The organism is Lewinellaceae bacterium (assembly GCA_020636105.1).
In the GTDB taxonomy this organism is placed as follows: domain Bacteria; phylum Bacteroidota; class Bacteroidia; order Chitinophagales; family Saprospiraceae; genus BCD1.
The window spans coordinates 1906716-1964386 of sequence record JACJYL010000002.1; the positions used below are offsets into that span (position 1 = coordinate 1906716).

At 45.1% G+C, this 57671-nt stretch carries 35 protein-coding genes (1 of these 35 only partly in view); 12 read left to right on the forward strand and 23 right to left on the reverse strand.

What is annotated here, in order from left to right; all coding sequences use genetic code 11:
- Nucleotides 1–564: the 5' portion of a tRNA epoxyqueuosine(34) reductase QueG gene (gene queG / locus H6571_24650; GenBank protein ID MCB9326942.1), read on the reverse strand. Its footprint begins 381 nt before the window's first position; only the first 564 of its 945 coding nucleotides appear in the window; it begins with the start codon at nt 562–564; the stop codon falls past the left edge of the window.
- A gap of 134 nt (nt 565–698) precedes the next feature.
- On the opposite strand from queG, the gene H6571_24655 reads away from it, so the two are divergent.
- On the forward strand, nt 699–932 hold the full coding sequence (locus H6571_24655; GenBank protein ID MCB9326943.1) for a RecX family transcriptional regulator: 234 nt from the start codon (nt 699–701) through the stop codon (nt 930–932).
- A gap of 15 nt (nt 933–947) precedes the next feature.
- Here the strand turns inward: H6571_24655 and H6571_24660 are convergent, their stop codons facing one another.
- The gene (locus tag H6571_24660; protein MCB9326944.1) at nt 948–1886 is read right to left on the reverse strand and encodes a GNAT family N-acetyltransferase; all 939 of its coding nucleotides are present in this window, start codon (nt 1884–1886) and stop codon (nt 948–950) included.
- A gap of 96 nt (nt 1887–1982) precedes the next feature.
- Nucleotides 1983–2741 carry a nuclear transport factor 2 family protein gene (locus H6571_24665; GenBank protein ID MCB9326945.1) on the reverse strand — a complete coding sequence of 253 codons (759 nt, stop codon included), beginning with the start codon at nt 2739–2741 and terminating at the stop codon, nt 1983–1985.
- A 255-nt stretch (nt 2742–2996) separates the two neighbouring features.
- On the opposite strand from H6571_24665, the gene H6571_24670 reads away from it, so the two are divergent.
- Nucleotides 2997–4163, forward strand: a complete 1167-nt coding sequence (locus H6571_24670; protein MCB9326946.1) for a HAMP domain-containing histidine kinase — start codon at nt 2997–2999, stop codon at nt 4161–4163.
- Between the two features lie 209 nt (nt 4164–4372).
- Nucleotides 4373–4807: a hypothetical protein gene (locus H6571_24675; GenBank protein MCB9326947.1), complete on the forward strand. Its 435-nt coding sequence runs from the start codon at nt 4373–4375 to the stop codon at nt 4805–4807.
- A gap of 420 nt (nt 4808–5227) precedes the next feature.
- Here H6571_24675 and H6571_24680 read toward each other — a convergent pair whose 3' ends face one another.
- The 12 genes from H6571_24680 to H6571_24735 all read right to left on the reverse strand — a co-directional run bounded on the left by H6571_24680 (nt 5228) and on the right by H6571_24735 (nt 34338).
- Nucleotides 5228–7438 carry an amino acid permease gene (locus H6571_24680; GenBank protein ID MCB9326948.1) on the reverse strand — a complete coding sequence of 737 codons (2211 nt, stop codon included), beginning with the start codon at nt 7436–7438 and terminating at the stop codon, nt 5228–5230.
- A 151-nt stretch (nt 7439–7589) separates the two neighbouring features.
- The gene (locus H6571_24685) at nt 7590–8000 is read right to left on the reverse strand and encodes a hypothetical protein (protein MCB9326949.1); all 411 of its coding nucleotides are present in this window, start codon (nt 7998–8000) and stop codon (nt 7590–7592) included.
- 317 nt (nt 8001–8317) lie between these two features.
- Nucleotides 8318–12913, reverse strand: coding sequence for a S8 family serine peptidase (locus H6571_24690; protein ID MCB9326950.1), 4596 nt, complete (start codon nt 12911–12913; stop codon nt 8318–8320).
- Between the two features lie 654 nt (nt 12914–13567).
- Nucleotides 13568–15946: a M1 family metallopeptidase gene (locus H6571_24695; protein ID MCB9326951.1), complete on the reverse strand. Its 2379-nt coding sequence runs from the start codon at nt 15944–15946 to the stop codon at nt 13568–13570.
- Between the two features lie 292 nt (nt 15947–16238).
- Entirely contained in the window at nt 16239–17756 is a 1518-nt protein-coding gene (locus tag H6571_24700; GenBank protein ID MCB9326952.1) for a Do family serine endopeptidase, read from the reverse strand.
- A gap of 348 nt (nt 17757–18104) precedes the next feature.
- On the reverse strand, nt 18105–19559 hold the full coding sequence (treF, locus tag H6571_24705; GenBank protein ID MCB9326953.1) for an alpha,alpha-trehalase TreF: 1455 nt from the start codon (nt 19557–19559) through the stop codon (nt 18105–18107).
- Nucleotides 19560–19580: 21 nt separating this feature from the next.
- On the reverse strand, nt 19581–20822 hold the full coding sequence (locus H6571_24710; protein ID MCB9326954.1) for an MFS transporter: 1242 nt from the start codon (nt 20820–20822) through the stop codon (nt 19581–19583).
- A 42-nt stretch (nt 20823–20864) separates the two neighbouring features.
- Nucleotides 20865–22898 (reverse strand): glycoside hydrolase family 65 protein, encoded by a 2034-nt coding sequence (locus H6571_24715; protein MCB9326955.1) that lies wholly within the window; start codon nt 22896–22898, stop codon nt 20865–20867.
- A 48-nt stretch (nt 22899–22946) separates the two neighbouring features.
- Nucleotides 22947–26240, reverse strand: coding sequence for a VCBS repeat-containing protein (locus H6571_24720; GenBank protein MCB9326956.1), 3294 nt, complete (start codon nt 26238–26240; stop codon nt 22947–22949).
- Between the two features lie 131 nt (nt 26241–26371).
- A complete protein-coding gene (locus H6571_24725; protein MCB9326957.1) occupies nt 26372–29680 on the reverse strand; it encodes a VCBS repeat-containing protein in 3309 nt (1102 codons plus the stop codon).
- 120 nt (nt 29681–29800) lie between these two features.
- A complete protein-coding gene (locus H6571_24730) occupies nt 29801–31333 on the reverse strand; it encodes a RagB/SusD family nutrient uptake outer membrane protein (protein ID MCB9326958.1) in 1533 nt (510 codons plus the stop codon).
- A gap of 26 nt (nt 31334–31359) precedes the next feature.
- Nucleotides 31360–34338, reverse strand: a complete 2979-nt coding sequence (locus H6571_24735; GenBank protein ID MCB9326959.1) for a SusC/RagA family TonB-linked outer membrane protein — start codon at nt 34336–34338, stop codon at nt 31360–31362.
- A gap of 433 nt (nt 34339–34771) precedes the next feature.
- Here H6571_24735 and H6571_24740 point away from each other — a divergent pair, with 433 nt between their 5' ends.
- The 3 genes from H6571_24740 (at nt 34772) to H6571_24750 (ending at nt 39413) form a co-directional block, all read left to right on the forward strand.
- The gene (locus H6571_24740) at nt 34772–35773 is read left to right on the forward strand and encodes a LacI family DNA-binding transcriptional regulator (GenBank protein MCB9326960.1); all 1002 of its coding nucleotides are present in this window, start codon (nt 34772–34774) and stop codon (nt 35771–35773) included.
- 303 nt (nt 35774–36076) lie between these two features.
- The gene (locus H6571_24745) at nt 36077–37732 is read left to right on the forward strand and encodes an alpha-glucosidase (protein MCB9326961.1); all 1656 of its coding nucleotides are present in this window, start codon (nt 36077–36079) and stop codon (nt 37730–37732) included.
- 100 nt (nt 37733–37832) lie between these two features.
- Entirely contained in the window at nt 37833–39413 is a 1581-nt protein-coding gene (locus H6571_24750) for a sodium/solute symporter (GenBank protein ID MCB9326962.1), read from the forward strand.
- 80 nt (nt 39414–39493) lie between these two features.
- Here the strand turns inward: H6571_24750 and H6571_24755 are convergent, their stop codons facing one another.
- The 3 genes from H6571_24755 to H6571_24765 all read right to left on the reverse strand — a co-directional run bounded on the left by H6571_24755 (nt 39494) and on the right by H6571_24765 (nt 42125).
- Nucleotides 39494–40822 (reverse strand): vanadium-dependent haloperoxidase, encoded by a 1329-nt coding sequence (locus H6571_24755; protein MCB9326963.1) that lies wholly within the window; start codon nt 40820–40822, stop codon nt 39494–39496.
- 261 nt (nt 40823–41083) lie between these two features.
- Nucleotides 41084–41812: a hypothetical protein gene (locus H6571_24760; protein ID MCB9326964.1), complete on the reverse strand. Its 729-nt coding sequence runs from the start codon at nt 41810–41812 to the stop codon at nt 41084–41086.
- A 166-nt stretch (nt 41813–41978) separates the two neighbouring features.
- Nucleotides 41979–42125 carry a hypothetical protein gene (locus H6571_24765; GenBank protein MCB9326965.1) on the reverse strand — a complete coding sequence of 49 codons (147 nt, stop codon included), beginning with the start codon at nt 42123–42125 and terminating at the stop codon, nt 41979–41981.
- A gap of 169 nt (nt 42126–42294) precedes the next feature.
- Between H6571_24765 and H6571_24770 the strand changes: the two genes are divergently transcribed.
- Both H6571_24770 and H6571_24775 read left to right on the forward strand, forming a co-directional pair.
- Complete coding sequence (locus H6571_24770; protein ID MCB9326966.1) at nt 42295–42792, forward strand: T9SS type A sorting domain-containing protein; 498 nt, start codon at nt 42295–42297, stop codon at nt 42790–42792.
- A 74-nt stretch (nt 42793–42866) separates the two neighbouring features.
- Entirely contained in the window at nt 42867–45254 is a 2388-nt protein-coding gene (locus H6571_24775) for a tail fiber domain-containing protein (protein ID MCB9326967.1), read from the forward strand.
- A gap of 105 nt (nt 45255–45359) precedes the next feature.
- Here the strand turns inward: H6571_24775 and H6571_24780 are convergent, their stop codons facing one another.
- From H6571_24780 to H6571_24790, 3 genes are all read right to left on the reverse strand, one after another.
- Complete coding sequence (locus H6571_24780; protein MCB9326968.1) at nt 45360–46349, reverse strand: IS110 family transposase; 990 nt, start codon at nt 46347–46349, stop codon at nt 45360–45362.
- A 250-nt stretch (nt 46350–46599) separates the two neighbouring features.
- Entirely contained in the window at nt 46600–47115 is a 516-nt protein-coding gene (locus H6571_24785) for a hypothetical protein (protein ID MCB9326969.1), read from the reverse strand.
- 108 nt (nt 47116–47223) lie between these two features.
- The gene (locus H6571_24790; GenBank protein ID MCB9326970.1) at nt 47224–48189 is read right to left on the reverse strand and encodes an SIMPL domain-containing protein; all 966 of its coding nucleotides are present in this window, start codon (nt 48187–48189) and stop codon (nt 47224–47226) included.
- 279 nt (nt 48190–48468) lie between these two features.
- Between H6571_24790 and H6571_24795 the strand changes: the two genes are divergently transcribed.
- Both H6571_24795 and H6571_24800 read left to right on the forward strand, forming a co-directional pair.
- On the forward strand, nt 48469–50415 hold the full coding sequence (locus H6571_24795; protein MCB9326971.1) for a histidine kinase: 1947 nt from the start codon (nt 48469–48471) through the stop codon (nt 50413–50415).
- A gap of 150 nt (nt 50416–50565) precedes the next feature.
- Entirely contained in the window at nt 50566–51738 is a 1173-nt protein-coding gene (locus tag H6571_24800; GenBank protein ID MCB9326972.1) for a VWA domain-containing protein, read from the forward strand.
- 65 nt (nt 51739–51803) lie between these two features.
- Here the strand turns inward: H6571_24800 and H6571_24805 are convergent, their stop codons facing one another.
- On the reverse strand, nt 51804–52214 hold the full coding sequence (locus H6571_24805; GenBank protein MCB9326973.1) for a putative toxin-antitoxin system toxin component, PIN family: 411 nt from the start codon (nt 52212–52214) through the stop codon (nt 51804–51806).
- 6 nt (nt 52215–52220) lie between these two features.
- On the reverse strand, nt 52221–52442 hold the full coding sequence (locus tag H6571_24810) for a hypothetical protein (protein ID MCB9326974.1): 222 nt from the start codon (nt 52440–52442) through the stop codon (nt 52221–52223).
- A gap of 232 nt (nt 52443–52674) precedes the next feature.
- Between H6571_24810 and H6571_24815 the strand changes: the two genes are divergently transcribed.
- Both H6571_24815 and H6571_24820 read left to right on the forward strand, forming a co-directional pair.
- Nucleotides 52675–54618 (forward strand): hypothetical protein, encoded by a 1944-nt coding sequence (locus tag H6571_24815; GenBank protein MCB9326975.1) that lies wholly within the window; start codon nt 52675–52677, stop codon nt 54616–54618.
- Nucleotides 54619–54671: 53 nt separating this feature from the next.
- A complete protein-coding gene (locus H6571_24820; protein ID MCB9326976.1) occupies nt 54672–57422 on the forward strand; it encodes a VCBS repeat-containing protein in 2751 nt (916 codons plus the stop codon).
- Nucleotides 57423–57671 lie beyond the last annotated feature (249 nt).

Below are 57671 nucleotides of genomic sequence, written 5' to 3' on the forward strand. Positions count from 1 at the left end.
GGTACCACAATGATCTTTCACCGGGCTATCGCTTTCCACCTCCAGGTCGATGATCAGTTCTGCTAAAAAATAATACGAGCCGGCTCCCGGACGAATCAGCATGGTATTTTTCCCCATCCACCCCAGTCCGCTGCGTCGTGCCCAATCCCTTTCCAAAACCGGAGCCGAATCCACAAAAGCACGTCCACTCACTTCCCCTATTTCCAGGTGGATAAAATCAAGCAGTTCCCTGAGTTTCTCCTTCACTACAAAATGATAATCCTTTCCAAAAGCATACCGGGAAATTTTCGGAGCTGTCTCGTCCCGTTGCTGCTTTTCGGTATGATAATTATACATAAGGCTCACCACGGTTTTAGCTCCCTCCACCAGTTTTCGCGGGTCGGTGCGCTTTTCAAAATGGTTGGCCATGTAACTCATTTTTCCATGTTTTCCCATATTGAGCCATTCTTCCAGCCGATGAGCCTCCTCATCCATCTGTTCCGCTTTCGCAAATCCGACAAACCCAAAGCCAAGCCGCCGGGCTTCCGCAATGATTCGTTGTTTGTATTGATGTTTCGGTACGATGATGGTCTTGATTATTTAGGTAAAGATATGGCTGTGTGCTGAACTTTCTGAGTTTTTATATCATTTTGGAAAAAAAGGAAGAAAAGCTTAAATTTGAAGCATCAATTATTCCATTACAAAAAATTTCGAGACCTATGGGCATTAATGAAATCATTGAACAAGAATTAAAAAGGCAGGCATGGGAGGAAGGCCTGGAAGAAGGCCTGGAGAAAGGCATCGAGAAAGGCCTGGAAAAAGGTTCTTTTGAAACCCTTAAAAAAGTGTCCAGATCTTTGATTTCAAAAGGGTTCTCCACGGATGAAATTGCCGAAATACTGGAATTGGATGTTAAGCTGGTTAGGGAACTTACTGAGGGAAATCCCGAATAACCTGAATAACGTCAATCACCCTCTTTTTAACCTTTCCACAAAACTAAACAACCGGGAATTATTCCCCCTAATATTGAAATATGGAACTTGATACGCTCCCGTCCGGTGCCAGATAAATTCAACATTTTTGATCATGCTGCCTTCAAAATCAAACGTATCTACTCCCCACTCCTCCTTTGCATAACGCATCACATGCCATACCATAAAAATGCCGGCCCCGCTTTTTCGCAACTTCGGATCCGAACCTGATATATGGTAATAAGCCAGATCATCATCCCGCAGCAGGCAACAAACAGCATGAATCCGGTTTTCCTGATCCCTTGCAAAAAACAGAGCCGATTTTTTTTGGGCTTCGAGTGTTTTGAGATGTTCCACAAGCATTTCCCGGGAAGCATGCATTTGCTCGCCCTGGCGATCAAAGGTCATTTTGAGAACCTCATAAAACTCCTCCGGGCTGCCTTCCTGGTCGATCTTTACGAGCTTTTCCCCTTTTTTTATATTCTTGCGAATATCCTGGACAAAATTTCCCCGAACCTTATCCAGGTCGCTGATATCCAGACGATAAGTGTACCGGGTGTTTTGACTGTACCCTTTCCAGAAAAAAGGCAGCCAGTTGGTCACAGCCGGATAAAAACTCTGGTTGAAACTGTCCACAGCAGGCAACTGTGATTCGAGGCTTTCAAAAATGCGGTGCTGGTCCTTTAAATTTTCAAATTCGGGCAATAAAAACGGCCCCATATATTTCACAAAAGGCGGCATGGTGATGTAAGTGAATCCGTATTTCTTTTTGATAAAATAAGGCAGAGCCGCAATCACCTCTCCGTCTTCCTCCTCAAAAACAACATCCCATCTTCCCCCCTCACAGGCCGAGTCCAAATACCAGTCCCTGGCAAAAACCGGTACGCCGGCCTTTTCGCAAAAATCGTTGTAAAGGGCTCTCTTTGATTTATCCATTAGCTATTTGAATCTGTCGCCTGAAGCAATCGCGAATCCACCGGGTTTGATTCAGGCTAATAACGCGGAAAGCGGTGCATTGTTTTACGTATTCATTTACTTTCCCTCCACCAGTTTTAAAAAATCCTGAAGCTTATCATTATCTATCGTTACGCTAAGGTGATAATGTTTGATCTTCCAGCCCTCACCTGTTTTGGCCAATACGCCGGAACCCATACACACTCCCATCCAGGTGTCCAGTTTCTCTTCCCACCAGGCCAATTCACCATCCTCTGATACATAAATATTCCGGTCAAAAGGTTTGAAATCCCAGGCAGATTCACGTTGAAAATATTCAGCCGCCCACTCCTTCATCTCATCCCGCAACCAACGCTCCGTTTTATCCGTACCGATATAAATGGCGTCTTGGGCCATACTCCCAAAAAAAACAACAGCATCCGAGACAGCGGCAGCTTGGTGCCAGTTGTCGAGCAAGTTGGTGATGAGGGTTTGATCGTCTTCCGCTTCTGTGCGGCAATTTAACCGGCTCCGGGTATCAATGATCTTGGTGATCTTCCAGCCGGAGGGTTCTTTGAACAACTGGAAGGCATTGGCCCCACAGTGCGATACCGCGTCATTGACAAAAAAAGTGTATTCGGTCCAGACAGTGGCCAGGTGGCCATCCACGTGAATGTTCCAGTTCCACAAACGTTCTTCAATTTTCAGCCCCGGAGGTATTTTACTCAACCCACTGATGAATTGCTCCAATCCATCGGTTTCTATCTCTGCCCCCGTTGGTTTATCTTCAGCAATGGTTTGCAACAGCACTTCCTGTGCAAAAACAGACCGCACCAGAGCCGTGTCGAGGGTATGCATTCCGGTGAATAATGTTTCTATGGTCTGCCTGACGGATGATTTTTCCTGCGCATTTAATACAAACGGAAAAACCAAAAGACCTAAAATGAACGTTCTAATCATAATTGGGTAATTTGTGCAAAGTTAAGCTACAAAATTAATCATTCGAACCATATTCACACAAGGTCCTCTCAATTCGTATTTCGAAATTCGAAATTCGTAAATGAATTTCATTAACTTTGGGATCGAAATAAACGCGACACGTCAAACGCTCGTATGGATATCTACAAAAAGAAGTCTACCTGGAAAATTTATCTGGCCATATTAGGCGTACTGATTGTTTTGGTATCGCTCGTTTACACGAATTACCTGGCAGGCAAACTGGCGGAAGAGGAGAAAAAGAAAGTAGAGCTTTGGCTTATGGCCATTGAAGAGATCAATGATTTTGACAATGAAGACATTGACTATTGCGGGCTGGAAATTCCTTCCTTCATCATCCGTTCCAATACGACGATTCCCGTCATCATTGTCAATGAAAGGGGCGGCATCGATGCTGTGGCCAATTTCGACCGTGACCTCGAAGGCAATGAACCTTATTTTAAAAAAGAAGTCGCCAAATTACAGGCCACCGATTACGAACCCATCCAGGGTTTTGCTGTGTCTATTTATTACAAAGAATCCAACATATTACGGCAATTGCGGTTTTTTCCCTTCATTCAGTTATTGCTCATAGGCTCTTTTGTGCTCTTCGGATACCTGGCCCTCAACGCCGCACGGAGAGCAGAACAAAACAGGATATGGGCCGGCATGGCCAAGGAAACCGCCCACCAGCTAGGGACGCCCATCTCTGCCATCATGGCCTGGGTGGAACACCTTAGGTTGATCCGCGACAAAGACCCGGAAGTCCTCGAAATTGCCGAAGAACTCAGCAAAGATGTGGGCCGCCTCGACCTGGTGGCAGACCGATTCTCCAAGATCGGTTCAGCCCCAAAACTGGAAAGTGTCAACATTTACCAAGAACTCGACGAGTGCCGTCACTATATGCAGAAAAGAGCACCACGCAAGGTCTCCTTTGATTTTCCGGCTCCCGACACCGGCGATTACCGGGTAAACATCAACAAGCACCTTTTTGACTGGGTAGTGGAAAACCTTCTTCGCAATGCCCTCGATGCCATGGACGGCAAAGGACACATCTCCGCCAAAATATACCCTGATGAAAAGTACATCAACATTGATCTGACGGACACCGGTAAGGGCATCCCCACCAATAAATTCAAAACCATCTTCAAACCCGGCTTCACCACCAAAAGCCGTGGCTGGGGCCTCGGACTTTCCCTCGCCAAACGCATTGTCGAAGAATACCACTCCGGTAAAATCTTCGTAAAGAACTCCGAGGAAAATAAAGGAACCACGTTTACAATTAGGTTGCCGAAGGCAAATTAGGAGAAGAGTTTACCCGCAAGGGGCGCAAAGCAAAAGAATAATCCTTTAATAAACGCTCCCGATGGCACTGAGATGGAACGAATTTGACGAATTAAACGGGTTTTGTATTTTATTATGAGTTCATACCCTGTATTTTCAGTCCCATCTTTCTGAGCCAAAACCTTATTTCTCTCATCATAAAAAGGTATATTTGTTTCAAACGAACCACAATGAACTCAAAACAATTCATAGTCGCCATTCGTCAAAAAATAGCCGGTGACGAAATCCAAGATGCCATAACAGCCTTACAGGTTTTATTGGCCAACAGCCCGAAACTCAATGAAATTCTCATCCAATCTGCCCGCCATACCGATATCATGAAACACATACGCCTGGGTACCGTCGATTTCGAGCAGGCCAATGTCACCAAAAATCAAATCCGGCTGGCATTATTGGATTTGCTGAGTGAGGTGGAAAAACAGGAGGCTACGCCTGCCATTCAACAGGAGATGGAACAGGCCATTTCCATCGTCAACAGTAAAAATGTGGTGAGCGGCTCGACGATTACCGCAGGTGGCAACGTGCATATCGGGGATAAAAACATCACCCAAAATGCCGACAAGATCATCAACATCGACAAAATTGATAACGCCAACTTTTATTGAAGCCTATGTTTACAGACCTCGCCATTAACCTCGCTTAAGACAATATTTTCACGAAATTCAAGTATTCTGTTTTGTTGGTTAAGTTTGGCCATTATTTGTCGATTTTTTCAACTATATCAAACAAGCCGTTTTCAAACAGCCAAATTGGTTTTAAACACTTAACCACCGAATACAATCAGGTGCAGAGCACCTTAATCTTTGTCACCAAACAAGGGGAAAGGGACTCAAGGTGCAGCGCACCGCAACCTAAATCTGCGAACATCGAAAAAATGTTGCGGTAGCCTGTCCATGGCATACGATGCCGGGACGCTGCACCTTTGATAGATTTTAGAATTTTTTCACAACAAATTTATAGGTGATCTGCACCTATTGTAATTTTCGGCGGTTATTAAATCAAAACCAAAAAACCTGCGTTACAAATTACGCCAACGTCAATCTCAACACAGAACAAGCCGCATGATCGGTAAACTTATCCTTCCTGGTGCCCAGCATCAGGTTGAGCAGGTTGGCCTTTTCGGGGGTACCGATGACCATGAGGTCGTATTCCACCGAGGCGTTTTCCATAGCCGTGACGGGGTTGTTGTCTTTTTTGACGATGACTTTTGCCTGCACGTTGCATTGATCCAGCAGGGCCTGTGATTTATCGATCAGGGCCTGTACCTCCTCATCGGTAGCCTCTTCGGGCATGATGCGCATAAAATTGAGGGTAGCATTATTATAGCGGGCCATACGATCGGCAATGATGATCATGGAGGCATCGTTGCGTTGCGGATGCATCCCGATCAGTACACGACGAATGTAACGCACCCCGTTGTCTTTAAACAGGGCGAGGTTGACATTCATGTGGGTGATGAGCCAGCCCATGGGGTTGCGTACCAGCAGTCCGTCGCCGACCTTGCCGTTCCAGCCCATTAGCATCCATTTACAATGGGTGCGATTGCTGATCAGCCGCACGGTGTCCGTCAGGTTGTGGGTGATGATGGCTTCGAAGCCCACTTCCACATTTTTCTCTTCGGCCATGGCGGAAATCCGGCGGTGGATGGAAGTGATCCGGGGTTCTTCTTCCAGCATGGCATCCAGCATGGTCTGGTCGGGGATTTCCGTCAGGGAAACCACCTGGAGTGGATTGCCCTCTCCCAGGGCAGCTCCAATCTCCACCAGCATTTCCGGGGAGCGTTCCTTCCCGAAAAGGGGAACCACCACGCCTGTTTCCCGGGTCAGCATCTCTTCCAATAAGGGGATGGGCACAGGCTCTACCGTATTGCGGATCTGTGGCCTTAACGGATCACCTTTCGATTGACGGTGGGATTTAAAAAAGAAAAACAAGGCCGGGCGGTGTCCATACATCGTCAGTACGCCCAGGCGTTGTACTTTATTTTTGCCGTAAAGAAAATAAACCATGGCTCCGCCCAGGGCGATCACCGTTCCGGCGAGCAGGGCCAGCCCACCCAATACCACCAGCAAAACGATGCCTGATACGATACCAAAAAGTTGCACCCATGGATAAAAAGGCGACCGGAAATCGGGTTTATACCATTGTACGGCAGTTTCCCGAAAAATGATGACGCAAGCGTTAACCATCACAAACATCATCACCTGGAAAGCACTGGCCAGCTTGGCAATTTTCTCCACATCCAGTAAAAGAATCACCAACGCCATCACCACTCCTGTGACAATAATGGTAACAAAGGGCGTCAAAAACCGGGGATGAACCTTTCTCAGTACAAAAGGCAACAAATTATCGCGGCTCATGGCAAAGGGAAATCGTGAAGCGGCCAGCACTCCCGAATTGGCCATGGAAACCAGGGTAATGACCCCTAATCCTGCCGCCATCAATCCCCAGGAATGGCCGCCAAGATGCGCGACCAGCGTGTAAATGGGCCGGATATCCGTTGCCAGTTCCGCCACCGGAATATTCCCGACCAGGGTATAAGTGATCAGGACGTAAATGCTCATGACGATCACAAAGGAAAGCATCATAGCCAGGGGAAGGTTGCGTCCCGGGTTTTTGATCTCTTCGGCAATGGCCGCTACTTTGGTGACGCCGGCGTAAGAGATGAAAACAAAAGCTGTTGCTGCAATAAGTCCGCCCCCACCGTGGGTGAAAAGCGGGTCCATATGCTCAGGTTTTACCGAGGGCAATCCAAACAAGAACACTATCGCCAGACTGATAATGCTTACCACCACCACAAACAACTGCACCTTGCCCACCTTCTTGACCCCTAAAATATTGAGCAATACAATCACGACCAAAAAAACCATCGCGGCAGCTTTCATCGGAACGGCAGCAATGATAAACAGATAAGCGCCAAAACCTACCAGCGCAAAGGAACTCTTCAACAATAGCGACAACCACAATCCCAGCCCGGAAATGGTACCCATGGCCGGACCGAAGGCTCTTTCGATATAAACATAAGTCCCTCCGGAGGTAGGCATCGCAGTGGCCAGTTCCGACTTGGACAAGGCGGCAGGCAGGACGCAAAGACCCGCCAAAAGGTAAGCCAGCCAGACCGAAGGTCCTGTTTTCATGGCTGCGAGACCAGGCAACACAAAAATCCCGCTCCCCAACATCCCGCCAATGCTAATGGCGACCACTGTGGCCAATGGTAAACTCCTCTCTAATTTTTTCATATACCTGTAAAGCTAAGAAATGTAAAATGTAAAATGTAAAATGTAGAATGTAAAAGTTAAGCTTAAATGGCCCAGGCAAATGGCTTCCAGCATGTAGAGATCAAAATGCCGGATGCCTGGGGACATCTGCATGGGCTCTCCATTCAATCATTCATTCCTTACGAATGGCCCCCATTACCAGGTTGATCAAAAATAATAGTTGACTAAAGACCCATACCAGGGAAAAAAGGACGAGCAAAGTGCCATTGACCGGAGCTGGATCCTCCTTTAAAACTGCCCGGCTTAGAAACAATACACCTGCCGGCATCAGGATTGACAAGACCACATGAACGATGGTCATCCAGTGGATCAGCTTTACCTTCCGGAACAGCCAGTACAATAACCCGGCAAAAACAAGATACATGGAAAAAATAACTGCCGTATGGAAAGTGGAAACCGCATAATAGGTTTCAAAAATCTGGACATCAATGAAACTGTCGGCAATAAAGAAAAGAGCCAGAGCCATCAATATGGGAACGAAACCCCATAAAAAATTGTACGGATTTTGGGTCATTCGGTTCATGCTTAGTGTATTAGGTTAAAAAATACAGGGTTAAGGTGTAAAATGGCCATTAAAGAAGAGAAGATTTGAAGAAAATGCCACCACTAAAGATACGACTTTTTTTAATAAAAAAGGCCGATCCCCATTGCAGGGACCGGCGAATAATTAGTTTGGAATGTTTTTTTCGGTCTAAGGTGTGTGTGTTGATGGTGAACGGCTCAATAGTTTAAATTTGGGTTTTCGTATTCAAAAAAATGGTAAATACGACTCTCTGCCTGATCCCAAAAAAACGATGCTTCACCTTTAATAATTTCGGTAATGACACGCTAATGGTGCCCTTACCGACTGATTACAAATTTAGCCAATTGTACGGAATTATTTCCAAAAAGTTCCATTCGATAGAGGCCTTCCGGCAAATTATCGACAGAAATTTCCCTATATGGTTCATTGTCCGACAATTCGATATTAAACGCTTTCACTTTACGTCCGTCCAGGCTGTAAATAGTACACCGAACCAGGTCTCCCGGATGCATTGCTTCCAGAGGAATTACGATATAATCCGATGCAGGATTCGGGTAAACCGAAAAGGCGTTAACCCCAAGGGACCGCTCCGTTTTTTCGGCTTTCCAATCCAATTCCGGATAACTTCCGATAGCCGCATTCAGCCCGCTTGCAGGTTGTATCAGGATGGAATATTCCTCTACTTCTCCGTACCCGTAGGTGCCGCAAAGGGGTGGTAAAGTACCATATTTCATGGCGATCCTCATTCGCGTGATCCCCGGAACCGCATTATTGGGAATGGTAACCGGTATCGATAAGTTGCCCATGATGGCCCCCCCTGCAAAAATTTCTTCTCCCTCGTCCGAGAAATCATAATCCCCGTTGTAGTCGATCCAGATGCGCCAATACTCCCCAAATGGGGTGGCTGAAAATGCCGGTTGTACTTCCAGCAAATGGGTGGCCCCCGTAAGTGCCGTAAAAATGGTTCCGGGAAAAAGACCCAATCCGCCATTTTTACCGGATACGAAAGCCTGGCCCGACCAGGTGACCTTATCGATCCATTCGTAATTGGTATTGCTGCCTCTCAGCAGGCAGTATTCGCCGCCGCCTACATTCACTTCGCCCGTCGCCTGGCAACCGCTGTCATCGGTAACGGTAACCCCATAGGTGCCGGCAGGGATATTTACCAGGTCTTCGGAGTTTGCCCCGTTGGACCATGAAAAAGTATAAGGCGGCATGCCATAATCCACTTCGAGGTCAATGCTGCCATCATTGCCTTCCAGGGCACTGTTGGTGTCAAAATGCAGCACCATGGGAGAGGAAATATTTACTTCAAAAGTCTTCACATCACTACAATTATTAGCATCCAAAACAGTAACCGTGTAATTTCCGGTACTCAGGTTGTACACATTATAACTCGTCTGTCCGGTATCCCAGACATATTGGTAAGGCGCCGTCCCCCCTTCTACGATCAACTCAATGGATCCTGTGTTTCCGCCGTCACATCCGGGATGGGTGATAATTCCTTCTACGCCGAGCACTTCCGGTTCATCCACTGTGACAAACCGGACCCCGTTGCAACCGTTACTGTCAGTAACCGTCACCTGGTAATTTCCCGCAGCAATTCCAAAGACTGTCGGAGTGTTCAGACCATTATTCCACAAGTAGCTGTAATTTCCGGCACCTCCGGTGGCCGAAGCTAATATTACTCCGTTTGCAGCCCCAAAACAGCCTGGGCTCACCACGGTGGTAGTCAATTCAAGGCTGTTGTTCTGAGCCACGGTGGTTTCCGCGGCCATTAAACACCCATTGGCGTCCACTACCGAAACTTTATAATTTCCGGCTTCGAGATTACCAATATCAGGGGTAGATGCACCGGTGCTCCAAAAATAATTATAGGGAGGGAGCCCTCCTGAGACTTCTGTCAAAACGGATCCGGCTGTAATGGTGCTGCAATTAATATCAACAGGAGTAATATTCACGTTTATAGGTACAGGTTGTGTGAGGGTTACACTGGTGGACAATTGTGCCAAACCATCCGTGACCGTCACCGAATGGGTACCGGCGGTCAGGCCTGTAACATGAGGACCTGTGGCCCCATTGCTCCAAAGGTAACTGTAATTTCCGCTGCCTCCAATGGCATGTATCGTTACCTCTCCGTTATTGCCTCCAAAACAGGACACATTTTGCAGGCTGGATACATTCATCGAAAGATCCCCCATCGTATTTTCCAGGCAGAAGTAAATGGTTTTAAGCCCTCCAAAAGCTCCGCCCGTGGTTAAAACCTGGCCATTCTGTCCGATGAATTCATAATAACCGTCCCCATGGCTGCAACAAATCCCATCACCATAAGCATCCCATATTTTGAGCGTATAACAGCCATAAGGAAGACATTTTTCTATAGACAAGTAGGTGTTCGGAGGCAGGTAATCGTAAGGGCCGCCCGTGGCCACCACATCTCCACTTTGATTGGTCACCTGCCAGCTTATTTCTCCCGGGTAAAGATCGAACTGAAAATTAATCCCAAAATTGGCGTTACAGGTCTGGTGGGTGTATTCTTTGGCGTCAGCCCTGGTGCCTTTGGCTTGTTCACTAATGACAGCCCGGACACTATACCAGTTGCTTTGCCATAATTGAACTGGAAAAGAAAAGGATGTCCCCTGGGTTGAACCGATTTGTTCCATGAACATTTCCCCGATGGCGTACACTTCATAAGAAGTAGCTCCGGGAACAGGATACCAGGAAATAGATGCCGTATTGACATCGACATAATCAAAATCAAAAGACGGTATACCTATTATTGTAAAATTCTCTTCAGAATGAGCCGTCTGGTCTCCCCTGCTGATCCTGATAAAGGCGTTGCCCGAAACCACCTCAGGAACCTTCCATTCATAATATCGAAGATTGCCCGGAACTTCATCAGCTATGGTTAGCCAGCTTTCCATCCCGTCAAGGGAATATTCCAGCAGGAAAGTCCCTTGATCTCCATAGGCATCCCAGCGAAGTATTTCTTTTTCTCCCGGCACAAACCCCTCCCCTGCGGAAGGGTAAGTCACCTCAATTTCATCCTTCACAAAGGAATAAACCACAAAATACTGCTGGGGTCCTTCCGGGATCATGTGTCCTTTAACTCTAAGGGTATAAGCTCCCGGCAGAGGATTGTTGAGAATGACTTCTTCCATATTGTTTACATGATCGTATCCCTGATAGGCGGGTTTCGTAAGACTGTCGTAATGCGGGTAATGGCTTAGCACATGAGGCAGGTAAAGCTGACCTGCACCGCTTTGAAGGGAAATGTCAATATCGTTTACCAATGCTTTGGAAGACAATACCACTCCAGCCGGATCCATCCAGTAAACCATGATCCTGGCCTGGCCTGTGCCGTCCGGGATGATGATCTGATGGTAGTCCTGGTACGCATGTTCAATGGTGTCGGTAATAAACTGTTCTTCCTCAAGGACTTCTAAAGCCCTTCCGAGGTGTATTCTCCCCCATCCATGTTCGTAATCGGGCCCAGGCCTTCCCAGGTCCTCTGCTGAACACAATATCATCGCTTTGATCAGTCCTGAAGGAGGCGATATTCCGTCATACTTTTCCTCGTAAGCCTGGTATATCAGGGCTGCAGATCCTGCAATGACCGGTGAGGCGGCCGAGGTTCCTCCCCCATCCTGGTAGGTATTATTTTCCCCGGTACTCAGGTTCCCCTGGCCAGGCGCACAAATATCCGGTTTGATCCTTCCATCATTGGTGGGTCCCCTGCTACTAGTGACCCGCAAGCTGTCGTTGTAATAGACGTTGCCTACCGCGATAGCATTTTTCCCTGCTTTTCGCCCTCCTGTGATATTCCCAAATCGCGTCAAATCATCATTGGCAAAACCACCGTAAATATCATTACACCCGTCGAATCCACGGTTTCCTGCCGAAAAACAATGGAAAAAATTATTGTTCTCATAAACCTGCTGATCCAGTTCTTGTGCCGTATAGGTATAGTACCCTCCGCAACCTTCTCCGTAAGAAGTAGAAGTAATTTCAACCTGGTAGGTGACAAAATTTTCAACGGCATTGATGATGTGAGGGTATCCTTCGATATCAAAAAGGAATAGATCGGCTGCGGTAGCCATTCCTACCCCTCTTTGGGCAATATTACCACACCCACCGGCCAATCCGACGGTCATATCTCCATGGGTACCGACATCCCCCGTCGTAAAATCAGTTATGCGGCCACGAAAATCTTCATGACTCACCGAACCGTCATCTGCAATACCAATGGAAATACCGTTACCGGTGAAAGCAGTGCCTCCGTTCAACAGGTTGCCCCGAACGAGCGTTCGACCCTTGATCCCTTCTTTTTCAGGGTCACATTCACGAGGGACGATCGCCATGATGAAGGGAAGGCCGGCGAGAGCTTCCAACTGATCGGCCTGAACCGTCATATTGACCGCACGTCCTTTAAGCAAAAGGTTCTCGAATCCTGCCTGTTCGATAGAAGCCCTTGAAGCACTTTTCGACACCCGGGGATAGAGCATAGCACTCACTCTTATGCCCCCTGATTCCAAGAGGCATTCAGGAAAACTCCCTGTTTGTAGGGAAGGAAATATCTTATCCTGAGGTCGTAATGGAACAATCGCGCGAAGCGGAAAATCTTCCAGGTTCACTGTCGCGGGTATGCGGGCCAACCAGGCATAATTAGGTACGTAAATCAGTAATTCGATCCCAACATCGGAAAGTTGCTCCCTGACAGAAGCCGTTGGAATGTCATAAAATTGAAGGATTGAATAAAAATAACCATCGACCATCTGATCGAGATGGATACTTTGTCGTAAACCTTCTTCAGGAATTTCAGTACCTCCGTGTAAAAACAGACTATAGTCCTGGGCACGGAGGGAGATGAGTAAACTTGTTACCAGTGTTAGTGTTAAAATGTAAATTTTCATGTTTCATGTTTGAAAACTGTCCTATATTAAGTACAGTTTTCTCATAGTGTTACAATAGCGTAAGGAAAGGGGGATGACCCGAAATTCCTTATCCTTCAAACAGAAATCAACAAATGGCACAATGGTAACTTATCATGTCGGTAGACATACTTAATGGGCATTACCCCTAAAATAACATTGTGCTTTTGTTATTACCAAATGAAAGGAAACGAATGGCCGTTGTCAATTATCCTGGCGCAATTTAGTTAAAAAAACAACCCTGATACTAATTCAGGACTGAACCCCTTCTTTAAATGCTGTTTTAAAAATAAATTATGGTGAGTATGCAGATCACATTTGTAATATCAAATGTTAACCAAATATAAACTTTAATTTTCATAAAAGCTAATATAATTTGCCTACTCTTCTAATTTTACGGTACAACTGAAACGGAGGGAATGTAGATAAATATTTGATTAACAAATTTATATCTATTTTTTTAATTCTAATCGATAGGGATGAAGAAATATTTTAAAAATTATAATGGTTTACGCCACAGGTCAAAAAAGGTTTCATAATTCATGATTTTTTTTGAAAAATTTTGAAAATGGTTAAAATAAAAAGCGCCTTTTTCTCCCGAAAAAGGCGCTTTTTGAGCAATCACAAAAGGTGACTTTATTTCTTTTCTCCCTGCCCTCCTGCAGGAGCATCTTTGGCTCCTTTTTCACTCATGGCTTCTATTTCCTTTGCCTTTTGCATTGGATTCTTTCCGCCACCGCCGCCGCGGCGTCCACCGGCTCCTCCTTTAAACACTTCAAAACGGGTCGGCTCATTCCGCTTCGGCCAGTAATTGTTATTCCTGTCCACATCTGCCGTTTCTACAAAAGGATCGAGAATGATCTCCGAAGCCTCTTTTTCAAAATAGAACACTTTGCTGACTTCTTCATTGTTCTTTTGCCAGATCTCAGCCGGAATGCGAACGACTTCGGAAGTGCCATCTTTAAATTTAAATTCCAGGATGACAGGCATGACCAATCCACCCAGGTTTTTGAATTTAATGGAATAATAATTCCCTCCTCCGTTAATGATCTGCTTTTCATCATCTGTCAGGCTACTCAAAAACTGCTTGTATTCCTTTTCATCCAATACGGTGACATCGAGTTCATCATAATTATTATAAAAATCCAGCATAGACGGGTCGCGGGTGACCACTGTTTCACTGTTCTCCCTGCGAATATCCCCGATATATTCCGGCTCATTGTCCCGTTTGGCTTTCGCCAACGCTTTTTCAACCTCGGGATTTTTGGTATCCACGGTAAACCAATTCACTTCAGACATCGCAATGTCCACATTATCCGTGGTATAAAACCATCCCCGCCAGAACCAATCCAGATCAACTGCTGAAGCATCTTCCATGGTCCGGAAGAAGTCTGCCGGGCTGGGATGTTTGAACATCCAACGGGTCGCATATTCCTTAAAGGCCTTATCGAACAACTCAGGTCCCATAACAGTTTCGCGGAGGATAAACAAGGCCGTAGCCGGTTTGCTATAGGCATTGGGTCCGAAATTGAGAATGGACTCGGAATTGGTCATAATCGGAGTCAATTTCTCCTTTTCCATTTTCATATAATCCACAATTTTGGTCGGATGTCCCGAACCTGTGGGGTAATTGGCATCCCATTCGAGTTCGGCAAGATCTTGCACGAAACTATTGAGCCCTTCATCCATCCATGTCCACTGGCGCTCATCGGAATTGACGATCATAGGGAAGAAGTTGTGTCCCACTTCGTGGCAAATGACGCCCAGCATGCCGTATTTTGTCCTTTCGGAATAAGTCCCGTCAGGCTCAGGCCGTCCCCCGTTGAAACAGATCATCGGGTATTCCATTCCAATCCATTTGGAGTGAATGGACCATGCCAGCGGATAAGGATAATCAAAAGTATATTTCGAATAAGAGGTCAATGTATGAGCCACCATCCTCGTTGAATATTTTTCCCAAAGGGGATTTCCTTCCTTTGGATACATAGACATGGCCATAACGGTGCGATCGCCAAACTTCACGGCCATAGCATCCCAAATAAATTTGCGGCTGGTGGCAAAGGCGAAATCACGCACATTCTGCGCTTTGAAAATCCAGGTTTTTTTATCTTTCGACCGGCTGCTCTCGTTGGCGATGGCTTCTTCTTCCGTAATAATGATTACAGGCTTGTCCGTACTCTTTTGGGCCGCATCCCAACGTTTTCGCTGGGTGGCTGTCAGCACTTGTTTTGAATTTTGAAGTTCTCCTGTGGCAGCCACCACAAAATCGGCAGGAACGGTGATATGCACTTCGTAATCGCCAAAAGCGAGTGTAAATTCCCCTCTTCCTAAAAATTGTTTATTCTGCCAGCCCTCTACATCATTGTAAACCGCCATTCTCGGGAAAAACTGGGCAATAGTGTACAGGATATTGCCGTCATCAAAAGGTTCATAACCGGAACGGCCTCCCCAATCCATGCGGCTTTGCACATTGTACCACCATTTGATTTTAAAAGTAACCGAACTTCCCGGTGCCAAAGGTGTTTTGAGATCCACCCGCATCATCGTCTTGTTGATCAGGTACCCCATGGGAGCATCCCCGGCATCTTTCACGTATTCGATATTGAAGCCTCCATCAAAGCGATCATGCAGGCCTTTCAACTGATTAAAAGAAGTTCGTCCATCGATCTCATCTGTTTTGATCTTGTGGGTGTCTGAATCTTTGGCACGCATATTCTGATCCAGCTGGAGCCAAAGATAAGTGAGCACATCAGGGGAGTTATTGTGATAGGTGATCGTTTCGTCCCCGGACACACGCTGTTTTTCATCATCCAGTTCAACATGCATCACATAATCAGCCTTCTGCTGATAATATTCATGCCCTGGAGCCCCTGAAGCAGTGCGGTAGCTGTTGGGCGTGGGCAATTCATAGTACAACTGACGGAATTTGTTCTTATTGGTGTTTTCCTGCTGTGCCGTCATCAACAATGGAAAACAAAGTGCCATCAAAATGGCGAGCGTAATTTTGTTCTTCATAACCAGTCGAGTTTAATTAAAGCGATTAAATGGCAAAATTCCCCCACAGACCATATCTTTAAAAAGACAGGTTTGTATATGGGAAAACGCAGCATTTTCTAAAAAAAACTGCGTTCGTAATCAAAGGTAATAAATATTAAAATAAATGTAACTCGTACCCTTATTTATGCCGGTTACCTGTCAATTCCTGATTTTTTTTGAGGAAATAAAAAATCCCGAACTTTGCCGCAAGACAAAATTCGGGATTACTCCTGTTGGAACGAGGCACAAAAACCTCATATATTTTAGCGCATTACATACCAAATGCATAATAATACTCTCCCGGAACGTCCTCATAGACACCTTCAAGCATTACGCCGCCTTTTTTATTTTCGAGTTTCTTTTCCAGTTCTTTTACGCTGGACACTTCATCTCCATCTACTTTGGTGATGATAAATCCTTCTCGGGCATCGGTATCTTTCCTGAGTTTTCCGGCAAATAACTTATTCACTTTCACGCCTCCTTTGATGTCGAGTTTTTTAGCCAGGGCACCATCGACGGTTTCCAGTTCAGCACCCAGGAGATTCACGGCTTCGCTTTTTTCTTTTGCTGCAAGCGCTGTGTTCCCTTGCCTGTTGTTGAGAATGACATCAATGACTTTCTCTTTCCCTTGTCGGTTGACGGTAAGGGTTACCTTTTCACCGGGTCTGTAGCGGGCCACCATGCCCTGGAGTTCAGGGGAGGAGTTAACTTCCATATCATTCACCCTGGTGATGATGTCTCCGACCTTAATCCCGGCCGCACCGGCTGCGCTATTGTCCATCAGACTGTCAACAAGGATGCCCTGAAGGACGGGCAGATCTTTTTCCCTGGCCAGGTTACCGTCAACGGAACGGATCATGATCCCGAGAACACCCCGCTGGACAACTCCGTATTTGATCAGGTCTTCCACCACTTTATTCACAATATTGACCGGTACTGCAAACCCGTATCCGCTATAGGAACCGGTAGGACTTGCGATAGCGGTATTGATCCCGATCAGTCCGCCTTCAAGGTTGACCAGCGCACCGCCACTGTTGCCCGGATTGATGGCCGCATCGGTCTGGATAAAATTCTCCACGGCGTATTGCTCCTTGAGAATATTGATGTTTCGCCCTTTGGCGCTAACAATACCGGCGGTAACGGTGGAGTTCAGACTAAAGGGGTTTCCCACAGCAAGTACCCACTCTCCTACCTTTACGGCATCAGAATTGGCAAAGGGAACGGGAACGAGTCCTTTTTCTTTAATGCGAATGAGGGCTAGATCTGTTGTGGGGTCCGTTCCGACCACCACCGCTTTGTAGGTGCGGTTATCGTGGAGGGTCACTTCGAGGTCATCGGCATCCGCCACCACGTGGTTATTGGTTACGATATAACCATCTTCACTGATAATGACCCCGGATCCGGTTCCCACTCTTGTAGGTGGATTTCCGGACCGGTTGTCAGGAGTGTTGCCACGGCTGCGCGGTCCAAAAAACTGGGGAAACTGATCTCCGAAAAAATCCCTGAATTGGTCGGGAATGTTCCCTTCCTGACTACGACCGGCACTATAAATTTGGGTTGACTTTATATTGACGACCCCTTCCACGACCTTTCCTGCCGTTTGGGTGAAATCCAGGGGGACTAATTTGCTGTTTTCATCAAGAGTGTACAATGCACTTTGTGAGGGTGTTCCGGAAATGTGTTCGATCCTCACGGTGTTAGAGTTGCGGGTAACCAGGGAAAAAACACCCAGGGTTGCCATACTTACGATCAGTGCGATAATGCCTGAAAATACCAGATTCCGTTTCATGATAATAATAATTTTAGTGAAAAATTAATCACCTTCCGGAAAGCCTGGCAGGGAAAGGCGTATGGCGTCTCTTCCCGCCGGTTTTCGGATCCCGGTGAGTTAAGAAATCTAATGATACAAGCAGGTTTTTGTTTTGTTTTTCCTTTTCAGGAATGGTCGACCTAAAAAAAAATTACAATAAAAATGCCATTCTTCAAAATCGTAAAAAATGTCATTAAAACACTTCCGGAAAACGTCAATTTGACACTAAGTTGTATAAATGACAAGGCTCAGCCCTGAATTTTAAAATATCTTTAACACTTGAGTGCCTTTTTGCCTGATTTTGGAGCGGTTCAGCATCGCGGCATGCTATGCAAGGAAAGCCCGCATGGCCAGGTAAACGCCATTTGTCCATCCGAAACCATCCTGTACGGGATACTCTCCTCCCCCGGCTTCCAGGCTGGCATCTACAACGTTGTATTTTTCCATCATTTTGCCGGTTTGCTTGAAAACCCTTTCATTTAGGGTGGTCCATCTTTCAGCAATCTCAACGGCCAGTGCATCAAAACCGTATTGGTGCAGCCCCTTCACGGCCACCCACTGAAGGGGAGGCCATCCGTTGGGGGCATCCCACTGCTGACCGTTTTTTACCAGGGTGGTTTGCAATCCGCCGGCTTTTAAAAATTCATTTTGAATGGTTTTGGCAACCACTGATGCCATATTAGGCTGGGCGATATTCAGAAATAAAGGAAACAGCATGGCCAGGGTTTTCTTTTTTGACAACTTTTTTTCTTCGATCAGGTAATCAAAATACCCTCCTGTTTCGGCGTCGAAAAATAAATCGTTTAAGTGTTTTTTCCGGCTTTCTGCCACTTTCTCAAAATGAGAGGCACGTGCGGTATCTTCCTTAAGAGCATACCCTTTTCTCAACATTGTTTCCGCAAAAAAAAGCAGGCTGTTGAGGTCAACAGGAATAATATTCGACGTTTTGATCGTCCTGAGATCAAAATCTTCCTGCATCCACCTGGAACTGAAATCCCATCCTGATTCACAAGCTGCACGAATGTCCCTGGCCAGTCTTTCCGAAAACCCTTCCATTTCGGCATCCTCGATGTAAGATTCCTGTCGCGGCGCGGTACTACTATCCCAATAACGCGAAAAGGCAAAACCGTTAATTTCCACGATCCGTTCCGGGTTGTCAACCGTCCAAAAATCGTATTCCTTCTGCAAAAATGGCAGGTAACGCAGGATGATCTCCTGGCCTCGTATTCCGGCTAACAGGTCAACCATCAAAGCAAAAAAGGGCGGTTGGGATCGGGTCAGAAAATAAGTACGGTTACCATTGGGAATAAAACCGATACGATCTACCAGGTAGGCAAAATTATCAACCATATTTTCCACCATATCTATCCTTCCCTGCTCGATGAGCCCCAGCATGGTAAAGTAACTGTCCCAGTAATAAATTTCCCGGAACCTCCCTCCCGGAACGATGTAGGACTTCGGCAAAGGAATAAGACTTCCCTTCTGATCGGGATCATCCGCAGGCCGGGTGAGGTGTGGCCATAAGCTTTTTATATGCTCCGACAGGTTCAGTTCCGTATTGCTTTTAAAAACCGTTTCAGATCGGGCCGGCAGATCAAAGTGATCCAACACGAAGGTCTTTAAATCGAATCCCTCCTTGTTTTTACCGGCTTCGTAGTTCGCCAGAATTTCCCGGGGGGTACTCCTGGGATCCATATCCACAAAAGTCTTGCTGTCTTCAAAAATACCGCTCGTCTGAACGGCTATGAATAATTCGCCAAAAAGTATGTCGTAGGGTTGCATCTGGAAATGATAAATTTTAAATTATACCCCGGCCTGTTTTTGTTTTAAAAACAGCCGGTTCAAAATAAAAAGCGCCGCCGCCAAAAGTGTTATCGGCAACAGGGCAAGGTAGAAGGCCATGGCTCCGTCAAAATACTCGAACAAATGGCCGGTGATCATAGATCCGATAGTACCTCCCAATGCCGAAAAAACAACGATCAGCCCCGACATGGAACTGTGCAGGTATTTCGGAATGGCCGTCAGGATCACTGAATTGATCGTTGGATAAATGGGTGCCAGGAAAATGCCCATCAAAGGAAAAAGGTAAACGATCAGGGGAGCATTAAACCAATTGATGTCAGAAGAAATCTCAGCTGCATTGGCCAGGGGAAGGTTGATAATGATGCAGATGGCAAGCAATCCCAGGCATATCAACAAGAAGGGGAGCCACTTCATTTTTTTTAGCACAAAACCCGCTGCGATCCTCCCCAGTGCAAAAGCCCCCGCCAGGATGGATGCTGCCTGGATACCCATTGAAGCCGGTACACTAAGCACGCTCTCATAAAAGGTAGGCATCCATGTCTGGAAGCTTTGTTCGATAAGCACAAAAAGGAAGGCGCTCATGATGAAGATCAGTATCAGAGGTTTTGCCATCAATTTGATCATATCCAAAAAGTCTTCTGAAAGGGCATTGCCTTCCTTGTGGGCTTTGGACTCATCGAGAGGCGAAAACCATAACAGAACAAGCGCCAATACCGAAAATCCACCCAAAAGCCAATATACATTGAGCCATTCCGTAGATTTTGGATTGTTGTCATCAATAAAAAAACTGATGATCAGGTTGCCTGCCAACACCCCAACCATGAAAAACCCTTCGATCCAGCTCATAAAACTGCGGTGTTCCCGCTCGGAATCGGTCACCAGGCCAATGGTCGCAAATACGCCGATCTTTATTATGGCAAAGGCTACCCCAGTGGTGGCAAAGAGCAGTTTAAAATGCCAGAATTCTGCCTTTATCAACGGCATACAGAAACAGGCAATCGCCACGGCAGCCAAACCGATACTCATTCCTTTCCTGATGCCCAACTTGGGCAGAAAAGAGGCTACAAAAAAAGAAGCCAGGGCTATGGGAATATCTTTGAATCCCTCCAGTATGGAAACGTCAGCTTTGGAAATATCCAGGTTGCGTTGTAATTGAAGGATCACTGCGCCTACGCTGTTCAAAAGAATCGCAAAAACGAAGTAGTTGATGAATAGAGAAATTTTGATCAGGATGTTCTTCATGGTTCAATTTTATCAGGTGTCAAAGTTGGTTTCAGTTAAAAATCATTTATTTTCGATCACGATCTCCCTATCCTCAATACCTACGCCTCTTATAATGAGTTTCTTCCAGGATGCCGGCAATTTATAATTGGTTTGGGTGATGCCGTCGTCCGTGATCTGCAACCCTCCAAAGCCGGCCATGACTGCCTGTAACATTCCCCCGGCTCCCGTGGCAAAATAAGGATTGGTTCCGCCTGCCGTTTCCGAAATGACCCCGAAAGGCGGCACTTCGTTGGGTTTATAACTTCCTGAAAACACAGCAGCTGCTTTTTCCGGGTCACCCAATCTTTGGTACAATATGGCAAGAATAGCTGAGCCCATAGCGGGACCGTCGGGTGCCATACGCGTGGCGTAATAGTCAAGGTCTTTTTTGATCTGCTTTTTATCAGTGACGACTTCCAGCGGGTAAGCCAGGAGATTGACATCCGCCTGTTTGATCATCACGCCGTCATAAGTGGCATTTTCACGGGTGGTTCCGTCGGGGAATTTGAGAATGGGAATATTATTAGCCACCAGCATCCAGTCGGGATCGGGTTCCATACCCAGTTCGCGGGCTGCCTGTGTGGCATAATTCAGAACGGTGATGGCCATCCCGTTGGTAAAAGCATTATTGTCAATATTCTCCTGCCACTCGTTGGCACCGATTACATTTTTTATATCGTAATGCCCCGGACCGTTGCGCTCCACCCGGCTCGCCCAGAATTTGGCGACATTTTCAAGGATCGGCCAACCTCGGGTGCGCAACCACTCCTTATCGCCTGTCACCTGGTAATATTTCCATGCGGCCCAACCGATACATCCCGTGATATGATGCTGAAATGGCCCGGTTATCGCCCAAACAGGAGTGACTTCAGAACCGTCGGCGGCGGATTCCCATGGAAACATTACCCCCTCGTATCCGTGTGAAAAGGCATTTTGCCGGGCAGCTTCCAGTCGTTCAAAACGGTATTCCAGAAATGACCTGGCCATTTCCGGTTGCAACATCAGTATCGGAGGATACATCCAGAGTTCCGTATCCCAAAATACATGGCCGTTATACCCCAAACCGGACAATCCCATGGGAGAAAGGGAATAAGCGGTGCCTTTCCTGGCAAAGGAGTATAAATGATACAATGCAAAGCGAATATCGCGGGTTACATCATCATTTCCGACCACCTCAATATCGCCGGTATCCCAAAGTTTCTGCCATGCTTTTTGATGGAACTCCAATAGTTTTTTGCGACCTTCCAGTTTGGCGAAGACGGTCAACCGTTCTGCTTCATTATGCGGATCCTCGTATTGCTCCGAAGAAGTCGTTGAAGCCACAATACTAAACGTATAGGTCTCCCCGGCTTTGATTTTTTTGGTAAATTTCATGAGATGCCGGTTATAATCCCAATCCTCATGAAGGAGTACCGGCTCTTCCCCGTGGGGTTCCTCAAAAATGAAACTGTTGCTGGCCGCCACCTTCAATTTCCCGGAAGGGCTATTGGCCACCGAGGTCATCAGAGGGATCTTAACATGGGGCCTGTCGATCTCTGCAAAATAATTCCGGACATCACTGAGATGATCCGGCGCTACGATGATGGAAGAAGGCGTAATTACAATATCCTCGTGGGCCGTTATTTTTATGACCATAAGTGCGGTATAAGGCAAATGCCGCAGGGACATCATATTGCTCTGCACAGACGCCTTTTCTCCAAAATCAAAAGTGGTCACAAATTCGGCCGTTTTCATATGGAGCACCTGCCTGAAATTACTGATGTTCGACCGGTTGATCATTGTCCCGTCGATGATCAGGTCGGCATTCAGGTGATTGAAGGATTTCAAAATATTGGAAACCCTTCCTCTTTGGTAATAATCATAAGCTCCGTTTAAAACAACATCCTTTACCTTCAAAGGATCGGCAGCCGATACGATACCCACGATCCCGTTGGCCATGGTCACTCCGTAATAATTATTGGGATCGATATTTTCAGCCTCCACTTCCCAGGTGGACTGGGCATTCAGGATGGAAAAACCAATAACAGAAACCAGCAATGCGAGAATATTTTTCATAAAGTATTAATTTTGTGTCAAAATGGATCACGTCCAAAAACAATCAAATTAGTTCCCCAAAACGGGTTTTCCTTTAAAACTTACCACCTTTAGAGATTCATTATTCCTGGCGATTATCCAATATTCCCGGCCGCCGACCATGATCTTACGGATGTTTTTTACCTGACCGCCGACCACTTCGCCGCCGGGTTGGGTTACCTCGAAATTCCCCGATCCCTTATTGATCAGGAGGGTACCATAATTGGCATCATACATCCCCATCATGATATTGGCGTCAAAATAATTTCCCATCATGATAAAATCGGGCAGGTCGTCACCGTTTGCATTTATAGGCATAGCCGCGTAGAACGGACTTTGCTGGGCTCCTATTTCCAGGGCACGGGCCTCGAAATTACCTTTGCCGTCATTGATCATCACCATGCTCCTGAATTGATCCGCTTCAAAATAATGCCCCAGTTTTTCCGCCGGAAAAATTTCAGTAAAAGCGGCCTCGGCAAAGTCCCCGGCGTATACAAATTTCTTTTTGACAAAAGGCAACTGCCCCTGCAGCTCCTTTTTGTTATGAAAAGGAATTTCCTTGCCTTTGACATAATAACTCAACACCTGCTCTTTGGTCCCGTTATCATCAAAGTCGGCATAATACATTCTCATGGGTTTCTCAAGGCTTACGGACATTCGGGTATTAAGGCCCTGATTACCTGCCAGCAGATCCATATCTCCGTCATTATCAATATCGCATGGTAAGACAAAATTCCACCAGCCTCTTTCCGGGCAGAGGGTCTTTAGGGTGAAGCGGTCGCCGTCCAGCATTAGGGCTTTGATGCCATCCCATTCCAGGGCGAGCAAAATGTCCTCGTCGCCGTCCTTATCGATATCTGCCCTGGAGCTACCTTTTACAAACCCCAGCAAACCTTCCTCCGGAAGCCACTTGCCGGTGGCATCCAGGAATTTCCCTGTACCGTCGTTGACCAAAAAATAAGACTTGGGTATTTCACCATAGGCCCAGGGTTCGGCCCGGGCTCCGATGAACACATCGGGGAAACCATCACCGGAAAAGTCGAATACCTCCAATCCACCTGAGGTGACAAATACTCCCGGGAATGCATCAGCCTTACGCGACAGGTTTCCGGAACCGTCGTTCAGGTAAAGTAAAGGGGCATTGAACTCACTATTCCCACGAAATTCATTGCCTCCCGTTGCGATGACCAGGTCATTGGCCCCGTCATTATTCACATCCAAGATCATGGCCCGAACATCTTCATAGGTACTATCTTCCCTCATCTCGCTATTCTGTACCCGTTCAAAAGTCCCGTCATTTTTTTGAAAAAAGAGGGCGTTCACCCCCCATTTGGCCGCTCCAACAAAAATATCTTCCAGTCCGTCCCCGTTCAGGTCACCCACTGCAAGAGCCGGTCCGTCGGAGGAGGTGGAAAACGGAATGAGGGCTTCCCTGTCAAATTCCACAAAAGGATTTTCTTCATGAACATAATCCACCCCCAATGCTTTTTCTTCACCGGCCCATTGGTATTCAAAAGATTTATGAATACGATTATAATCAAATACCGGCAGACCGGGTGCCTGAGTGATATAAATTTCAGATCCGCTGACGTCGGTCAGGGTGGTAAAAGTATTGTCCGGCCAAATGACGGTTATGGAATCAACGGTATTCTGGGTTTTGGAAATCACCAACGGTCCGATTCTGGAAGACTGGAATCCCCGTATCTGAAAATTTTCCATATACTGAAGGGCGCCGGACTGATAAACGAGGATTTTGGCCCCAATGGCATCCCTGTTCATCCCATAGGAAGAAAGATGAACCTTCAGCGATTTTCCGGCCGGTTCTTTTACGAGATTCTCATATAAAAATGCCGGGTCATCAATATTATTCGTAACGATATCGAGATCCCCGTCATGGTCAAAATCCGCAAATGCTGCGCTGTTGGAATAACTGACTTTATTGTTCAGTATCCTGGATTCGGCGTCTTCAAAATGGAGAGAAGGCGAACCGATGTAAAATTTATTCAGGATCTTAATTTCAGGAATCTTATTGATCACGCTGAGATCCGTATCTTCCAAATGGTCAAACTGTATCTTGAACTTGACCTCACTGCCGGCCTCAAAGTTGATGTAATCGATATCGTTCATCCGCTTTGGAATGCCATTGCTGATAAAGAGATCTTTTTGTCCGTCGAGATCCATATCCATCAACAAAGGAGACCACGACCAATCGGTTGCAAAAACACCGCTGTACCGACCTATTTCACTAAAGACATTATTACCGTTATTGAGTTGAAGGGCATTTTGGGCAAACTGGTGATTGTATCCGTAGTTGAGTTTAAACCGGAAAATATCCAGGGCCTCCTCCCCTTCCGAACGTTTCAAAATAACCGGGTCTTCCGGCAACATATCAAGAGAAAAAATGTCGGGATAACAATCGTTGTTTATATCGGCCATGTCCACGCCCATGGTAAATTTGCTGGTATGCCGGATCTGGCTGTTAAGCTCTTCCCTGAATGTCCCATCCTTCTGATTGATATACAGGTAATCATTTTCGTGGAAGTCATTCCCGACATAAATATCCGGGTACCCATCGAGGTTGACGTCTCCGAAGGCCAGTCCCAGTCCGTACCCGATGACGGTGCTTTGTATCCCGGCTTTCACCGTAACATCGGTAAAATGCCCTCCATCATTTCTGAACAACTTATCTCCGGAAACCGAATCTACGGTATTGAGGAACCGTTCCCGCGGCCCGAAAGTACCGTTTTGATGTACGCTATGGTTGAGCAGGTACATGTCGAGGTCGCCATCCAGGTCGTAATCAAAAAATCCGGCATGGGTACTGAACCCTTTAAAATCGAGCCCGTACTTTGCAGCGGACTCTGCATATTGAGGAATCCCGTTTGCATCAATACCAGTACAAATAAAAAGTTTGTTATTGTTGTCCAGTATCCTGTATTTTCCCACCTGGCACAGGTAAATATCCAGCAGTCCATCTCCGTTTATATCGACTACGGAAGCGCCGGTTGACCAACCATTTGGTCCACCATCCATATCGGTCAGGTCGCTGATATCTTTAAATTTCAGTCCTCCCTGGTTGAGGAACATCTTTTCTTTCCCGAGGTTGGAAGTGAAGTAAATATCCGGCAAAGAGTCATTATTAAAATCAGCCACCGCTATTCCCCCTCCGTTGTAATAATATAAGTAATTAAAAATATTGAGTTCCAGTTCCACGGGAAGGGCATTGACAAAATCAAGACCGGTGGTTTCCGTTGATCTTAATTCAAATAAGTAATCCGGGGGTTCAGGTTGCCTCTTGTTACAGGAAGATAATCCCAAAGCCATACCCGTTACAAAAAGCAACACACCGGGCAATGATCCTTTATCCCATAAAGGCCTGCCGGTCAAAGAGAGCGAAAGAAGGTTTGTCAGCACGTTCTTTACACCCATAAGTTTAAGATCCATACCTTTTTCTTTTATTGCTCAGGCGCACCGGCAACTGGTTTGACCAATACCGGGGCAGCATTATTGACTAAAAATAAATACCATTTTTCATTTCCAAAAATGATCGATCGGATATCCTTGATTTCTCCTTCTACCCAAAGATTGGCTTTCGATTCATCCACAAAACGGAAATTCCTGTTCCCATCGTTGAGCAATACCCCGCCAAAACTGGCATCCAGTCTTGAAAACTGGGGGATCAGGTTAAAATCATTGCCCCCTATGAGCAGATCCAGGTCACCGTCATGGTCCACATCATCGGGCAGTATGGCCTTTATGGAAGACAGCTGGGCTTCTTCAGGTAAGGGTTGCAGGGTGAACTTTCCCCCGCCATCATTCCAGGCGATGGCAGAAAGCATATAATTACAATCCTTACGGCCTGCTTTTTCCATTAACGATTTCGAGAAAAGTTCCTGGATGGATTTGTTGGCATAAACCGTATGCTTTATAGATTGTTTTTTGATGGCTGAAATCTGATCCGCCATATCCTTTTTCAACATCACAGGCATATCCTTGCCATTGATCTGTGAAGTTAAAATTTTATCCACGGTTCCGTTATCGTCAAAATCGTTGATCCAAAGCGAAATGGAGGCATCTTTGGTGGCATGGAGGTAACTGTTGGATCCATGATTGCCCAGGATCAGATCCTGATCGCCGTCATTGTCCAGGTCGGCGGCAGCCACATTATAATACCATCCGTAATATTCCGACAAATTTGTTGTGGCCTCTTTATAAACACTTCCATCGAAAGCAAAAACCCTCGGGTGATCCCAGTCTCCCACGAGGATAAGCTCTTCGCGGTCATCTCCGGTAAGATTCGTAAAAATGCCATCTGTAACCATGCTCACTCCTTTAAAATGGTTGGCAAGGGCTTCCGAGACTTCGGTAAACTGCCCGGAGCCATCATTCTGGAAAATAAAATGCACCGGGGCATAACCATAATGCCCGGGAACCGATCTTGAGAAAATGAAAAGATCCTGGTCTCCGTCTCCGTCATAATCATGAGACAGAACTTCCGAGGTATTCATACTTATTTGGGGAGAAAATCCGGTACTGAGCTCGAAATGACCTTTCCCGTCATTGATATACAACCGGTCTCTAAGCAGCACATCATTGGGTTGCAGGTGATTGCCTCCGGAACCAACGATGAGATCCTGGTCTCCGTCGTTGTCTGCATCAAAAAAGCGACAGGCCGTATCTTCATACTTAAGGTGTTTTTCAAGAACAGGCTGAGCGCTTTCCGAAAATCCTTCGGAGGTTTGAAAATAAATCTTTCCCGGTTGTTCAGAAGCGCCACAGATAAAAATGTCTTCCCTTCCATCGCCATTCACATCAGCAACAGCGGCCTTCGGCCCTTCTTTTGACAACAACCTGTACAGTCCCCTTTCGTAATAATAATCCACATAATCATCCTCCGCGTGAGGAACGAACTGGTTGTCCACACGGGTGAACATGCCCGGGCTCAAAGCTTCCTGTTTCCGGGCTGTTCCTACATCTGCAGCTGAGATCACGATGGTCTCCCCATCGGGAGTGGGATGTAACACGCTGGATCGATTGTCTGGCCATACAACAACCAGGGAATCGATCAAGGCCCCTTCTCCCAATCCAAAGATCATATGATTGTCAACGGAAGACTGGAACCCGCGGGTGGGATTAACCTGCTGGTATTGAAGTCCCGTACTGGTGTGCAGGTAGACCTTTGTGCCTACCGCCATGGTATTGGGCGATTCCCCTTCGAGTTTTATTTTAAGAGATTTATTTTTCGTATTGTTCCTGTAAATCAGAGCCGGCTGGTTCACATTGTTGATGACCAGATCAAAGTCGCCATCGTTGTCGAGGTCACCATAGGCTGCCCCGTTCGAGAAGGTCTCCTTGTCAAATCCCCATGCTTTGGAAACATCCTCAAAGCGGTATCCTGATAAATTTCTGAAAGCCATGTTTGCCAGCGGGTGGGAAGGCATTTTATCAATGACATTGTTCATATCTTCCTTTACTCCGGTGAGCACCATTTGCTGCATCAGGTCGTTGGCGAAAAAGTCCATAAAATCAAGGTCTATCACATCATGATAGATGCCGTTGCAAACAAAAATATCGGTGTACTGATCATTATCCGCATCGAACATCAGGGCGCCCCACGACCAGTCGGATGCTGCCACGCCGGCATTAAAGGCGACTTCCTTGAATTTCTTTCCTTTATTGATCTGAAGGGTGTTGTGCATGTACTGGTTATAAAATCCTTTTTCCAGTTTCAGGCGGCGCAGGTTGATATCGTCGAAAGATGCCGTCGTTTTAAGCCTGTAATCATCCTTGGGCAACATATCGGTAACGTAGAGATCCAGCAATCCGTCATTATTGATGTCCCTCAGATCCGCACCCATTGACGAATGGGAAATGTGGCTAAAATAATTTTCCATAGACTCCTTAAAAGTCCCGTCCTGCTGGTTGAGGTAAAAATAGTCTTTTTCAAAAAAGTCATTGGAGATATACAGATCATCGTAACCGTCATTGTTGATGTCGCCAACGGTAACCCCAAGACCAAAACCGATAAGGCTCTGGTAAATGCCCGCTTCATCGGAAACATCCACAAAGACACCATTGTCATTTCGGAGGAATTTATCTCCTCCCCCTTTGAGGAAATCCTTCACGGGCCAGTCTTTGGCGGCCAATTCCCTTTTATTGGAATAATTCAGCGTATTGGTAGGAATAAAGCTGTTATTGAGGAGGTACACGTCAAGGTCCCCGTCTTTATCATAATCGAGAAAAGCGGCATGGGTGGTATAACCGTTATCATCCAGGCCATATTCGGCAGCCTTATCGGTAAAGGTCAGATCCTGATTATTGATGAATAACAGGTTTTTCTGATCCTGCCCGGACACGTATCCTGCGTTGCAAACGTAAATATCGAGGAAGCCGTCATGGTTGAGGTCCACGAGGACTACCCCGGTACTCCATTTATTGGCGGCACCGACTCCTGCCTTTTCAGTAATGTCTTCAAAGGTCAAGTCGCCTTTGTTGAGGTATAATTTATTTTCCCCCATGTTAGAGGTAAAATAGATATCGGATAAGCCATCGTTATTGACGTCTCCGATAGCCACCCCTCCACCGTTATAAAAATTACGATAGGTAAAAATATTGAGATCTTTGTTATTTTCTACCTTATTGATGAAATGAACTCCGGATTGATTTTCGGGAATGGAAGAGAATAAAACATCGCCTGTTGGCCTGTCCTGTTGATTACAGGACAGCAAAAGCAAAAAAGCGGAAAAGGATAAAATTTTTTTCATTACTTTTTATAGATTGCCCTAAAAAGATAAATTTAAAAAAAAAGAGGGAGGTAATGATACCTCCCTCTGATTTTCTAACTCTAAAATATAATATATTGATCGTTTTTTAACATCTCGATATTAATATCCAGGATTCTGCTTGATATTCGGATTTGCGGACAGTTCCACAGCAGGAATCGGGAACAAAACCCGAAACGGCTCTGAGGCAGGTTTTTCATCCCAGGCGTCGAGGAAAGTACCAAAACGAATCTGGTCCTGTCTTCTGAAACCTTCCCACCACAATTCGAATCCTCTTTCATCATAGATTTCTGTCAGGCTTCCGGTAGAATTTGCAGTAGTTCCACGTTTTGTCCTGATATCATTGACAATGCTTGCAGCAGTTTGTCCACCAGTAGCCGAACCACCTCTGGCGATAGCTTCAGCTTTCATCAGTAGTACATCTGCATAGCGCAACAAGACATAGTCATTGTCCGGCAAACTCAGGTTATCAAAGTCAGGAACATATTTTACCGGACGAATTCCGGTCACTTCAAGGAAATCACTGGTTTCGAAAATGGATACATCTTCCGTAAAAATCAAAGGATGGTTTCTTCTGTCTTGCAGAGGATTTCCGTCCTTATCATACTGCTGACCTACCTGGAAACCCATTTTAGCACCAGAAATGCCCGCCAATTCAGGAGCAGTATAAGAAAGCCTCACATCATTAGGGTCTTGAAATTTGTCATAGAATTCAGCAATGGTACAAAAACCGTTCCATCCACTAGGGTTTTGGTTGTAGTGCATGCTAGAATGCCACCTAGACTGAACATTACCCGTTTGTATGCCCCCCTGGTTACGGGAAGTAAAGATAAGCTCGGTAGAAACCTGATCATTGTCTGGACGGAAATTATCCCAATAATCAACAGCCAACTGATAAGCTCCAGAATTGATGATCTGGTCACAGTATTCGATCACTTTGTTCATATCCGCAGCAGCGAAAGAAGGATCGATCCTGTCGTCGTCAGTCCAAACGCCCTTATTGAGGTACATTTTAGCCAACAGTGCTCTGGCAGCATTCTTGCTGGCCTGATAAGCGGGAACACCATCCGGAAGGTTGGTAAGAATTGACTCCAGTTCGGAAATGACATAGTTGGTAGCTTCAGCGCTGGTCATAACAGTTGGATCCGTTCTGGCAATGTCTTCTCCGGGTACCCGGGTAGGCACTTGTCCCCAGTTATCAATAAAAGTGTACATATAAAAGGCACGCAGAAATCTTGCGGCCATTTCCTGCTCCTGGGATGGGCTGAAAGCCAATATATTATTGGACAAGTACAACCCTCTTCCCATGCTGTTAAAAGCAAACCTGTTAAAGTTGTGCTCAGGATCCCATGTATGATCATGGAGGGTTCTCCAAATACCGTTATCATCCCAGTCAGTACCCCTTGTAGGGCCCATGGTTTCATCAGAAGAGTGTTGCTGGAGTGCCCATATCTGATCCTGGGTCTGGAATGTCTGAAGCGTAAGATAGGCATCATCCAACAGCGCCTGAACATCAACCGTTCCGGCTTCCGGCACAACCCCATCTTTGATTTCCTCCTTTAAGTCCGTACAGGAACTCATCAGGAGGACAAAGCTGAAAAAGCTAAATGTACCTATGATTTTAAAAACTTTCATTTTAATAGTTTTTATAATTTTTATAATTAAAATTTAACACTCAGCCCCGCCAAAATGGTACGAGCCGTTGGATAAGGAGTGTATTCAATACCAAAAGAAGGAATACCTTCAATGGCTTTGTTGGTATTCACAACAGGATCGAATCCGGAATACCCTGTAAGAATCAACAAGTTCTGACCGGTGAGGGACAATCTTGCACCTTTAAGGAAACCAGGAAGATTTTCAAATGTATAACCCACCGTCAGGTTTGACAAACGCAGGTGATCGCCGTCTTCGAGGTATCTGGTGGAAGCAGGGTAAGAGTTGTTGATGCTTTCCCCATTGCCTACGAGGTCTGAAGTGATATTTCTTCCGCTAGCAATATTACCTTTTACGAATACCGCATTCGCTGTATTGTTGTAAACCTGATAACCCAAAGCACCACTGATATTCATGACTACGTCAAAGTTACCGATCTGAAGGTCAGTAGAAAGACCAAACAGGACGTCCGGAAGCGGATCCCCTACAAATTGCTTTACAGAAGAAACGGTAGCAATAAGGGTTTCTCCCCCATTCACAGGGTCTTCATAAACAGATAGTCCTTCACTGTTGATGCCATTCCAAACAGGCAGATAATATGCAAACAAAGACTGGCCGTCAGCAATTCTTTGTGAAAATGCCCCGGTAAGACCCTGGCCGTTGATGGCTCCGGTATTGATCGCTGTTCCGAAACCCTCTACTTTGTTGGACAGATAAGTTCCGTTCAGGCTAAGGTTCCATCTCAGGTTTTCTTTTTCAACAAGAGCAAAATTCAAGCCCAACTCGATACCGCTGTTTTGGATGGTACCGTCCACATTCCTGTAAATTCTACCTTCTGTACTTGGATTTGGCTGTGCCAATGGTACGAAAAGGATGAGGTCTTCGGTTGATTTGTTGAAGTAATCCAATGTACCTGTGATTTTGTAATCCATGATGGCAAAATCCAAACCAACGTTAAGCTGTTTACTGGACTCCCACTTCAACCCTGAGTTAGGGTTGTTACGCTGAGTCAGGTTACCGTTTTCATAAGTATAGTATTCCTGGGCAGCACCGGCAGGGAATTCCTGGTTTCCGGTAACACCCCATCCCAATCTCAATTTCAGGTTATCAAATGCATCCGGTGCAAAAGCTTCGTTGTGAATATTCCACGCTGCTGCAAATGAGGGAAAGATACCGTATTGGTTGTCTACACCGAATTTGCTGGATCCATCCGCACGAATGGTTGCTGTGACGAGATATTTGTCGGAAAAATTGAAAATACCTCTCGCAAAATAAGACTGCAATTCGATATCCGGATCATGGAAGGCTTCCACTCTCTGGTCGGTATTACTGGCCGATTCGAGAATATCAGTATAATCGAGGTTAGAATTAGGCGCTAAATCGGTAACAAAAATATTAGTACCTCTGTTGGTATATTTCAAATACTCATATCCCCCCAGCAAATTCAATGAAAATCCTGAAGTGATGTCTTTCTGGTAATTCAAAGTATGAGTGTACTGTACACTACCGAGCTGGTTGTTCCCTACGATTGCCTGGCCACGACCTACAATCCCGTTAAGGTTCAATAAAGGATTGGCAGAAACTCTGCGCTCCCCTCTGGCATTATCCAGACTGACGCTAAACTTATAGTTCAATCCTTCAACAAGCTTAAGGGTAGCCGCCACATTAGCGATTACGCGAGTGATGTTAGTCTGGTCATTGATGTAGTCATTCAAAGCCAGTGGGTTCCTATTTTCCAAAACATCCTGGTCATAGCTGCCGTCTGCTTTTTTCAAAGCCTTGGTCGGGTTCCACTGCAAGGCAGCACCGATCAATGAACCTTCGTAACCGGAATCATCAGATATGGCCGCATCATCCTGTATGACATTAGAAGCAGTCAGGCCGAAATCAAAGGTCAACCGTTTGTTGTCAAAAGCATCAAAAGATGACTTGACCCCTCCTGTGTATTTTCTAAGTCCTGAACCAACGATAATACCGGTCTGGTCAAATACGCTACCGAATACACGATAACTGTAATCGTCACCGCCGCCATTCACACTCAGGGAGTGAGAGTTGGTATAACCTGATTGCAAAATGGCATCCAGCCCGTCGACGTTGTCACCGTAATCATTAGTTGAACTTAGATTTTCTGCTTTCAAAGCGTCGCGGTAAGCATCTCCTGAAAGGTAATCAGGCCTTTTCAGAATGGTGCTTAATCCCTGCTGAACATTGTATTCAATTGAAGGTTTACCGGTTCTCCCTTTTTTAGTGGTGATCAGGATTACCCCGTTGGCACCTCGAGATCCGTAGATAGCTGTTGCGGAAGCATCTTTCAACACTTCGATAGAAGCAATTTCATTAGGGTCAATAAAGGCGAATGGGTTAGAGCCTTGTGATCTACCGAGGCTGGTGACATCTCCACCCGGCTCAGCACTTCTGTTGTCCAACTGGATTCCGTCCACTACGATGAGCGGATCGTTACCGGATCGAATAGATGAAGTCCCCCTGATGTTGATCTTTGTCGCCGCTCCCGGCGCGCCACTGTTCCCTACAATCTGTACCCCGGAAGTCCTGCCTTCCAATAATTGCTGAGGAGAAGAAATGGCTCCTTTGTTGAAATCTTCTTCTCCAACTTTGGATACCGATCCCGTCAAATCGCTTTTTCTGACAGATCCATATCCGATGACGACGATCTCATCGAGCAACTGTCCCCCGGAAAGCATTACATCCACGACATTGGAACTGCCGATGGTAACTTCCTGAGAATTGTATCCTGTGTAAGAGAAGACCAAAACGTCAGACCCCGCAGGAACCTCAAGGGAATACTTTCCGTCAAAATCCGTGATGGTTCCCGTATCAAGTCCTTTGATCAGGATATTGGCTCCGAAAAGTGGTTCCTTGTTATCTGCATCGGTAACCGTACCCGAAATGGTTCTTTGTCCGAACGCAGAAAAACTTACCACCATCAGAATCAATAAAAAATGAAACTTGGTAATGTACATTTTCATACCGTTTAAATAGTTTTGTGAATAATATTTTTGTTTAAAGCGTAATTTTAACTCTATAGATTTGGCGCAAACTTAAAAAAATTCAAACCTGACAAAAAAATTCTTCGTTGCTTTTTTGCAGTGTTAAAATAATTCGAAACAAAATTTGGATTCGAGCATAAATAACACGAAATAGCTACGTTAAATTTGGAGTAGCAATGCCGACTTTAATTACGCGTCTCGTATTTTTTTGAAATAAAATTTCGAAATGAAGTGGCTTTGTTGTTCTAAAGTCCAAATTTAGTCAAATTATCCAAACATCAAACCTTTCAAGGGAAATTTTCCAATTACAATAATATACTTTTTTTTTTAACCGCAAAAACACAAAAATCCCGCAAACGTTTGCGGGATTGATTGTTGTGAATAATTAATAAAAAAATCTTACCTTTCGCAAATGAAAAGAGTAACCATAAAAGATTTGGCCAAAATGTTGAATATTTCAACCTCTACGGTCTCCAGGGCACTCTCTGATCATCCTGACATCAGCCGTGCCACCAAGACCAGGGTAAGGAGTGTGGCAGAAGAGTTCAACTACACCACAAATGTTCATGCACAATTTTTCAGGAAACAACATTCAGGGTTGATCGCTCTTATTTTACCGGAGATCAATATGTTTTTTACCCCCAATCTGATTAAAGGCATCAATAAAACCATTGACCATTCTAAATATTCTCTCATTATTTTCCTGACGAATAACAGTTATTCCAAAGAAAAGGAGGTCATAAAACAATGTCTGGGCTGGGCGGTGGAAGGCGTACTCCTTGCCCTGGCCAAAGATACTTACAATCTCAAACACCTCGACCCGCTGACCAAAGCCGATATAAAATGTGTATTGCTGGATAAAACCCTGGAAAATGAAACCTATCCAACCGTAACCATCGATAGTACAGAAGCAAGCTTTATCGCTACTTCCTATTTAATTAATAAAGGTCACCGGAATATTTTGGGTGTGTTTGGCAGTCCTAATTATGTCATTTCGCAGGATAGGATTAAAGGGTATGAGAAAGCGTTGAAAGCGAATAATATACCTGTCATGAAAGAAAACATTATTTCTGTGGACAAAAGCGAGGATTTGGATTTTATTCTTCCCCCGATACTGAATCACAACAAACAAATTACAGCCCTTTTTGCGATGTCGGACGAAATACTTGCCAAAAGCATGTACCACATCAATAGCCTGGGATTGTCTATCCCTGAAGAAATATCTATTGTTTCCATAAGTGATGGCGTTTACCCTTATTTGACTCATCCTTTAATCAGCCATGTAAAAGATTCAGGGAGCAAAATGGGAAGAAATGCATGCAAACTTTTACTTGACTGGATCGACAAACCCTCCAAAAGCGATTATTCCAACCTGGTGGTTTCCACCAAATTAGTTGAATTAGGATCTGTTTAAATTTGCTTCTTCAGGTTTCATTTTTTCAGAAAAGATAAATGGCAAGTGCCGGAATCACAAAACCGGCCCCCTGCAAAAAGGCCTGACCTTAGACGGCTGGAAACCATTTCCACCGGAATGGGTCCGGTTCTTGTCGTCAATTAAATTCAAGCACCTAATTTGCAATAATTGAAAAAAAAAATTACTTTAGCCGCTCCTAACTCAAAAATATTCCTGTAAAAGCCAACCCCAAATGTTTTCTTTTCAAAATTCCTGATCCCGGGAAACCGGTTTATTTGACTTACTTGCAAAACTAAAAAAAGGATGATATTTTACCCTAAATGGTGGAAGGAACAGGTTATTTACCAGATTTATCCACGCAGTTTCAAGGATAGCAACGGGGACGGCATCGGAGATATTCCCGGCATTATCGAAAAGCTCGATTACCTCAAAGATCTCGGGGTAGACATCATTTGGCTCGGTCCTGTTTATCCTTCCCCTAACGATGATAATGGCTACGATGTAAGTGATTACAGGGATATTCATCCGGAATTCGGCACCATGGCTGATTTTGACCGTTTGCTGACTTCTCTCCATGAAAAAGGAATGAAACTCATCATGGACCTGGTGGTCAACCACAGCTCCGATGAACACAAATGGTTCCAGGAATCCCGACAATCCAAGGACAATCCCTATCGCGATTTTTACATCTGGAAAAAGGGCAAGAACGGAGGACCTCCAAACAACTGGACTTCCTTTTTTGAGGGAAGCGCCTGGAAATACGACGAACAAACCGACGAGTATTTTCTTCACCTGTTTACGCAAAAGCAACCCGACCTCAACTGGGAAAACCCGGTCGTCAGGGCCGAAGTTTTTGACATTGTCAGGTTTTGGCTCGATAAAGGCATTGACGGCTTCAGGATGGATGTCATTTCGCTGATCTCCAAACGGCTGGATTTTGACGATACTCCCTACGAAAATTTTGTGGATACCATCAAACATATTTATTCCAATGGCCCGCGTGTCCATGAATTCATTCGGGAGATGTATGACAAAGTCCTCAGCCATTATGATGTAATGACCCTTGGAGAAGGTCCCGGCATTTCCAAAACCCAGGGACTCCAGTACGTGGGTCACGACAGAGGGGAACTCGATATGATCTTTCATCTTGACCATATGTTCCTCGGGTTCGGTCCCGGTGGAAGATTTGACCAGGAGCCTTATGACCTGAAGGCCGTAAAAAAGGTCTTCAAAGAATGGTACGATGCCATGGGCGCTTCGGGGTGGATCAGTATATTTCTGGATAATCACGATTTTCCACGCATGGTTTCGAGGTTTGGAAACGACCAACAATACAGGGTGGAAAGCGCCAAACTATTGGCCATGCTCGTTTTAACCATGCGAGGCACCCCTTGCATATACCAGGGCAGTGAAATCGGGATGACCAATGTCCAATTCGGTTCGATTGACGATTTTCGAGATGTTGAAACACTCAACTTTCACAAGGCTCTGCTAAAAAACGGGATGCCTGAATCTGAATTCCTTCGCCTCGCCAATGCCAACGGCCGGGACAACGTGAGAACCCCCATGCAGTGGTCTGATGCAAGCCACGGAGGATTTACCACCGGCACGCCCTGGATTGACGTCAATCCTAATTACACGGAAATCAACGTTGAAAAAGAATTGCGCGACGAACATTCCATTTATTTCTTTTACCAAAAACTCCTGTCGCTACGTAAGGGCAATGAAACCCTCGTTTATGGAACTTTCGAGGATTTATCCGAAGGAGCCAATGATCTCTTCATTTACCAAAGAACAGCCAAGGAAGAGCAGTACACCATCGTGCTGAACTTTAGTGACCATGAAAATGGGGCAGCCCTTTCATCTGCCCCCGGCTCCTTGATCTTGTCCAATTACGACCCTGTCAAAACGTCTCTTCAACCATGGGAAGCCAGGTTGTATAGAAAGAAATTAAACTAAGCGATTTGCTGTAAATTTGAAATTTAATATGGACATCAACGCTATTTATACTATATTGTCCAACTTTAAACAATAAACACTTCAAAACAAAATTACCGGCATGAATTTTAACCTAACCGCAATTGACTCAGGGATCATTCTTTTTTACCTGGTCGCCATTATCATCCTGGGATTCTACTTTGGCAATAAACACGAGGACGCTGAAGATTATTTTCTTGCCGGGCGAAGCCTTACCTGGCCCATCATCGGGTTCTCCCTTTTTGCGTCCAACATGTCCAGCAACAGCCTGGTAGGACTGGCAGGAGCCGGCTATAAAGACGGATTTTCCGTTTACAGTTATGAATGGATCGCAGTCCTTGTACTCATTATTTTTGCCGTTTTTTTCCTTCCATTCTACCTCAAGAATAAGATTTTTACCATTCCGGAATATCTTGAAAAGCGATACAGCTACATTGTGAGAGCCTATGCCTCAGGAATCGCCATCGTGTTAAACATCCTGGTAGATATTTCAGCCACTCTTTACGCTGGCGGGCTGGTGGTCAACCTGATATTTCCACAGTTTGCCTTGTGGGAGATCATTGTAGGACTCGCCCTCGTAGCGGGTGTTTATACCATCACAGGTGGCTTGAGTTCGGTTATGTACACGGATGCTGTTCAGGCGGTGATTCTGATTTTTGGATCCACGCTGATTACCTGGTTTGCTTTCAAGGCAGTGGGCGGCTGGGATGCGGTTTACGCGGTAACCGAACAGGAACATTTTAACATCATGAAACCTGCCAATGATCCGAATATGCCCTGGCCTTCTGTTTTTACCGGAGTGTTGCTGCTGGGTTTTTATTTCTGGGGAACCAACCAGTACATCACCCAGAGAACCCTGGCCTCTAAAAACCTCCGGCAAGGGCAGTGGGGGGCTATGTTTGCCGGTTTTTTGAAATTGAGCATTCTGTTCATCATGATCTTCCCGGGAGCCTTTGCCAGGGTATTGTACCCTGACATGACCGAAATGGATATGATCTATCCGACCATGTTGTTCGACCTTTTGCCTACTGGCTTGCTGGGCATCGTCCTGGCCGGGTTGATCGCGGCCATGATGTCAAGCCTAGACTCGGGGCTGAACTCCGTTTCCACTTTAATCACAATGGACTTTGTCACAAGACTCAAGCCGAATCTCAGTTCGAAACAACTTATGAATATCGGGCGGATCGTAACCACTCTTATTATGGCCATTGCCATCGCCTGGGCTCCCCAGATCGGAAGATTCGAAAAGTTATGGGACTATCTTCAAAATACCCTGGCGTGGTTCTGTCCGCCCATCGTTGCCTTATTTGTGATGGGGCTGTTTTTCAAAAAGGTCAACAATACAGGGGCTATAACCTCCATAATCGTAGGCACCACCATCACCGCTGTACTGATTGGTTCCAACATTGCCAATATCGATTTGCATCTGGGTAATTTCCTTTATGTGGCTTTCTTCCATTTCCTGATTTGTTCAGCCGCACTCTTGGTGGCAAGTTATTTCGGCCAACACAAGCCTGATGAAGAACTGGCACAGGTGGTATGGACACCACAGGAATTGAAAGATGAAACCGCGCAGCTCAAGGATCTGCCCTGGTACAAAAACTACAGGGTGCAGGCCTTGTTTCTTTTGGCGATAGTGGTTGTCATCCTGTTGATTTTCTGATCGTAACTTTAACAGGAATAAAAAAAGGCAACGGGAAAATTCCCGTTGCCTTTTTTTTATTCCGTCATTCAACGTTTGGGTCAGTGTGTATGTACGGTTTCAGCAATATATAAGCCAATTTTTTCTCCCTGCTTAATCCCAAATTCGATGGCCGGTCGGTAGTGAATACCGCCATACAACCTGGAAACGGCAGCTTCTTCGGATGCGGCGAAGAAAGAAATGAAATCACGTGCCGGCAGCCCGAATTTCATTTCCGAGTCATCGTGAAATGAAAAATCATCCCCATAAATATGGGTAAGACATACGGCGGCCGATCGTGAAATAACAGAGTGCCCGCTGGTATATTCCGGAAAAGGAGGTGTCTGCAGCAATGGCTTCCATTTTTCATCTATGTATTCATTGATCACTGTTTCAGGGCGCACCACATTGGAGCGATACTTTTCATCCCAACAGGAAATAAAAGCATCTGCCAGGGAAATGGCCGTTAGGGCATAAGCTTCCGATGCTTTGACAAAATTGGCATTCGCCTTTGTATTGGCAATGGAAACAATTTCCATCCAGTGGCCACCCGGCGTAATCTTTTTTGTGGCCAGCATGACGTGGCCCGTCACATTAACCACATAAGGGTTGCAGTCCCAGAATTTGGCGATCTCAACGTGTTCAGGCTCCCCTTTGGCCACAGCATTGTATACTTCCATAGTTTCCTCATAAAACCGGGAACCTTTCTGGCTATTGAATTCCGTTGGCACGGGCGGTTTAAATTGCTGGGCCGAATCCAGTACAAAAGGTCTGATGTTCCTCCAATCCGGTTCAATGCCTTCTATATAAGCCGGGGGCGTAGGGATCCACCTGGCAGGATCCTTTCTGACGGTATATTTCGGAGCCGACCGGGTTTCTTTATAATTGTCCTTATCCGCCCAGGCCAGGATGGCCTGAGCCATTGCTTCACCAAATGCCCTGGAGCGATTATAAACGGCGTCGGGAATTCCTATTTCCAGGAGGACAGAATCCTGTGTGGCCAGGAAATCGGTCATCAACTCTTCTGAAAATATGAGTTTTTTACCGACCAGGTGAAAAGCATAAAGGGCCGATACCTGATAGGCATATTCTTTTGTCGTGTCAGGAACAGGCAAAGATTCGAGGCCATTGAGTTGCCGCGCAAGGGTTTTATAGTTTCCGTCGAGATACCGGGCACATTCGTAAGCCGCGATGGAAGGGTAAGCATAAACCCTGCTGGCTACCGGAGGTGAAAAAATATCGTGTATCAACACATCCGTAAGCTGGGTGACCGAGTGGATCAAAAATTGTGTGTCGTCAATTTCCGTTTTCCATTCTTCTGAAGGCTTTTCGCAGGAAAAAACAAATATTAACATTAACCCTGAAAAAAAACAAAGGCCGTTTCTAAACATCCTTGACATCATTCGCAATAATTTATTAGTAAAATAATCTGAATATTTTCATCGGAAAAAGCTGAAACACATCTATTCCGTCATCTTGTCAGTAATTTCAAGGCCGGCAATGATCAAAATTTAAAGGGTGTGCGGCAAATTTAGAATAATTTTACAAAGATAAAAAATCATTTACCACCCCGAACTAAGGCCTTCCCGAATGGCCCGGTCATATTTCCTTCTGTCGAATTCATAAAGTGAAGGGGCTTTATGAATTCCTCCTTAATTGAGTTTCTTCAGCTCGAACTGCCCATAATTCATGCTTCCTGAAAATTGATTGGAATAATTGAACCAGTCAAATCCGACTTTCAACCGGAAGGTCGTTTCGTAATTTCCTTCATAAATCCTACAGGAAGTGATCACGGTATTAAAGGGCGGCAGGAAAATTTCATTCAGCCCGTGCCCACAGTCGTAAACATAACTCAACTGCAGAGGCTGCCAGGTGCCTGTGCTGTCCAATGCCTCCAAAATGATTGGAATAAACTGGCCATAACCTATAGAAAGGGTATCCGTGGTTAGATTTTTAATGAATACCGGGTAGGCACAATAGCCCGGGCGTTTCCAGGAAGCACCTTCTGCGACCTGTATCGGCTGAGAGCCAATAGTATATGGGTTTGAATTGGGAATGATTCTGGTGGTATCTACAAGCACTCCCAGGCAGAAAAGATCAGGAACCTTAAACCGATCCCAGGAATAATCGTAATAGGATTCAAATTCCGAACGGTGATCCAGCTGGATGGTTTTGGACAATTCCCCTATGAAAACGGGAGGGTAATCCGCCACGGACAAATACTTCTCTTCATCAACAATGCAATCAATATCAAATGTATCCACCAGCACAATCTGAGTCGGATCCATCTCCTGCTGGTCATGTAACTTTTGCATCAAACGATCCTGCTCGTTACAGCCCAAACAGAAAAAAACTAAACATAAAACGGTTATATATTTCATTGTAAACAATTTATTGATGCTTTGAAAATGAAGCAAGCGATCTCAACACAAATATAACCAATTTGTTCTTAACCCACGACATGCGGGATTTTCATAAACATGTATTAATCTTCATTGAAAATATGTCTGTCTTAAAGGGGTAAATTTAAAAATGTTTATGTTCAATTTATATTGCCATATCATAAGCCTCCCTGAGCCATCCGATCAACTCTCCGTCGACTTCGTCAACCGTGGACAACCTGACGCGGTGGGTGCACATGGTACCAAAAGGACCTGAATTTTCAAGACGCCCGTCAACAGGTTTTCCTTTCATTTTCAAGCCAAGATCGATCCTTTCCGTTAAAAACCGTTAAACAATCCTAATGAAATTTTAAAAAAATGAAAAGCAATAAACCTTTGCCGATATTAACGATCATTAGACAAAAGCAATACGTAAAATCGATTTACGGCCAACTTAATAATTCACCAAAACCGCGCTCAAAATGTCACATTTTACTAAAAACCTATTACTGATTCTTTTTTTGCTGCCCCCGGTATTTACACTACAGGCACAAAGTCTTTCTCAAACGGTCATCGGATCTGCAGGCAACCATCAAATGGCCTCCTCGGGAGAGAATCTCCACTGGACCGTTGGGGAAGTTGCGGTTGAAGCTTATGAAAATGACCTCACTCTGGGTCAGGGTTTCCATCAAATGTATTATGACCTTTTTATCACTCCTGTTTGGGATTTGAAACCTTCCATTGATCTCAATCTATTCCCAAACCCCACAGCAGGATGGTTAATACTTGAAAATCCTACGGCAACGCCGGTGAGCGTGATGGTCACCAATCTGCTTGGACAGACACTGTTTTCAACTTCCATCGATACTTATGAAGCCGACTTTGACCTGGCGCCCTACCCAAACGGGCTCTATCTATTTTCTGTACTTTACCACGGCAGGATGATCAAATCCTTCAAAATCAACAAACAAAGTAATTGACTTCAAGCAAAAATTACAGCCACCATCCACGGCTAAACCATCACCCTGTTTAAAAATATCTAAACCAAAAAGTTATGAAAAAGCTATTCACTATTTCCGCACTGTTTTTCTTTTTTCTTTCCTTTATTCAGGCACAGTCTCCTCAGGCTTTCAACTACCAGGCGGTTGCGAGAGATGCGAACAACAACCCCTACCTGAGTACGACTTTGAGTCTTCGGATAAGTTTATTGCGCAATAGCGAATTCGGGATCACTGATTTCTCCGAACGCCACCTTGTCACCACGAGCGACCTGGGTGTTTTTACGCTGAATATTGGAAAAGGTACTGTTTTGACCGGAATTTTTGACGCTGTTGACTGGGCCTCTCATTCTTATTACTTAAAGGTGGAAATGGATCCTTCCGGCGGCACCAACTATTTGGACATGGGCGTGAGCCAGTTACTCTCTGTACCCTACGCCCTGTATGCCCGTGAATCAGGCGACGGAGAAACCGATTATGATACCGACCCCGAGAATGAAATCCAAAGCCTTTCTTTGAATGGTAATGCCTTAATCCTTTCCAACGGCGGTGGTTTTGTGACCCTGCCTGAGGATATGGATAACCAGACATTGACCGTTTCGGGCACCAACCTGATCATTGAACATGGCAATACAGTTGATTTATCTGTTTTGCAGGACGGCGTAACGGATGCGGATGCCGACCCTGAAAACGAACTTCAAACCTTATCTTTTGATATTACGACCAACGAACTTTCTTTGTCCAACGGAAATACTATATCTATTCCCACCGGAGGAACAGATGCCGATGCCAATCCGTTGAACGAGCTACAAAACCTCTCGCTGGACGGCTCTATTCTGACCTTGTCCGATGATGGAGGAAGCGTGGATTTATCAATCCTCCAGGATGGTGTTACGGATGCGGATGCCAATCCATATAACGAAATTCAGACCCTCAGTAAATCCGGCAATACAGTGACCCTTTCCAATGGCGGCGGCTCTTTTGTAGATGACGTTACCGATGCCGATTCAAACCCCCAAAATGAACTACAGCAACTGAGTTTAAATGCCAACATCCTTTCGCTTTCCAATGGTGGTGGAAGCGTGGAATTGCCAACAGACGAAGCGTCCAGCCTCTGGTCAGAAAATGACTCAGGCATAGATTATCCAAGCGGCAATGTAGGCATTAACACCACAACACCTTACGCTGCCCTTGAGGTGTACAACGATGATAGTGATTGGGAAGCCGGTTATTTCTACCTGTCGAATACTGCGAATGGCTACTCGGCGCTGGCTGGCATCACGGAAGGCTCGGGATCAGGTGTTTCAGGAACTTCCTTAGGCGAGGGTGCCGGAGGTTTCTTTGAAAATGATAATGATAACAACCTGGCACTGCAAACGGGAGCAGGCAGGGTGGGCATCGGGACAGATGAAGCCGACGGGCGGATGGAAATTTACCATAATTCTACCCCTTCAGATCCTACCCTGTTACTCCGGGAAGAAGCCAACGATTACGCACGCCTGGATTTCAAAAACACCTTCAATGGTAATAAAAAATGGTCGATCGGCGGTTATGCTGGCAGTTCAGATTATAGCTCAAAACTCAGTTTCCAGTTCAAACAGGACGGTTATGCCGGTCAGGACCACCTGACCATTCTCGGTGATGGTTTTGTCGGCATCGGCAATACTAATCCTGACCAATCCCTGGTAGTGGGCCAAAACATTGGCACCGGCTGGAGCATTCCTGCTATCACCGTGGGCGATAATACCGGAGGCGCTATCGAAGTCGGCAACAGTCAGTACAGTCTTAGTATAGATGCTGCTTCGCCTTATAACAGGATCGCCTCCACCTCTCCCGACGGTTTTGGATTGGGAGAAATCGAAATGCGTACCTCGGGGATTGCCATCGGAGAAAGTCCGGGCAGCCCTGCAGGATATATGATGGCTCTCGTTCACGAAGATTACGGTTTGCTCATCGAACGTGCCGGCACCTCAAACAATTGGGAGATTTACGCGGTAGATAATCCCAACCATAACCTCAGCCTGTTTTCCAATGGTTATTTCCGTGGAGAATTTGACGGTACTTCCGGCGAATACTACTCCGTTTCTGATCGTAACCTGAAACAAAATATTAACCCAATTGGGAATGTGCTCGATCAGGTGATGCAATTGAAAGCTTCACGTTATCAATACAAAGACAACAACCCCGGGCAAAAGCAATCCATCGGCTTCATCGCCCAGGATGTTCAGCAATTGTTCCCAGAGCTTGTCACCGTCAGTGAAGATAAACGCTCGGAAGGCATCCATGCGGTAAATTATGCAGGTTTCAGCATCCTGGCCATCAAAGCCATCCAGGAGCAACAGACACAGATTGAAGCACTCAACGCTGAGCTGGAAGCCCAAAAAAAGAAGGCGGAAGCGTTGGAGGCCAGGCTTGTGAGATTGGAGCGGTTGTTGGAGGAATAGTATTACAGAACCGCAAATATGAGTCATCCCGAATTTCATCTAATCAGATTAAATTCGGGATGAACTGTGTTCATCTCCAAATTTTTTTCGGAAAATCAGAAAATTTTATTTGGCAAAATAATGTTTTAGTCTGTATTCCGGATCAAATTTTTGTCCAGTTATAGCTATAGTGAAAGCGATTTTCAGCAACTTATTGGCCACCGCAATCATGGCTACTTTAAATGGTTTTTTCTTTGCAATATAGAGTCTTTCAAATAGTTCCTTACATACAGGGTTAAACCTTTTGGCACTTAAAGCACATTCATAAAGTAACTTTCGAAGATAGGATGACCCTAACTTGCAGATGTGTGAAGCTCCCTTAACACTTACTCCTGACTCGTATGTCCGAGGAGCTAACCCCACATAGGCTATCAAAGCTTTATATGATCCAAACTTGGTAAAGCCTCCAGTTATTAGGATTAAGGTGGCTACCGTTTTGGGACCTAAACCGGGAATTGATCGTAAAGAAGCCTCTAATTCTTTGTAATGTTCTTTAATGCTATTATTGATAAGGCATTGTATTTCTTGTAAATGTTTCTCTAATTTTACTATTTGGCACTTTATTATTTCAAGGGCTTCTTTACTGGGGTCTGGTACAAGTTCAAAGTTTTTTTGTTGATTGATTAATGCCGTCTTTTGTTTTGTTAATTGTGCAGAAACTGTCATTAACTGTTGAAGTTGTCTTAAATGTGTCGGTGGAGCTGTCCAACTTTCAGGCTTAAATACTTGGCCATACTGGGCAATAACATAAGCATCTACCCTATCTGTTTTTGCCCTCTTGAGATTCAATCGAGAAAAATACTTTACACGCAAAGGGTTGACTACACTAACACGTTTATCATGCTCAACTAAATATAATGCCAACCCTACATGATAAGATCCCGTTGCTTCTATTATGCATAAGTCCTGATCACTAAGGTTTTTAGCAAACTTTTGCCAACCTTGAGCATCATTATTAAAACGGCTTTCTTCTAATAGAGCCCCTTGTGATAAAACGCAGACATCAAAACTATCTTTTGATATGTCAATTCCTACAAAACGATCAGATTGTTTCATACTAAATCGGTAAATTTGTGTTGATAAAATAACTTCTGTTATGCCTCATCTATCTTACTCAGGCTTTTTGCCTAACAAACTGTCCGAGGTGAAACAGAGAAAAGGAAGCGGGACTGGCTATCCCGAACTGTCTTAATGACAAATGACTCATTATAGTCTTATGCCGCTTCCTTATTTTTTCATTTCAAATTTACCAAATTTAATTTCCTGCCCCTAAGGTAAGATGACTCATGTTTGCGGTTCTGACAATCTACTCAACCAATTTCCCATCGCGGGCAAAAATATTCAAAATGGCGCTATCATTACGTAAATCAGGAATGGAACCATCCAACACTTCCCCCGGATAACCCAGTCTGACTTCCAGGTAGCCGTTATATGCCACGTTCAGAGGCTCAATAACTACCCAATCACAGGATTGAGAAGAATACGCCGGGTAGAAATATCCGGTATAAACCAAGGCCCCATTCGCCAATAAAACAAAGCCGACTCCATCCACAGGATAATCTCTGTTTTTGACAATATCAACGCCTTGTTCTGTCAAGGCAAACCTATGGTTCTGAGGATTATAAGAAATCAGGTCCATATAGGACAAAAAGGGAATACTCATCCATTCTACTGTTGAAGGATCAATTTCACATGAATTGCCCACCGTTTCAAAATTGGTAATCAGATGAAAAGCTACCTCACCCGTTGGAGGATCATCACTGTCCTGCCGACAAGCAGAAAACAGGGCCATCATCGTAAAGAAATACAATAATTTTTTCATAAGCCTTATTTTTTTTGAATGATCCTAAAATTACAAATTTTCACAGCATAAATACTGTAAAAATTTGTACTAATCCTTCTTCACCGTACTTCGTCTACCGAAAAAAAATTAATCATTACACTTAATATTCAACTCCTTCATCTGTCCGTCGGGCATAAGCATGAAATATTTATGTTTTTCCACCTTAACTTCCACGGTTTTTGGCGTTTCCGGCTTTGGCGTAAAATTCATCTTCAGGTTAAGCGTGAATTGAACCACAGGCTCATTGATCACAGGGTTGATCACTACGTCAAAGTTTTTATAGGAAATGGGATTATAAAAGAGGGAAGTTTGCTTTTTTACTTCTTTCAACCCTTTGCTTTGCTTGACGGCTTCCAGGGAATAGCTGCTAAAAGCCTGGTAGTTGGAATAAGCATCGTGAGGCGTAATGGCGGCCCGCTGTTCTGAAAAGATCATATTGAATTGGTCAAAATCAATTCCAATGGCTTTGTAAAAACTTTTTTTGGATGCTACAATACGCAGAGCCGCCTGCTGGAGGGAATCGTAAATGGCTTCCAGGTCGTCCACAAAATAATCGACCTTCACCAGGTCGTAGATCTCATTGTCCGCACATAAGGTAATGATGTCGTCCAGAATGCCCGGTTCCACATAGTTGATATGGAGGTTTTTTTGGATCTCGAATCCTTTGGGGACTTCGTTGTAAGTTTTGCTGAAAAGCTTTTTTTCCACTTCAACTTCATAAACAGGAACAAACGATACCATATCAATATGCACGTCCTTACGATCAATCCCCAAGGCCATTACGCCTTTAATGATTTTCTCAATACGGGAATTGATGAGATTGTTGGTGGAATCTGAGGTTCCGCCAACCTGGGTTACATTAAAAACTGCGGTATAGGAGGATGCCTTTACATTCATCAGGGCATTGACTTCCACCCCTACGTAAGGTGATGGCTGACCGGCACGAACCGGCTGCCGGCTGTTCATGGCCACATAATTTTGATTGCCGGCATGTTGTGCGATGATCAATTGAGGTATGAAAAGCAGGAAAAAAAGGAAAGGTTTGAGTTTCATTGTTTTTTATTTGAATGATGATCAATTAATTAACAAGACAAAGGTAAACGGCTGAAAAGGCAAAAAAAACCTGCAATGAGTGTAGCCCCCGTCCGGATGAGGCAAGTGATCCCTTTACCGGATTAACCCTGTTTTCATGGCCAAAATGTGCGCAAAATTGAGTCCTTTAAAAAATCTTACATTTTTAAATGATAGCAAAAGTGTGTAGTTTTGAAAATGAAAATCGGAGGCGGACAGGAGTTGCGGCCCGCTGACAAACGAAAGAATACAAACAAAAAAATGACAAGAATACTTTCCTTCATATTGTTCTTCCTCTTATGCGTTGCGGTCACGACAACGGAGGGGCAGACGATGAACGAAAGTAAAAAGATCCAATCTGTCCCCAAAAATATGAGTTATGGAATGTTACTGGACTCCGCACGGCATTACCTGAAAGTCGATGCAGATCTAAGCATTCAATACGTGGAGGAATCACTGAGAAGCCTCAATACAAAAAAGGTGCGCAGCAATGGAGAAGTGGCCGCTTCCTATGCCCTTTTAGGAGACATTTATTTTTTCTGGAAGGCGTATGACCTGGCGGCCAGTAATTACGAAATCGCCCTGAAGGATATGCGATCCACTGATGACATTATTCCCGTGAAATTAAACCTGGCAAGATGTTTTACCCTCGAAAAAGCCTATGACAAAAGCAATCAAATTCTTTTTTCCCTCCAAAAAGAACGAAAGCTCAGCCCCGCCCAAAATGTCGGCATCAAGGAAGGGATGGGAGACAATTTTCGGGGCCTTGGAAAAATGGACCAGGCACTGGAATTTTATAATGAAGGGCTGGACATTGCCTCCAAAAATAATTTGTCCGGTAAAATCATCGACCTGAACACCAAAATCGGGGAGGTTTATTTTAAAAAAGGGGATGCCAGCAATGCGGAACGCTTTTACAGCAATTCCGTCAATGTGGCCCAGCAGCAAAGTGTGCAGCAGGAGGTCATTCAAAATGAAAAATTGTCCGACTACTACCGCAGCAGCAACCAACTGGACAAAGAGATTGACCTGCGGAAATCCAACCTTAAAAAGGTAGAATCCCTGCCCGGAAATTCGGCAGATACGCTTACCACCCAATCCCTCAATTACGATATTGCGGATGCCTACGTGACTCAAAAAAAATACGTTGAGGCCATCCCTTATCTCAATAAAAGCATAGCCGTCGCTTCGGAAGTCAAAGACCTGAAGACAGAAAAAAATGCCTTGCAGCGGCTTTCGGAAGCCTATAAAAATGTAGGCGATTACACCAACGCGCTGGAAAGCTATCAAAAATATGTGGACCTCGTGGACCTGCTGTACAAGGAAAAAGAAAAAGAGATCGAGGATGTCGGGGAATTCAACAAAGCCCTGGCCCTTCAGCAAAACAGGATCAGTATCCTGGAGAAGGACCGGGAACTCTCGGAGAACAAAATTGAGTACATCGAAAAGGAGCAGCAACTGACGGAACAAAGCAATCGCCGGCAGCGGTACATTATTTATTCCCTCATCGCCGGACTGGCACTGCTGGTGGTGGCCGTTTTTATGATGTATAAAAGCAACCAACAAAAGAAAATAACCAACAACTTGCTGGCGCTGAAATCACTGCGCTCCCAGATGAACCCGCACTTCATCTTCAATGCCCTGAATTCCGTCAACAGCTTTATCGCCCAAAGCGACGAACGGGCCGCCAACAAATACCTCACAGACTTTTCCACCCTCATGCGGGCCGTTTTGGAAAATTCGGAAAAGGACTTCATTCCCCTTTCGAGGGAAATAGAACTGCTCAGCCTTTACCTGAAATTGGAACATGCGCGCTTCAGGGAAAAATTTGACTACACGCTGGAGATAGACGAAAAAGTGAATGTCGATGCTTTCTTCATTCCCCCGATGTTGTTGCAACCCTATATTGAAAATGCTGTCTGGCATGGCCTACGTTATAAAAAAGACAAGGGGCACCTGGAAGTAAAACTCCTCCAAAAAGATAAAGAAACCTTGCTCATCACCATCACCGACGATGGCATCGGGCGGCAAAAGTCCAGGGAGCTAAAAACTAAAAACCAACTCCTGCAGCAATCCAAGGGCATGAACAATGTCTCCTCACGGATTGCCATTTTGAATGATATGTACAAGGATAAGTTGTCGGTAAAGGTGACCGACCTTCACGAAAACGGGGCCGGCACACAGGTGGTGCTGGAGTTGAGGCGGTGAGGAAATCCACGAAATCACTTTTAAATTTTACATTTATCATTTTACATTTTGACTTAATTCCCCCACTTCCCTCATCCAAACCACCGTTTCACTCATTCCTGGTTTCATCCAAAGGGCTTTGCCCCTACCTTTGATGAAAAATCCAAGAAAATGAAATCATTAAAATCAATCTTTTCCCTGTTTTTGTGTTTTATCGTTTTGAACACGACCTCACTTTTAGCGCAAAACGACCCGATCGCCCAATCCATGGCAGTTGCCAATGAATCCGTTTCCACCGCCACCGACAAAACGATCAAGGTGGCCTTGTTACTCGATACCAGTAACAGCATGGACGGCCTCATCGACCAGGCAAAAGCGCAACTTTGGGATATCGTAAATGAACTGGCGATGGCCAAATGCGAGAACCAAAAGCCAAACCTGCAGATCGCCCTTTACGAATACGGCAACGATAACCTGCCCGCTTCGGAAGGCCATATCCGCCAGGTATTGGGATTCAGCGATGACCTGGATGACATCTCAGGAAAACTCTTTTCTTTGACGACCAATGGAGGCAATGAATTTTGCGGACAGGTCATTCAATCCTCGTTAAAACAACTCGAATGGGGCAACAACGCCAAAGACCTGAAACTGATCTTCATCGCCGGAAACGAGCCTTTCACCCAGGGTACGGTAAGTTATAAAAGTGCTGCCGAACTCGCCAACGGAAAGGATGTCACCATCAACACCATCTACTGTGGTAATTTCGAGGCAGGCATCCGCGAATCATGGAAAAACGGGGCTGACCTGACAAAGGGTGAATACATGGCCATCGATCAAAATAAAGTGAGCGTGCAAATCCCGTCTCCTTACGATGATGCCATCCTTGAATGCAATAATCGCCTCAACACCACTTATATTCCTTATGGGGAAGTGGGTTATGACAAAATGCAGAATCAGAAAATCCAGGACAGTAATGCCCAGGGCTACAGCAATGCCAATGCCGTAAAAAGAACCATCAGCAAAAGTTCTCATTTTTATAAAAACTCCTCCTGGGACCTCGTGGATGCCGAACAGGAGAAAGACTTCAGTTATCAAAAGATCAAAAAAGATCAATTGCCCGAAGAACTCAGAGGCAAATCCATTGAAGAACTCAAAGTTCTGGTGGAGCAAAAAAGGGCAGAACGGCAGACGATCCAAAACGAGATCCAGACCCTTAACACGAAGAGAGTGGAATACGTCAATGAGCAGAAAAAACTCAACAACACCATCAACGGCCTTGAAAATGCCATGATCAGTGCCATCAAAAAGCAGGCTGCGAAGAAAAATTATAAATGGGAGGATTAAAATCTTCTTTATGAACTATGTGCCTATGTGTTGAAAAGTAATGCATAGGCATATTGTTTTTATTATTATTTCCTTTCAAGGTCTTTTTTGAATGCTTCTGTATTAATTACTTTGACTTTAGGGAAACTAATCGTCTTCAAAACATTAAAATCTTTGTCGTGACTAACGATATAATCTGCATTGGCTGCGATAGCGCAGTCTACAAATTTATCATCATCTTCATCTTTTAGAAGTCTAAATTGAAAATATTTTGTTACGAATTCTATATTTCTCAAATTGTCAAATACCCCCATTACACTTTCACTTATATCAGCCCCCATATGCCTTTCAATAATTTCTGAGTATTCTGATAAAATATCTGTTGTGATACAAAGAGTGTATTCTTTGTCAATCAATTTTTTAAAAATCCAATGCAATTTTGATCTTTCCGAAATACTGACCAATAAAACATTTGTATCAAGTACAACTTTTTTCAAAACCGGTTATTTTGATTTTCTCATTTTCGTATCCAGCATTTTATCAACATCCTCGTCTGTCCAGGCTTTTTCATCCCAAACTTTGTTGGCAGATTGAATAGCTCTATTCGCAAAATAATCAGCAATAACCTCCCGTAATTTTTGCAATTCTTCGTTATCTAACTGATAGGAAAAAGCTTTAAGAATTTCCAATTGAACATTTGTTAATGGCTGCTTTATATCTTGCATATACAATTGTTTAAATTTTTATAAAGATAGTCAATTGTATAATAAAGTGCAAAGCATAAAAGTTCCTGCCTGAATTAGGATAAAAATTATGTCCCCATCTCTATAACCTTTGACTTTTAGCAATTCACCTTACAAAAAAGAAAAAATTAAAAAAAGGCGTTATGATTTAAAGCAAATGTGTTTACCTTGGATTAAGAAAAGAAAGCCTCCTTTTTTCAAACCAACGTAAATCATGCTAAACCGGCACCATCTACCGTTTTTATTTGTGCTGACCATCTTACCTCTGGTCTTCTTTATTCCAAGGGGAACTTCTGTAACTACACTCAATTATCATTCGGTTTCAGACCTGAGATATTTCGGGGCATTGCTCGACTCCCTGCCCCAGGGATTTAACGATCTGTTTGCAGGGTCAGGTGAATGTGTCGCCTGCCACGGTTTTGATACGGCCGGCATAGCCAGTATTGACCTGGCAGGAAATGACATCAACGTCGTCGATGACTGGCGCGCTACGATGATGGCTAATTCCGCCAAAGACCCTTTCTGGCGGGCCAAGGTGAGCCATGAAGTGCTGGAAAACCCGCAGTTCCAGGAGGAGATCGAAAGTACATGCACCAAATGCCATGCGCCGCTGGGCAATTACAATGCCCAATACAACGGGAATCCTCATTATTCCATAGCCGAAATGGTGGCTGACTCGATTGCCCTGGACGGCGTTTCCTGCCTGGCTTGTCATAAACAAACGACAGAATTATTGGGAGACACGCATTCCGGGATATTGCATTTTGACACAGCAAAAGTGGCCTACGGCCCTTATCCTGACCCGCTCCATTCGCCCATGGCTATGGCAACCGGCTATGCCCCTACGTATTCCGAGCATATCAAAGATGCCGGGATTTGCGCGGGCTGCCATACCCTGATCACCCAAACCGTCAACCCCAACGACGGCACAGCTACGGATCACCATTTTGTGGAGCAGGCCACTTACCACGAATGGCTCAATTCTTATTACAATCAAAACAATATTACCTGTCAGGCATGTCATATGCCGGTACTGGCAAAGGGAAGCGTGTTTATCGCTGCGGGCTATGAAACAGAACCGCGGGCTCCGTTCTCCTTACATAAATTTACCGGGGCCAATGCCTTTATGGTGCAACTGATGCGCGACAATAAAGACGCCCTGGGCATCAATGCAGAATTGGAACATTTCGATCAAACGATCAGTTCCACTTACGATATGCTCCAAAATCGTTCCGTGAACATGAGCATCGAAGGGTTGAATCGGACAGAAGATACCGCCTTTATAAGTATTACATTAGAAAATAAAACAGGCCACAAATTTCCGTCAGGTTATCCTTCCCGGAGAGCTTTCCTTCGGGTCACTGCCACCACACAGGAAGGTGATATTATTTTCCAGTCCGGAAACTGGGATGAAGATTATGAAGTGAACGGTCAGGATCCCGTTTTCGAACCGCATTATCAAACCATTCGTGATGAAGACCAGGTTCAGATATACGAAATGGTGGTGGCCGACTACAACGGCAACAGAACGACCGTGCTGGAATATATGGATCATCATTTAAAAGACAACAGGCTTCCTCCTAAAGGTTTTACTTCTTCTTCTCCGGTATATGATACCGTGGCCATCGTGGGGAGCGCCCTTACTGACCCTGATTTCAACAAAGAAGCAGGCATGGAAGGGAACGGGAAAGACAAGGTATTTTACCATATTCCGCTTCAGGGTTATGCTGGTAATATTACCGTAAATGCAAGGCTTTATTATCAGACCGCCCCTCCGAAGTGGATGGAAGCCATGTTCGCCGAGTCTACCCCCGAGATCGAAACATTCAGGGATATGTTTGAAAACGCCGACAGAACCCCTATACTTGTGGAAGAAAAAAATACGGAATTCGACGGTTTTGTGTCAACAGAAAGTCCGGGAATAAAAAATTCCTGGGTGGAGATCCGATCCATTGACAGGGGAGCCGGCAAAGTCAACATCAGCTCCACTTCATTACACGATTTGAATATTTTTGATATTTCAGGAAAATTAATTTACCAAACCCGGGACAAATCCGGGGATTACAGCATCTCTTTGAGCAAACAAAGCGGCCTCTTAATCATACAGTTTCAGAACAAAGCCGGAGAAAGCCGATCAGAGAAAATCTATTTTTATTAAAAATCTATCCACTTGCCGGCCTTTGCCGGAAAATTCGTAACTAATTTTTGATTATGACAAATTTTCTACAAAAACTTCCGCTTTTACTCGGTCTGATTTTGGCGCTTCCCGGAGTCGCCCAGGTAACCTTTACCAATCAGACCGCATTATTGAATCCGGTGATCGGGGCCTCCCTGGAGGACTGCACCGTTGATATGAATAATGACAATCTCGACGATATCGTCAGGATTACCACCGGTCATATCTACATTGATTACCAGCAGTTGGACGGCACCTTTACCCAAAAGGATTTTGCCATGAACCTGACTGTGTATCCTACCTGGAGCATGTGTGCCGGCGACCTCAATGAAGATGGGTTTAACGACCTTTTGCTGGGTTCCGGAAGTGCCGTTTCATTTGTTTATTCCAACGAAGACGGTACCGCTTATTCGGAAGTGGCCCATCCCGAATACATTTTTTCACAACGGTCCACCATGGCCGACATTGATAACGACGGGCACCTCGATGCATTCGTATGCCACGATGTGGATTTGAGCCACCCCTACCGCAATGACGGTACCGGAAATATGGTCCTGGATCAAACCCTTATCGTCACCGCCGATCTGGCCGGCAACTATGCGGCACTTTGGGTGGATTATGATAATGATAATGACATTGACCTTTACATCACCAAATGTCGTGGCGGAGCAGCTCCCGGAGCCATCGAACGTACCAACCTGCTTTACCGCAACAATGGCGACGGCACCTTCAGCGAGGTCGGCGAAGAAGCCAATATGAATGATAATGCCCAAAGCTGGACTACTGTTTTTGAAGATTTTGACAATGATGGCGACTTCGACGCCTTTATCGTCAACCACGATTTTCAAAACCGTTTCATGCGCAACAATGGCGACGGCACTTTTACCGATATTATCCAGACCACAGGCATCAACCCTAACGATCTCGGTGCCTGGGAGAACGCCGGAGCAGATTTCGACAACAACGGTTATGTGGATATTTTATCAGAACTTGATTTCCAGCTCCACCTGAATAACGGGGACCTCACCTTCACTCCGACCAATATTCCTTTCCCCAACGGTGGTATCGGGGATTTCAACAATGACGGTTTCATGGATGTGATCCGCGGCAATGACCTCTGGATCAATGATGGAAACGAGAACAACTGGGTCAAGATATGCCCGCAGGGTTTCCTGAGTAACAAAAACGGGATTGGCGCACGTGTGGAGATTTATGGCGAATGGGGCCGGCAGATCCGTGAGATCCGCTCCACCCAGAGTTTCAGCACCATGAACACTCTTGCCGCCAATTTCGGAATCGGAACGGCTACTGCCATAGATTCAATCGTGGTGAGATGGCCTTCAGGCATGAGAACAAAACTCGATGCGCCTGCCATCAACACTACACACATTATCCCTGAGGCCGAGTGCCTTTTGGCCGAGGAGACCATTACCGCTGCAGGGCCGACAGCAATTTGCCCGGGTGCTTCTGTTGTGCTCCAGGGACCTGACGGTTTTGCTTCCTATACCTGGAGCAATGGAGCGACCTCTCAAAACCTTACCGCTACAACACCCGGTTCCTATAACCTGATCGCCAAGGATGAGGGAGAATGTGTTGCCCTTTCCAATTCCATTACCGTAACCTATATGGATGATCCTAATCCCGTCATCAGTATCAACGGGGAAGAACAATTTTGCCAGGGAGAAAGTGTAGAACTGGTGGCTTCATCCGATCAAAACCCGGTATGGTCCAATGGCATGTCAGGACAGAGTGTAAACATTACCACATCCGGATTTTACACCGTTTTCACGGAGTCCGTTTGCTCGGAAGAGCAATTGCCTTCCGAGTCTGTGGAAATCATCGTTTTACCGGCTGAAGCTCCGGAAATAACGTCCGTTGAATTTGATAATATGCTGGAATCCCAGGCCACTATTACCGTCACCGGGGACAGCCTCAACTGGTATAACCAGGAAATGGGTGGAGAGATCATAGGCAGTGGCAATACATTTATTACGCCTCCGATAGTGGAGGAAGAAACCACCTATTTTGTTGAGTCGGTAAATGTTTTCGGCGGCGCCCTTCAGGATGGTGGCAAACCGGACATTGAAGGTACCGGAGGACTTCCGTCTTCGGGAGCTTACAGCTATTTCAATGTTTGGGAGCCTTTCACTTTATTGACCGTTGACGTTGTCGTACCGGAAAATGCACCCGAAGGACCACGAACCATACAACTGGTGGATGGTGCAGGAAATATCCTGGAACAAACCTCGGTTGACCTCACAGCAGGGCTGCAGGTGCTGGAACTGAACTGGGAAATACCAATTGGCGATATGATGACCTTGCGTTGCCCTGAGAACAACCTGTTCCGCAATAACGGAGGGGTCAATTACCCATATCCAATCGGCGATGTAGGTTCCATCCTCACCTCTTTCTTCGGGGATTCCTACTACTATTATTTCTACAATTGGAAAATTAAGAAACTGGAAGAATTTTGTGTTTCGGAAAGGACTCCAGTAACCCTTTACATCAATAATCTGGATGAATTACCGGGCATTGCCGACATCAGATTGTTCCCCAATCCGGTGGATGAGCAATTGTTCATTTCCTATACTGCCCTGGAAGACAAAATGATCAGTTTCAGGTTGTTCAATTCCATCGGACAGGAAGTGAGTAATATCAGCAACCTGATCACTTCCGCAGGTGCAAACACTCAGAAAATTGAGGTAAAACACCTGCCGGCCGGCCTTTACACCTTGCAGTTCCAGGTGGATGGAAAGATCGCGACGGGAAAGGTAGTGGTAGAATAATAAACCTTTACACCGCACAAATCCATTACAGGATTTGTGCGGTATTAGATGAGAGATCCCGGAATTTCAAAAACTGTCTTTACTAGAAATTATATGATTATTTGAAGTATTTTTTAAATGTAAAATGTAAAACAAGGAATTTAAAACCTGCCTGCAGACGCAGGAAGGCAGGTGTAAAAGTGAGTGGGCAAAAGGTGTGGGTTTGGCAGAAGAAGTCAATTTTTGCCTCGAAACACCTAACCCAAGCCC

What these genes read in the sequence shown, in the direction of transcription:
- H6571_24655 (MCB9326943.1), top strand. Translation starts at nt 699, where the DNA reads ATGGGCATTAATGAAATCATTGAACAAGAATTAAAAAGGCAGGCATGG.
- H6571_24660 (MCB9326944.1), bottom strand. Translation starts at nt 1,886, where the DNA reads ATGGATAAATCAAAGAGAGCCCTTTACAACGATTTTTGCGAAAAGGCC.
- H6571_24665 (MCB9326945.1), bottom strand. Translation starts at nt 2,741, where the DNA reads ATGCATACCCTCGACACGGCTCTGGTGCGGTCTGTTTTTGCACAGGAA.
- H6571_24670 (MCB9326946.1), top strand. Translation starts at nt 2,997, where the DNA reads ATGGATATCTACAAAAAGAAGTCTACCTGGAAAATTTATCTGGCCATA.
- H6571_24675 (MCB9326947.1), top strand. Translation starts at nt 4,373, where the DNA reads ATGAACTCAAAACAATTCATAGTCGCCATTCGTCAAAAAATAGCCGGT.
- H6571_24680 (MCB9326948.1), bottom strand. Translation starts at nt 7,438, where the DNA reads ATGAAAAAATTAGAGAGGAGTTTACCATTGGCCACAGTGGTCGCCATT.
- H6571_24685 (MCB9326949.1), bottom strand. Translation starts at nt 8,000, where the DNA reads ATGAACCGAATGACCCAAAATCCGTACAATTTTTTATGGGGTTTCGTT.
- H6571_24690 (MCB9326950.1), bottom strand. Translation starts at nt 12,913, where the DNA reads ATGAAAATTTACATTTTAACACTAACACTGGTAACAAGTTTACTCATC.
- H6571_24695 (MCB9326951.1), bottom strand. Translation starts at nt 15,946, where the DNA reads ATGAAGAACAAAATTACGCTCGCCATTTTGATGGCACTTTGTTTTCCA.
- H6571_24700 (MCB9326952.1), bottom strand. Translation starts at nt 17,756, where the DNA reads ATGAAACGGAATCTGGTATTTTCAGGCATTATCGCACTGATCGTAAGT.
- treF (MCB9326953.1), bottom strand. Translation starts at nt 19,559, where the DNA reads ATGCAACCCTACGACATACTTTTTGGCGAATTATTCATAGCCGTTCAG.
- H6571_24710 (MCB9326954.1), bottom strand. Translation starts at nt 20,822, where the DNA reads ATGAAGAACATCCTGATCAAAATTTCTCTATTCATCAACTACTTCGTT.
- H6571_24715 (MCB9326955.1), bottom strand. Translation starts at nt 22,898, where the DNA reads ATGAAAAATATTCTCGCATTGCTGGTTTCTGTTATTGGTTTTTCCATC.
- H6571_24720 (MCB9326956.1), bottom strand. Translation starts at nt 26,240, where the DNA reads ATGGCTTTGGGATTATCTTCCTGTAACAAGAGGCAACCTGAACCCCCG.
- H6571_24725 (MCB9326957.1), bottom strand. Translation starts at nt 29,680, where the DNA reads ATGAAAAAAATTTTATCCTTTTCCGCTTTTTTGCTTTTGCTGTCCTGT.
- H6571_24730 (MCB9326958.1), bottom strand. Translation starts at nt 31,333, where the DNA reads ATGAAAGTTTTTAAAATCATAGGTACATTTAGCTTTTTCAGCTTTGTC.
- H6571_24735 (MCB9326959.1), bottom strand. Translation starts at nt 34,338, where the DNA reads ATGAAAATGTACATTACCAAGTTTCATTTTTTATTGATTCTGATGGTG.
- H6571_24740 (MCB9326960.1), top strand. Translation starts at nt 34,772, where the DNA reads ATGAAAAGAGTAACCATAAAAGATTTGGCCAAAATGTTGAATATTTCA.
- H6571_24745 (MCB9326961.1), top strand. Translation starts at nt 36,077, where the DNA reads ATGATATTTTACCCTAAATGGTGGAAGGAACAGGTTATTTACCAGATT.
- H6571_24750 (MCB9326962.1), top strand. Translation starts at nt 37,833, where the DNA reads ATGAATTTTAACCTAACCGCAATTGACTCAGGGATCATTCTTTTTTAC.
- H6571_24755 (MCB9326963.1), bottom strand. Translation starts at nt 40,822, where the DNA reads ATGTTTAGAAACGGCCTTTGTTTTTTTTCAGGGTTAATGTTAATATTT.
- H6571_24760 (MCB9326964.1), bottom strand. Translation starts at nt 41,812, where the DNA reads ATGAAATATATAACCGTTTTATGTTTAGTTTTTTTCTGTTTGGGCTGT.
- H6571_24765 (MCB9326965.1), bottom strand. Translation starts at nt 42,125, where the DNA reads ATGAAAGGAAAACCTGTTGACGGGCGTCTTGAAAATTCAGGTCCTTTT.
- H6571_24770 (MCB9326966.1), top strand. Translation starts at nt 42,295, where the DNA reads ATGTCACATTTTACTAAAAACCTATTACTGATTCTTTTTTTGCTGCCC.
- H6571_24775 (MCB9326967.1), top strand. Translation starts at nt 42,867, where the DNA reads ATGAAAAAGCTATTCACTATTTCCGCACTGTTTTTCTTTTTTCTTTCC.
- H6571_24780 (MCB9326968.1), bottom strand. Translation starts at nt 46,349, where the DNA reads ATGAAACAATCTGATCGTTTTGTAGGAATTGACATATCAAAAGATAGT.
- H6571_24785 (MCB9326969.1), bottom strand. Translation starts at nt 47,115, where the DNA reads ATGAAAAAATTATTGTATTTCTTTACGATGATGGCCCTGTTTTCTGCT.
- H6571_24790 (MCB9326970.1), bottom strand. Translation starts at nt 48,189, where the DNA reads ATGAAACTCAAACCTTTCCTTTTTTTCCTGCTTTTCATACCTCAATTG.
- H6571_24795 (MCB9326971.1), top strand. Translation starts at nt 48,469, where the DNA reads ATGACAAGAATACTTTCCTTCATATTGTTCTTCCTCTTATGCGTTGCG.
- H6571_24800 (MCB9326972.1), top strand. Translation starts at nt 50,566, where the DNA reads ATGAAATCATTAAAATCAATCTTTTCCCTGTTTTTGTGTTTTATCGTT.
- H6571_24810 (MCB9326974.1), bottom strand. Translation starts at nt 52,442, where the DNA reads ATGCAAGATATAAAGCAGCCATTAACAAATGTTCAATTGGAAATTCTT.
- H6571_24815 (MCB9326975.1), top strand. Translation starts at nt 52,675, where the DNA reads ATGCTAAACCGGCACCATCTACCGTTTTTATTTGTGCTGACCATCTTA.
- H6571_24820 (MCB9326976.1), top strand. Translation starts at nt 54,672, where the DNA reads ATGACAAATTTTCTACAAAAACTTCCGCTTTTACTCGGTCTGATTTTG.